The sequence below is a fragment of the Mesorhizobium sp. ISC11 genome, from assembly GCF_037162595.1.
Lineage (GTDB): Bacteria > Pseudomonadota > Alphaproteobacteria > Rhizobiales > Rhizobiaceae > Mesorhizobium > Mesorhizobium ciceri.
Window position 1 is genome coordinate 2,979,046 of the sequence record NZ_JAVSPW010000001.1, and the last position, 54,506, is coordinate 3,033,551.

General features: G+C 63.4%; 61 protein-coding genes (2 of these 61 only partly in view). 22 read left to right on the top strand and 39 right to left on the bottom strand.

The window, feature by feature from the left end; all coding sequences use genetic code 11:
- The 3 genes from fabI to RPF88_RS14820 form a co-directional block, all read right to left on the bottom strand.
- Positions 1-569, bottom strand: the 5' portion of a protein-coding gene (fabI, locus tag RPF88_RS14810; protein ID WP_063167666.1) for an enoyl-ACP reductase FabI. Its footprint begins 250 nt before the window's first position; only the first 569 of its 819 coding nucleotides appear in the window; its start codon is at positions 567-569; the stop codon falls past the left edge of the window.
- Between the two features lie 106 nt (positions 570-675).
- Entirely contained in the window at positions 676-1,605 is a 930-nt protein-coding gene (locus RPF88_RS14815; RefSeq protein ID WP_063167665.1) for a DnaJ C-terminal domain-containing protein, read from the bottom strand.
- A 100-nt stretch (positions 1,606-1,705) separates the two neighbouring features.
- Entirely contained in the window at positions 1,706-2,167 is a 462-nt protein-coding gene (locus RPF88_RS14820; protein ID WP_013532805.1) for an RT0821/Lpp0805 family surface protein, read from the bottom strand.
- A gap of 72 nt (positions 2,168-2,239) precedes the next feature.
- On the opposite strand from RPF88_RS14820, the gene pdxH reads away from it, so the two are divergent.
- Positions 2,240-2,857, top strand: coding sequence for a pyridoxamine 5'-phosphate oxidase (gene pdxH / locus RPF88_RS14825; RefSeq protein WP_063167664.1), 618 nt, complete (start codon positions 2,240-2,242; stop codon positions 2,855-2,857).
- Between the two features lie 9 nt (positions 2,858-2,866).
- Here pdxH and RPF88_RS14830 read toward each other — a convergent pair whose 3' ends face one another.
- Together RPF88_RS14830 and RPF88_RS14835 are read right to left on the bottom strand one after the other, a co-directional pair.
- Complete coding sequence (locus RPF88_RS14830) at positions 2,867-3,619, bottom strand: crotonase/enoyl-CoA hydratase family protein (RefSeq protein WP_063167663.1); 753 nt, start codon at positions 3,617-3,619, stop codon at positions 2,867-2,869.
- 19 nt (positions 3,620-3,638) lie between these two features.
- On the bottom strand, positions 3,639-5,408 hold the full coding sequence (locus RPF88_RS14835; RefSeq protein WP_063167662.1) for an acyl-CoA dehydrogenase: 1,770 nt from the start codon (positions 5,406-5,408) through the stop codon (positions 3,639-3,641).
- 214 nt (positions 5,409-5,622) lie between these two features.
- Between RPF88_RS14835 and RPF88_RS14840 the strand changes: the two genes are divergently transcribed.
- Complete coding sequence (locus RPF88_RS14840) at positions 5,623-5,841, top strand: hypothetical protein (protein ID WP_013532811.1); 219 nt, start codon at positions 5,623-5,625, stop codon at positions 5,839-5,841.
- Between the two features lie 246 nt (positions 5,842-6,087).
- Positions 6,088-7,197 carry a glycoside hydrolase family 25 protein gene (locus RPF88_RS14845; protein ID WP_032809930.1) on the top strand — a complete coding sequence of 370 codons (1,110 nt, stop codon included), beginning with the start codon at positions 6,088-6,090 and terminating at the stop codon, positions 7,195-7,197.
- Between the two features lie 13 nt (positions 7,198-7,210).
- Here the strand turns inward: RPF88_RS14845 and purD are convergent, their stop codons facing one another.
- Both purD and RPF88_RS14855 read right to left on the bottom strand, forming a co-directional pair.
- Positions 7,211-8,488: a phosphoribosylamine--glycine ligase gene (purD, locus tag RPF88_RS14850; protein WP_063170188.1), complete on the bottom strand. Its 1,278-nt coding sequence runs from the start codon at positions 8,486-8,488 to the stop codon at positions 7,211-7,213.
- Between the two features lie 301 nt (positions 8,489-8,789).
- Positions 8,790-9,605 carry a phytanoyl-CoA dioxygenase family protein gene (locus tag RPF88_RS14855; protein ID WP_013532814.1) on the bottom strand — a complete coding sequence of 272 codons (816 nt, stop codon included), beginning with the start codon at positions 9,603-9,605 and terminating at the stop codon, positions 8,790-8,792.
- Positions 9,606-9,694: 89 nt separating this feature from the next.
- Here RPF88_RS14855 and RPF88_RS14860 point away from each other — a divergent pair, with 89 nt between their 5' ends.
- Together RPF88_RS14860 and ubiA are read left to right on the top strand one after the other, a co-directional pair.
- Positions 9,695-10,606: a LysR family transcriptional regulator gene (locus RPF88_RS14860; protein WP_063167661.1), complete on the top strand. Its 912-nt coding sequence runs from the start codon at positions 9,695-9,697 to the stop codon at positions 10,604-10,606.
- A gap of 68 nt (positions 10,607-10,674) precedes the next feature.
- Complete coding sequence (ubiA, locus tag RPF88_RS14865; protein WP_063170187.1) at positions 10,675-11,658, top strand: 4-hydroxybenzoate octaprenyltransferase; 984 nt, start codon at positions 10,675-10,677, stop codon at positions 11,656-11,658.
- Between the two features lie 167 nt (positions 11,659-11,825).
- Here ubiA and RPF88_RS14870 read toward each other — a convergent pair whose 3' ends face one another.
- The 3 genes from RPF88_RS14870 to RPF88_RS14880 all read right to left on the bottom strand — a co-directional run bounded on the left by RPF88_RS14870 (position 11,826) and on the right by RPF88_RS14880 (position 14,992).
- On the bottom strand, positions 11,826-12,392 hold the full coding sequence (locus RPF88_RS14870; protein ID WP_013532817.1) for a DUF6101 family protein: 567 nt from the start codon (positions 12,390-12,392) through the stop codon (positions 11,826-11,828).
- 186 nt (positions 12,393-12,578) lie between these two features.
- Complete coding sequence (locus RPF88_RS14875; RefSeq protein WP_063167660.1) at positions 12,579-14,009, bottom strand: FAD-binding oxidoreductase; 1,431 nt, start codon at positions 14,007-14,009, stop codon at positions 12,579-12,581.
- Positions 14,010-14,017: 8 nt separating this feature from the next.
- Positions 14,018-14,992: an L-threonylcarbamoyladenylate synthase gene (locus RPF88_RS14880; protein WP_063167659.1), complete on the bottom strand. Its 975-nt coding sequence runs from the start codon at positions 14,990-14,992 to the stop codon at positions 14,018-14,020.
- Positions 14,993-15,184: 192 nt separating this feature from the next.
- On the opposite strand from RPF88_RS14880, the gene RPF88_RS14885 reads away from it, so the two are divergent.
- Both RPF88_RS14885 and RPF88_RS14890 read left to right on the top strand, forming a co-directional pair.
- On the top strand, positions 15,185-15,670 hold the full coding sequence (locus RPF88_RS14885; protein WP_063167658.1) for a hypothetical protein: 486 nt from the start codon (positions 15,185-15,187) through the stop codon (positions 15,668-15,670).
- A gap of 135 nt (positions 15,671-15,805) precedes the next feature.
- Positions 15,806-16,195 carry a hypothetical protein gene (locus RPF88_RS14890; protein ID WP_024502648.1) on the top strand — a complete coding sequence of 130 codons (390 nt, stop codon included), beginning with the start codon at positions 15,806-15,808 and terminating at the stop codon, positions 16,193-16,195.
- Positions 16,196-16,300: 105 nt separating this feature from the next.
- On the opposite strand, the gene RPF88_RS14895 is transcribed toward RPF88_RS14890, so the two are convergent.
- Positions 16,301-16,591 carry a hypothetical protein gene (locus RPF88_RS14895; RefSeq protein ID WP_063170186.1) on the bottom strand — a complete coding sequence of 97 codons (291 nt, stop codon included), beginning with the start codon at positions 16,589-16,591 and terminating at the stop codon, positions 16,301-16,303.
- Between the two features lie 109 nt (positions 16,592-16,700).
- Positions 16,701-18,821 (bottom strand): glycine--tRNA ligase subunit beta, encoded by a 2,121-nt coding sequence (gene glyS / locus RPF88_RS14900; protein WP_063167657.1) that lies wholly within the window; start codon positions 18,819-18,821, stop codon positions 16,701-16,703.
- A 226-nt stretch (positions 18,822-19,047) separates the two neighbouring features.
- Here glyS and RPF88_RS14905 point away from each other — a divergent pair, with 226 nt between their 5' ends.
- On the top strand, positions 19,048-19,224 hold the full coding sequence (locus tag RPF88_RS14905; RefSeq protein ID WP_164755492.1) for a hypothetical protein: 177 nt from the start codon (positions 19,048-19,050) through the stop codon (positions 19,222-19,224).
- Between the two features lie 3 nt (positions 19,225-19,227).
- On the opposite strand, the gene RPF88_RS14910 is transcribed toward RPF88_RS14905, so the two are convergent.
- Positions 19,228-20,148: a glycine--tRNA ligase subunit alpha gene (locus tag RPF88_RS14910; RefSeq protein ID WP_174299093.1), complete on the bottom strand. Its 921-nt coding sequence runs from the start codon at positions 20,146-20,148 to the stop codon at positions 19,228-19,230.
- 218 nt (positions 20,149-20,366) lie between these two features.
- Between RPF88_RS14910 and RPF88_RS14915 the strand changes: the two genes are divergently transcribed.
- Positions 20,367-20,828, top strand: coding sequence for a GNAT family N-acetyltransferase (locus RPF88_RS14915; RefSeq protein WP_024502644.1), 462 nt, complete (start codon positions 20,367-20,369; stop codon positions 20,826-20,828).
- 82 nt (positions 20,829-20,910) lie between these two features.
- On the opposite strand, the gene RPF88_RS14920 is transcribed toward RPF88_RS14915, so the two are convergent.
- The 5 genes from RPF88_RS14920 to RPF88_RS14940 form a co-directional block, all read right to left on the bottom strand.
- Entirely contained in the window at positions 20,911-22,686 is a 1,776-nt protein-coding gene (locus RPF88_RS14920) for a tetratricopeptide repeat protein (protein WP_063167656.1), read from the bottom strand.
- A gap of 257 nt (positions 22,687-22,943) precedes the next feature.
- Positions 22,944-23,387 (bottom strand): DUF1284 domain-containing protein, encoded by a 444-nt coding sequence (locus RPF88_RS14925; protein WP_063167655.1) that lies wholly within the window; start codon positions 23,385-23,387, stop codon positions 22,944-22,946.
- Positions 23,384-23,977, bottom strand: coding sequence for a biotin transporter BioY (locus RPF88_RS14930; RefSeq protein ID WP_063167654.1), 594 nt, complete (start codon positions 23,975-23,977; stop codon positions 23,384-23,386). Before RPF88_RS14930 ends, RPF88_RS14925 begins: the two co-directional genes overlap by 4 nt.
- Before the next feature lie 107 nt (positions 23,978-24,084).
- A complete protein-coding gene (locus tag RPF88_RS14935) occupies positions 24,085-24,753 on the bottom strand; it encodes a GntR family transcriptional regulator (RefSeq protein WP_063167653.1) in 669 nt (222 codons plus the stop codon).
- 105 nt (positions 24,754-24,858) lie between these two features.
- A complete protein-coding gene (locus RPF88_RS14940) occupies positions 24,859-25,875 on the bottom strand; it encodes a polyprenyl synthetase family protein (RefSeq protein ID WP_013532830.1) in 1,017 nt (338 codons plus the stop codon).
- Positions 25,876-26,075: 200 nt separating this feature from the next.
- On the opposite strand from RPF88_RS14940, the gene RPF88_RS14945 reads away from it, so the two are divergent.
- From RPF88_RS14945 to moaB, 6 genes are all read left to right on the top strand, one after another.
- Positions 26,076-26,300: a putative signal transducing protein gene (locus RPF88_RS14945; RefSeq protein ID WP_063167652.1), complete on the top strand. Its 225-nt coding sequence runs from the start codon at positions 26,076-26,078 to the stop codon at positions 26,298-26,300.
- Complete coding sequence (locus tag RPF88_RS14950; protein ID WP_013532832.1) at positions 26,300-27,100, top strand: tRNA1(Val) (adenine(37)-N6)-methyltransferase; 801 nt, start codon at positions 26,300-26,302, stop codon at positions 27,098-27,100. Before RPF88_RS14945 ends, RPF88_RS14950 begins: the two co-directional genes overlap by 1 nt.
- A 79-nt stretch (positions 27,101-27,179) precedes the next feature.
- Positions 27,180-28,043: a S49 family peptidase gene (locus RPF88_RS14955; protein WP_027164178.1), complete on the top strand. Its 864-nt coding sequence runs from the start codon at positions 27,180-27,182 to the stop codon at positions 28,041-28,043.
- A gap of 83 nt (positions 28,044-28,126) precedes the next feature.
- On the top strand, positions 28,127-28,312 hold the full coding sequence (locus RPF88_RS14960; RefSeq protein ID WP_027164179.1) for a membrane protein: 186 nt from the start codon (positions 28,127-28,129) through the stop codon (positions 28,310-28,312).
- Between the two features lie 20 nt (positions 28,313-28,332).
- Entirely contained in the window at positions 28,333-29,232 is a 900-nt protein-coding gene (locus RPF88_RS14965) for a 4-(cytidine 5'-diphospho)-2-C-methyl-D-erythritol kinase (RefSeq protein ID WP_063167651.1), read from the top strand.
- Positions 29,219-29,773 (top strand): molybdenum cofactor biosynthesis protein B, encoded by a 555-nt coding sequence (moaB, locus tag RPF88_RS14970; RefSeq protein ID WP_024502637.1) that lies wholly within the window; start codon positions 29,219-29,221, stop codon positions 29,771-29,773. Before RPF88_RS14965 ends, moaB begins: the two co-directional genes overlap by 14 nt.
- A 20-nt stretch (positions 29,774-29,793) precedes the next feature.
- On the opposite strand, the gene RPF88_RS14975 is transcribed toward moaB, so the two are convergent.
- Together RPF88_RS14975 and RPF88_RS14980 are read right to left on the bottom strand one after the other, a co-directional pair.
- The gene (locus RPF88_RS14975) at positions 29,794-30,768 is read right to left on the bottom strand and encodes a hypothetical protein (protein ID WP_063167650.1); all 975 of its coding nucleotides are present in this window, start codon (positions 30,766-30,768) and stop codon (positions 29,794-29,796) included.
- 143 nt (positions 30,769-30,911) lie between these two features.
- On the bottom strand, positions 30,912-31,436 hold the full coding sequence (locus RPF88_RS14980) for a glycosyltransferase (protein ID WP_063167649.1): 525 nt from the start codon (positions 31,434-31,436) through the stop codon (positions 30,912-30,914).
- A gap of 149 nt (positions 31,437-31,585) precedes the next feature.
- Between RPF88_RS14980 and RPF88_RS14985 the strand changes: the two genes are divergently transcribed.
- Both RPF88_RS14985 and RPF88_RS14990 read left to right on the top strand, forming a co-directional pair.
- Complete coding sequence (locus RPF88_RS14985) at positions 31,586-32,740, top strand: PA0069 family radical SAM protein (protein WP_023808673.1); 1,155 nt, start codon at positions 31,586-31,588, stop codon at positions 32,738-32,740.
- A 152-nt stretch (positions 32,741-32,892) separates the two neighbouring features.
- The gene (locus RPF88_RS14990; RefSeq protein WP_027164182.1) at positions 32,893-33,594 is read left to right on the top strand and encodes a ribonuclease HII; all 702 of its coding nucleotides are present in this window, start codon (positions 32,893-32,895) and stop codon (positions 33,592-33,594) included.
- Between the two features lie 275 nt (positions 33,595-33,869).
- Here the strand turns inward: RPF88_RS14990 and RPF88_RS14995 are convergent, their stop codons facing one another.
- The 7 genes from RPF88_RS14995 to RPF88_RS15025 all read right to left on the bottom strand — a co-directional run bounded on the left by RPF88_RS14995 (position 33,870) and on the right by RPF88_RS15025 (position 39,444).
- Positions 33,870-34,361: a F0F1 ATP synthase subunit B gene (locus RPF88_RS14995; RefSeq protein ID WP_013532841.1), complete on the bottom strand. Its 492-nt coding sequence runs from the start codon at positions 34,359-34,361 to the stop codon at positions 33,870-33,872.
- 10 nt (positions 34,362-34,371) lie between these two features.
- Entirely contained in the window at positions 34,372-34,971 is a 600-nt protein-coding gene (locus RPF88_RS15000) for a F0F1 ATP synthase subunit B (protein WP_013532842.1), read from the bottom strand.
- Positions 34,972-35,034: 63 nt separating this feature from the next.
- Entirely contained in the window at positions 35,035-35,259 is a 225-nt protein-coding gene (locus tag RPF88_RS15005) for a F0F1 ATP synthase subunit C (protein WP_006206606.1), read from the bottom strand.
- A gap of 85 nt (positions 35,260-35,344) precedes the next feature.
- Positions 35,345-36,103, bottom strand: a complete 759-nt coding sequence (locus tag RPF88_RS15010) for a F0F1 ATP synthase subunit A (RefSeq protein ID WP_013532843.1) — start codon at positions 36,101-36,103, stop codon at positions 35,345-35,347.
- A gap of 59 nt (positions 36,104-36,162) precedes the next feature.
- Positions 36,163-36,570: an AtpZ/AtpI family protein gene (locus RPF88_RS15015; RefSeq protein WP_013532844.1), complete on the bottom strand. Its 408-nt coding sequence runs from the start codon at positions 36,568-36,570 to the stop codon at positions 36,163-36,165.
- Positions 36,571-36,824: 254 nt separating this feature from the next.
- Complete coding sequence (locus RPF88_RS15020; protein WP_063167648.1) at positions 36,825-38,009, bottom strand: cell wall hydrolase; 1,185 nt, start codon at positions 38,007-38,009, stop codon at positions 36,825-36,827.
- A 145-nt stretch (positions 38,010-38,154) separates the two neighbouring features.
- A complete protein-coding gene (locus RPF88_RS15025; RefSeq protein ID WP_063167647.1) occupies positions 38,155-39,444 on the bottom strand; it encodes an MFS transporter in 1,290 nt (429 codons plus the stop codon).
- 119 nt (positions 39,445-39,563) lie between these two features.
- Here RPF88_RS15025 and RPF88_RS15030 point away from each other — a divergent pair, with 119 nt between their 5' ends.
- On the top strand, positions 39,564-40,472 hold the full coding sequence (locus tag RPF88_RS15030; RefSeq protein ID WP_013532847.1) for a LysR substrate-binding domain-containing protein: 909 nt from the start codon (positions 39,564-39,566) through the stop codon (positions 40,470-40,472).
- A 32-nt stretch (positions 40,473-40,504) separates the two neighbouring features.
- Here the strand turns inward: RPF88_RS15030 and der are convergent, their stop codons facing one another.
- Entirely contained in the window at positions 40,505-41,938 is a 1,434-nt protein-coding gene (gene der, locus RPF88_RS15035) for a ribosome biogenesis GTPase Der (protein ID WP_013532848.1), read from the bottom strand.
- The gene (locus RPF88_RS15040; protein WP_063167646.1) at positions 41,935-42,600 is read right to left on the bottom strand and encodes a tetratricopeptide repeat protein; all 666 of its coding nucleotides are present in this window, start codon (positions 42,598-42,600) and stop codon (positions 41,935-41,937) included. The genes der and RPF88_RS15040 overlap by 4 nt, the downstream gene beginning before the upstream one ends.
- A 212-nt stretch (positions 42,601-42,812) precedes the next feature.
- Here RPF88_RS15040 and RPF88_RS15045 point away from each other — a divergent pair, with 212 nt between their 5' ends.
- On the top strand, positions 42,813-43,820 hold the full coding sequence (locus RPF88_RS15045) for a polysaccharide deacetylase family protein (protein ID WP_013532850.1): 1,008 nt from the start codon (positions 42,813-42,815) through the stop codon (positions 43,818-43,820).
- Between the two features lie 33 nt (positions 43,821-43,853).
- Here the strand turns inward: RPF88_RS15045 and sbmA are convergent, their stop codons facing one another.
- From sbmA to RPF88_RS15060, 3 genes are all read right to left on the bottom strand, one after another.
- Positions 43,854-45,113, bottom strand: a complete 1,260-nt coding sequence (sbmA, locus tag RPF88_RS15050; RefSeq protein ID WP_013532851.1) for a peptide antibiotic transporter SbmA — start codon at positions 45,111-45,113, stop codon at positions 43,854-43,856.
- Between the two features lie 113 nt (positions 45,114-45,226).
- On the bottom strand, positions 45,227-46,387 hold the full coding sequence (locus tag RPF88_RS15055) for a YbfB/YjiJ family MFS transporter (RefSeq protein WP_224674046.1): 1,161 nt from the start codon (positions 46,385-46,387) through the stop codon (positions 45,227-45,229).
- A 116-nt stretch (positions 46,388-46,503) separates the two neighbouring features.
- A complete protein-coding gene (locus RPF88_RS15060; RefSeq protein WP_063167643.1) occupies positions 46,504-46,725 on the bottom strand; it encodes a hypothetical protein in 222 nt (73 codons plus the stop codon).
- A 94-nt stretch (positions 46,726-46,819) separates the two neighbouring features.
- Between RPF88_RS15060 and RPF88_RS15065 the strand changes: the two genes are divergently transcribed.
- From RPF88_RS15065 to RPF88_RS15075, 3 genes are read left to right on the top strand one after another with little or no spacing between them, the layout of a single operon-like run.
- Positions 46,820-47,812 (top strand): LysR substrate-binding domain-containing protein, encoded by a 993-nt coding sequence (locus tag RPF88_RS15065; RefSeq protein ID WP_337122661.1) that lies wholly within the window; start codon positions 46,820-46,822, stop codon positions 47,810-47,812.
- Positions 47,809-49,065: an aminopeptidase gene (locus RPF88_RS15070; RefSeq protein ID WP_063167642.1), complete on the top strand. Its 1,257-nt coding sequence runs from the start codon at positions 47,809-47,811 to the stop codon at positions 49,063-49,065. The genes RPF88_RS15065 and RPF88_RS15070 overlap by 4 nt, the downstream gene beginning before the upstream one ends.
- A 21-nt stretch (positions 49,066-49,086) precedes the next feature.
- Positions 49,087-49,440, top strand: a complete 354-nt coding sequence (locus tag RPF88_RS15075; protein ID WP_063167641.1) for a DUF488 domain-containing protein — start codon at positions 49,087-49,089, stop codon at positions 49,438-49,440.
- A 213-nt stretch (positions 49,441-49,653) separates the two neighbouring features.
- Here the strand turns inward: RPF88_RS15075 and RPF88_RS15080 are convergent, their stop codons facing one another.
- The 7 genes from RPF88_RS15080 to RPF88_RS15110 form a co-directional block, all read right to left on the bottom strand.
- Positions 49,654-50,004 (bottom strand): ArsC family reductase, encoded by a 351-nt coding sequence (locus tag RPF88_RS15080; protein WP_063167640.1) that lies wholly within the window; start codon positions 50,002-50,004, stop codon positions 49,654-49,656.
- A gap of 173 nt (positions 50,005-50,177) precedes the next feature.
- Entirely contained in the window at positions 50,178-50,531 is a 354-nt protein-coding gene (locus RPF88_RS15085; RefSeq protein WP_013532858.1) for a nuclear transport factor 2 family protein, read from the bottom strand.
- A 136-nt stretch (positions 50,532-50,667) separates the two neighbouring features.
- Positions 50,668-51,348 (bottom strand): 2'-5' RNA ligase family protein, encoded by a 681-nt coding sequence (locus RPF88_RS15090; RefSeq protein WP_245441279.1) that lies wholly within the window; start codon positions 51,346-51,348, stop codon positions 50,668-50,670.
- Positions 51,349-51,450: 102 nt separating this feature from the next.
- Positions 51,451-52,536 carry an ABC transporter ATP-binding protein gene (locus RPF88_RS15095; protein ID WP_027164193.1) on the bottom strand — a complete coding sequence of 362 codons (1,086 nt, stop codon included), beginning with the start codon at positions 52,534-52,536 and terminating at the stop codon, positions 51,451-51,453.
- Positions 52,526-53,134 carry a cupin domain-containing protein gene (locus tag RPF88_RS15100; RefSeq protein WP_063167638.1) on the bottom strand — a complete coding sequence of 203 codons (609 nt, stop codon included), beginning with the start codon at positions 53,132-53,134 and terminating at the stop codon, positions 52,526-52,528. The genes RPF88_RS15095 and RPF88_RS15100 overlap by 11 nt, the downstream gene beginning before the upstream one ends.
- Positions 53,135-53,307: 173 nt before the next feature.
- Entirely contained in the window at positions 53,308-54,378 is a 1,071-nt protein-coding gene (locus RPF88_RS15105; protein WP_024502621.1) for an ABC transporter substrate-binding protein, read from the bottom strand.
- Positions 54,363-54,506, bottom strand: the 3' end of a protein-coding gene (locus RPF88_RS15110; RefSeq protein ID WP_063167637.1) for an ABC transporter permease. It continues 726 nt past the right edge of the window; only the last 144 of its 870 coding nucleotides appear in the window; its start codon lies beyond the right edge, outside the window; it ends in the stop codon at positions 54,363-54,365. The genes RPF88_RS15105 and RPF88_RS15110 overlap by 16 nt, the downstream gene beginning before the upstream one ends.

A 54,506-nucleotide genomic window follows, 5' to 3' on the forward strand; every position in this document is an offset into this window, starting at 1 on the left:
ATGGCGTTGACGCGGATCTTCTTGGCGCCGAGATCGACCGCCAGGTAGCGCACGCTGGCCTCGAGCGCCGCCTTGGCGACACCCATGACGTTGTAGTGCGGCATCACCTTTTCGGCGCCGTAGTAGGTCAGCGTCAGCAGTGAGCCGCCATCGGTCATCAGCGCCTCGGCGCGCTTGGCGATGGTGGTGAAGGAATAGACCGAAATGTCCATTGTGCGCAGGAAATTGTCGCGTGACGTCTCGACATAGCGGCCAGTCAGCTCATCCTTGTCGGAGAAGGCAATGGCGTGGACGAGGAAATCAAGCTTGCCCCAATGTCTGGCGACATTGGCGAAAACCTCATCCAGGCTCGCCGGATCGGTGACGTCGCAATGGCCGGCGACAAAGGCGCCCAGTTCCGCCGCCAGCGGCTCGACACGCTTCTTGAACGCCTCGCCCTGATAGGTCAGCGCTATCTCGGCGCCATGATCGACGCAGGCCTTGGCAATGCCATAAGCGATCGACCTATTGTTGGCGACGCCAAGAATGAGGCCGCGCTTGCCGGCCATTAGGCCCTGTCCACCCGCCATGTGAGCGCTCTCCGCAAGATTTCAGCTTTGTGGGTTGCCCTATCGCACAGGCACAGAGCCCCTTCAAGCGCTCAAAACGGACAGTTCAGGGGACAAAAGCCGCCGATCAGCCTTTTTGGCTGCGCAACAGCGCTTCGAGCGCGCTGTCACCGCCTTCCGGCAGCATGATACGCACATGAGCGTAGAGATCGCCGTGACCGCCGGCCTTTTCCGGCAGGCCTCTGCCCTTCAGCCGCAGGACCTTGTCGGAGCTCGACCAGGCCGGAATGTTGACCGCGAGCCTGCCGGTCGGCGTCTCGACAGGCACCTTGGCGCCGAGCACGGCATCCGCCAGCATCACCGGCAGATCGGCGTGCAGGTCGCGGCCTTCGATGCGGTAGCGTGGATGCCGGCGCAGATGGATCTTGACCAGCGCGTCGCCTGGCTGGCCCGGCCCCTGCTCGCCTTGACCCTTGAGGCGGATGGTCTGGCCATCCTCGACATAGGCCGGCAGCTTGACCGCCACCTTGCGGCCGTCGGGGAACATCGCCGTCACCTTTTCAGCGGTCGCCGCTTCCTCGATGGTGACGTCGAGCGTCACGTTCAGATCGGCAGCGGTCGTCTGCTGGCGGCGATCGCCCATGCCGGGACCGCGCGCGCCGGAAAAAGTGTCGCCAAAAATCTGGCTGAAGATGTCGCTGTTGCCGTCGAACGGATCGCCACCGGGTCGACCGGAGCGGAATTCGAACCGCGAGCCGCCCGGACCTTGCTGCCGGCGAAAGCCGCCAAACGGATCGCCGCCACCGGCAGCGCCCTCAAAGCCCTGGAATCGCGGCTTGCCGTCAGCGTCGATCTCGCCGCGATCGAAAGCGGCGCGATTCTTTTCGTCGCCGACGATCTCGTAGGCCTGGTTGGCTGCGGCGAAACGGTCCTTCGCCTTTGGATCATTCGGATTCTGGTCCGGATGATGCTTTTTGGCGAGTTTCCGGTACGCCGACTTTATGTCTTTGGCCGATGCGTTCCTGGCAACGCCCAGCACCTCATAGGGGTCGCGCATGCTTACTGCCCTGGAGAAGAGTTGAGTCTCTGGTTGCCTCTTATATGCGCTCCCATAGGAAGAAATTCCAGTGCTGGAGCCGCATATCAGACGCGGAAAATCAGAGCGCCTTGAAGTCCTGCATGCGCCAGCCGCCGGCGCTGGCCAGGCACAGTTCGCCTTCGAACATGGCAACGCCGTCAAAGCTTTCGCGCGAGGCCTTGAAGCGGCGGCAGGTCTGGCCGTTGTCCTTCAATTCCGCCAGATCGGTGATGGAACCGCGCGAGCCGGTACCGGCATTGGCCCATGGGACGGCCTGCCCGCCGAGCTGCTCGATGTCGGCCGAGGAGACTGCATTGCCGATCGTCGTCTGGTCGGAGTCGCGATCCAGACTGGCCGGCGCGGCCGAGGCCGATGTGCTGCTGGTCAGGATCGAGCGGTCGACTTCGGCTTTTTCCAGGCTGAAGCCGCCGGCGCCACAAGCGGCAAGCGGCAAGGCGACCGCCACGATCGCGGCTTTCGCGCTGGCCGAAGCGATAACGCTCCATTGCCTGCTGTCAAAAGCTTGCGCGATAAGCGACAATCGGCAGCCTCCCCCTTGCTTCGTTAAGAATCTTGGCTTTGTAAGAATCTTCGTGACAATTTGAGAAAAACTATGAGTGACACTGAGTTAACAAGCGGTGACTTTACCGAGGCTGCCGAGCCGTTTCGCCTGTTTGCCGCATGGCTGGACGACGCCACGAAAAGCGAGCCGAACGACCCCAACGGCGTGGCTCTGGCGACCGTCGATGCCGACGGCATGCCGGATGTGCGCATGGTTTTGCTCAAGGGGTTCGATGAAAGCGGGTTTGTCTTCTACACGAATTTCGAGAGCGCCAAGGGCCAGGAGATTCTTGGCAGCATGAAGGCGGCGATGTGTTTCCATTGGAAATCACTGCGCCGCCAGGTACGCATTCGCGGACCGGTGGAGATCGTCAGCGACGCCGAAGCCGACGCCTACTATGCGACACGGCCGCGCGGCAGCCGCATCGGCGCATGGGCCTCGAAACAATCGCGGCCGCTGGAAAGCCGCTTTGCGCTGGAGAAGGCAGTGGCCGAATACACGGCACGCTACCCGATCGGCGAGATCCCGCGGCCAAAGCACTGGTCCGGCTTCCGAATCGTGCCCACGACAATCGAGTTCTGGCACGACAGGCCGTTCCGCCTGCACGACCGGCTCGTCTTCAGCCGCAACGCGAAAGGCGCCTGGGACAAGACGAGGCTTTATCCCTGAAGAAGAGGCTCAGGCCTTCTTTCTCGTCATGAACGCGGTGAGCGCGGCGCGCGCCTCATCGGACTTCAGGCGCTCGCGAAAATGCTCGCTTTCCTCGCCGATGCGGGCGACGAGGTCGTCGCGCGAGCCGCGCATCAGGTCGCGCGCGATCTTCAACGCCTGCGGCGGCTTGGCCGCGATCTGGCCGGCGGCCGCCAGCACCGAGGCCTCCAGTGCTGCTTCCTCGACCACCTCGTAGATCAGGCCGGCGGCCTTCGCCCGTTCAGCCGAAAAGCCCTCGCCGAGGCCGAGCAGCGCGAAGGCACCCTGCTGCCCGAGGATGCGCGGCGCCAAGAGGCTCGACCCCGCCTCGGGCACCAGGCCAAGGTCGACGAAAGGCGTCCTGAACACGGTGCGCGGCGTGGCGAAGGTCAGGTCGCAATGCAGGTTGAGCGTCGTGCCGATGCCGACCGCGATGCCGTCGACGCCGGAGACCATGGGTTTTTCGACCCTGGCCAGCGCCATCAGGAAGTCCCAGACTTCGGTGCCGCCGTCACCACCGGTGGCGATGATCATGAAGTCGGCAAGGTCGTTGCCTGAGGAGAAGGCGCCGGGCACGCCGAGAAAGACATGGACGCGGATCTCCGGGTCGGCGTCGCCTTCTGCCAGGCTTTTTGACATTTTCGCATACATGGCGCGCGTCAGCGCGTTCTTCTTGTCCGGCCGGTTCATGCGGATGATCTGGATGGCGCCCTGGCGCTCGACGAGGATATGGTCTGTCACGGTTCTTTCCTTGTGAACGTCAGGCGGAAATCAGCGTTTTTCCGGCAGCGGCGAGGCTTTCGGCGCCATCGATGACGCGCGCCCGCAAAGCGCTGACCTCGCCGAGCAGGTTTTCGGCGAAGAAGCGGCAAAGGGGAATACGGCCTTGGTCGGCAAGAGCGCCGCGCGCCAGATAGGCGCCGCCGGCGGCAAGCGAGATCAGCCTGAGATAGGGCGTCGCACCCGCCAGCGCCTCGTCCGCCCGGCCTTCGGCCGCCAGTTTCTGCAGGAAGCGGGTCGCTTCGCTGAGATCGCCAAGTGCCGCGTCGAGAGCGTCGGCGGTGCGGCCGAAACCCTGCAGGTTCGAGGTCCGCACCGCTGCGGCCATATCAGCCAGTTCGGCGATATAACCATGCACATGGTCGCCGCCGCCGAGCGGCAGCTTGCGCATCACCAGATCGATCGCCTGAATGCCGTTGGTGCCCTCGTAGATCGGGGCGATGCGCGAATCACGATAGAAGGCGGCCGCTCCCGTCTCCTCGATGAAGCCCATGCCGCCATGAACCTGGAGGCCGAGTGAGGCAACCTCGACGCCGATATCGGTCGAGAACGCCTTTGCCAGCGGCGTCAGCAGATTGGCGCGGTCGCGCCAGTGGGCCGCCTCGTCACCGGCGGAGACACCGGCCATGTCGATGGCGTGGGCACAGGAATAGCTGATGGCGCGCGCGGTTTGGGTCAGCGCCTTCATGGTCAGCAGGTTACGCTGGACATCGGGGTGATGGACGATCGGCGCCATACCCGTGCCAGTGTAGCTCGCGGCCTTGCCCTGCCGGCGTTCATTGGCATAGGCGATCGCCTTCTGCGTTGCGGCTTCCGCGACCGCTACCCCCTGCATGCCGACACAAAGCCGCGCATTGTTCATCATCGTGAACATGCAGGCGAGGCCCTTGTTCTCCTCGCCGATCAGCCAGCCGATAGCGCCGGGCTTGGCGCCCTGGAAACCATCGCCATAGATCATGGTGCAGGTCGGCGAGGCGTGGATGCCGAGCTTGTGCTCAAGTCCGGAACAGAAGACATCGTTGCGCGCGCCGAGCGCGCCATCGTCGCCGACCAGGATTTTCGGCACCAGGAACAGCGATATGCCGCGCGTGCCGGCCGGCGCATCCGGTAGCCGCGCCAGCACCAGATGGATGATGTTGTCGGTGAAATCGTGCTCGCCATAGGTGATGAAGATTTTCTGGCCGAAGATGCGGTAGCTGCCGTCACCCACCGGCTCCGCGCGGGCGCGCAAGGCGGCGAGGTCCGAACCGGCTTGCGGCTCGGTCAGGTTCATCGTGCCCATCCACTCGCCGGAGACGAGCTTTCCGAGATACTTTGCCTTGAGGTCTGTGGAGGCGTGTTTGTCGAGCGCTTCGACAGCGCCCATGGTCAGCGTCGGGCCGATGCCGAAGGCCATGGCGGCGGAGTTCCACATTTCGAGCGCGGCAACGCCAAGCATGGTCGGCAGCGCCTGGCCGCCATATTCCTCAGGCCCGGAGAGCGCGTTCCAGCCGCCATCGATCCAGCGGCGATAGAGTTCCTTCCAGCCGGGTGGTGTGGTGACGGCAGCGTCCTTCAGCACGGCACCTTGCCGATCGCCGATCGTGTAGAGCGGTGCGACCTCTTCAGTGGCGAAGCGGCCGGCCTCGCCAAGAACGGCATCGACCAGGTCATCGCCGAGATCGCCGAACCTGCCGGCATCGAGCGCCGATTTCATGCCGGCGACGTGCTTGAGCGTGAAGGCGATATCCTCGACCGGTGCCCTATACATGCCGCTTACTCCTTCCGATGCATCGGTCCTGCCGACCCTAGAGCCAGCGCCGCTGCAAAACCACCCGCCGTATCAGCGCTCTCCCATCTTCTTTTTACGTAAACGTCAAATTTTGTCACGCGGATTTTGCAATCGCGGCGGCGCGTATTAAGTTCAATCCATGCCGGATCAAGTCGACCGGCGACGGATCAGAACCAGCCAACCGGAACAGCCCATGCTTGCCAGACCCGACGCCTATCGCTGCATCGAATGCGGCCTGCCCTATCGAGCGGAGGGGTTCTGCTACCATGGCGGCAGACTGGACCACGGGGCCGCCTACTGGTCGGATCGCGGCATATTATGCTCGCCGCAATGCTCACTCGCCCACCACCGCAAACGCGCCGCCGAGGGCACGCTGCGGCAAGAGCCGGCTCCGGACCCGTTTGAATTCTAGCAGCTGATGCGTCGCCAGCTTTTCTGAAGTCAGCCCCGAAAGTACTTCCTTAACCATAGCCGTTCAGGATTTGTCTTTGATCAACGGGGATTCCCTGTTTTGAAAAGGACGGCGCGTCTCCTTCGCCGCTTGAAGAGTGTCGTGCCGACGCCCTTCAAGCCATTGTTTCCTCCGCATGTCGTTGCCCCAAAACCGCTGCACACTTTTGGGCGACATGCGCTGGCGCTTCTCGCCTTGGCGGCGACGATGGCGCTGTCCACGGCGGCAAAGGCTTCGGATTTTTCCGAACCCTGGAAGAACGCCGACCGCGCTTTGGTGGTCGATGCCTACGAATACAATTCCATCGGTTGGGCCCAACTCGCCACCGACAAGCGGGTCGTCGGCTTCATCAACAAGGCCTCCGACGGCATGCCGCCGCCCTATTTCTGCCTGGGCAACGACATTGAGGTGAAGCTTTGCAAGGCGCTGTGGAAACGCCATGCGGTGACGCGCGAACTGTTCCAGACGCGCCGGGTGGTGGCCAAGGCACTCGGCCTGAAATGGGGCGCCTATCACCTTGCCCGCCCGGGCAATCCGGTCGAACAGGCCAACAATTTCCTCGATTTCGCCGAGCCTGCGCCCGACGATCTCATGGCTCTCGACATTGAGGGCAATGATCCCTCGCAATGGATGTCGCTCGACGATGCCGAGGAGTTCGTCCGCCAGGTGCATCGGCGCATCGGCCGTTTCCCGGTGCTGTACACCAACGGCAAGACCGCCCAGTACATTGCCGACAACAGCTACCGATACCGGCTCCTGTCGCGGCTGCCGCTCTGGTATGCCCGCTATAAGTCCGACATCGACGTGCATTTTCCGATGGGCAACTGGCAAGGCTACGCACTGTGGCAGTTTTCGGCGCAAGCCAATTGCGGCCGTTTCCGCTGCCCTTACAGGGTTGCCGGCACGCCTAACGACATAGACGTCAATGTCGCGCCGACCGACGCCGCCACGCTGCGCGCGCAATGGCCGTTCGGCGGGCTTATCGACGTGCCGCCGGACTATCTCGCCTCCATACCGCTGCCGGTTTCACGCGAGGCCGGCCTCGCCGGCAATGTCACCATCACCTATGCGTCTGTGGCCGCGCCGCCGACTTTCGAGGACATGGTCGCAGCGTTGGGCACACGCTGGTCCCGTTTCCGCGACGGCTTCCGCATGCCGGTCGTGAAGACGGTGCCCCGGAGACCGAGTTTCGGCATTGTCCAATATGTCGCCTGGAAGCGGACCGAGCGGCGTTCGCCCGCACAACTCGACGCTGCGTTTGCCGCTGCCGATCCGCTCAGCACCGCTTCGACCGAACTCGACCGCGGCCAGCGGTAAGCCAACGCGGACTTCAGGTTCCCTGTTCGCGCGCCACCGCCTGCCAGCCGATATCGCGGCGGCTGAACCCGTCCGGCCAGTCGATGCGGTCGAGCGCGGCATAGGCTCGTTTCTGCGCCTCGCCGACCGTGGCGCCTGATGCCGTCACGTTGAGGACGCGGCCGCCATTGGCCACCAGCGCGCCGCCATTGATGGCGGTGCCGGCGTGGAAGACCTGGACGCCGTCGCTTGCCGCGTCTTCGACGCCGCGGATGACCGAGCCTTTTTCCGGCGTGCCGGGATAGCCTCTCGCCGCCATCACCACGGTCAATGCCGCCTCGTCGCGCCAGCGCACCGAAGTATGTGCCAACTGGCCGTCGGTTGCCGCGTTGAGCAGGACCAGCAGATCATCCTTCAGCCGCATCATCAGCACCTGGCATTCCGGATCGCCGAAGCGGGTGTTGTATTCGATCAGCTTCGGCCCCTTGTCGGTGATCATCAGCCCGGCAAACAGCACGCCGGAGAAAGGCGCGCCCAGTTCGGCCATGCCGCGCATGGTCGGCTCGATGATCTCACGCATGGTGCGCTCGACCAGTTCCGGCGTCATCACCGGTGCCGGCGAATAGGCCCCCATGCCGCCAGTGTTCGGACCGGTGTCGCCGTCGCCGACGCGCTTGTGATCCTGCGCGGTGCCGAAGGGCAGTGCGGTGGTACCGTCGCAAAGACAGAAGAAGCTCGCCTCCTCGCCGGTCATGAATTCCTCGACCACAACTTCCGCGCCGGCGGCGCCGAAGGAACCATCGAAGCAGGCATCGAGGGCTGCCTGTGCTTCACTGAGCGTCATGGCGACGGTGACGCCCTTGCCGGCAGCGAGCCCGTCGGCCTTGATGACGATCGGCGCCCCGGTCTTTTCGACATAGGCCCTGGCCGAGGCCAGGTCACTGAAACGGCCATAGGCGGCGGTCGGGATGTTGTAGCGGGCGCAGAGGTCCTTGGTGAAACCTTTCGAGCCTTCCAGCTGTGCCGCTGCCTTGGAGGGACCGAAGACGCGGATATTTTCGGCGCGCAGATCGTCGGCAATACCGGCGACCAGCGGGCCTTCCGGACCGACCACGACGAGGTCGATTTTTTTCTCCCGGCAGAATGCGGTGACCGCGGCGTGATCGGCGATGTCGAGCTTGACCAGTTCGGCCTCGCCGCCAATGCCCGGATTGCCGGGGGCGGCATAAAGCTTCGTCAGCAGCGGCGACGCGGCGATCTTCCAGGCGAGCGCATGTTCGCGGCCGCCGGAGCCCAGAAGAAGAACGTTCATGGCCACCTCTTGATGCCGAAATTCTGCTCTGGCGGCCATCTGATGGCGTTTTCTGCGCTTCCCGTTCTACTGCGTGCAGTAGAACTGAGCTCACGGACCAAATGTCCGCTCCGCTGCGGTTCTCGAAACCACCACCATATGACTCGCCAGAGCGAATTTCGAAACAGTCTCTTGGAGACCCGCTATTGCTCTCCGGGCGACGGGTCAAGGCATCAGGGTGTTTAGATCGCAATTGCGCACGGGAACGTTATCCCCGCAGAAAATTGGCGGCGGATACCGCCGCCAATTTTCTGGCGATTCGCTAGGCGGAGAAAACCACCGGAAACCAGTCCTCGCGCAGCCTCTCGCCCGGCTGCATGCCGTGGCCATGATAGGGCGGCGAGGTGCGGCCCGGCCGCTCGACATAGCGCGCATCGTCACCGACCCAGCGCAGCGACAGCGCCCGGCGCCGCGCCGCGGTCATATTGCCACGCGCGCCATGCGCGGTCCTGAAGTCGAACAGGATGGCGTCGCCCGGCTCCATTTCCCATTCGAGCACCTTCATCGAAGGGTCCTTGTCGGGATCGGGCACCGGCAGATAGTCGCCCTCGCCGGCATAGAAATTGCTATCGTCGAGCCAGCGCACCGGCAGGATCATCTTGTCCCATTTGTGCGAGCCGGCGATCAGCCGCAGCGTCGCCTCTTTCACCGGGTCGATGGGTATCCAGAAGCTCACCGTCTGTTGGCCATCGACGAAATAGTAGGGGATGTCCTGATGCCAGGGCGTCGGCTTCTGCGTGCCGGGTTCCTTCACCAGCACATGATCATGGAAGAACTGCGCGGTGCGCGACTGCATCACCGCCGCCGCCAGTTCGGCGGCGGGTGAGTCCCGTACCAGGCTGACGAATTCGGGGATGCGCTCCCAGTTGCAGTAGTCATCGAAGAAACTACCGCGACCGTTGGCTATGTCGGATGCGGTGGCGCTGCGGTTCTGCATGTTGCGTTCGATGCCGGCGGCAATCGTGTCGACCCAGCCCTTGAAGGCGCCGCGAATGCAAACAGCGCCGTCACGCTGATAGTCGGCAATCGTGGACGCGCCGATCCTGGTGGCGTCGAGGGTGGCAGTCCGGGAAGCCATGGCGTTCTCCTCTTGGAATAAAGCCACTATCGCAACATCTATTCATTCGGTAAAATAATAACTATCGATCTGACATATAGAGTGCCTCTATGAGTGTGACTTTCACGCAGCTGCGCTATCTGGTTGCCGTGGCGCGTCACGGCAGCGTCACCGGCGCGGCAAGGATGCTGAACGTCTCTCAGCCGTCGATCTCGGTGGCCATCGACGCGGTCGAAAAGAATTTCGGCCAGAAACTGTTCGTCCGCCAGCGGGGAAGCGGCGTGTCGCCGACATCGTTCGGCCGCGCCGTCGTGGCCAAGGCAAGGCAGGTTCTCACCGAAACGGAGGAACTCATCGGCCTGGGTTCAAGCAAATCGGCTGTCAGCGGCGAGTTGGTGTTGGGATGCTTCGAGGATCTGGCGCCTTTCTTCGCGCCGGCTTTGATCCGCGCCTTCTCCGAACGCTATCCGGCCGTCAAGATCGTCGTTCGCGACGAGACGTTCGAGACGCTGGGTCGACGGCTGGGTGACGCGGCCATCGATCTCGGCCTGACTTATGATCTCAGCCTGCCGACGCATTTCGCCCGCATCCTGCTGCGTGAACTTCGCCCGCACGCGCTGTTGCCGGCAGGCCATGCCCTGGCGGATCGCCCGTCGGTCAGCCTTGCCGATCTGGCCGCCTATCCGCTGATCACCACCGACCAGCCGCACAGCTGGCAGCATATGCTCGACCTGTTCCGCAGCCGCGGCCTTTCGCCTGTGGCCGACATGACGACAAGCTCGTTCGAACTGCAACGGAGCATGGTCGCCAACGGCTTCGGCGTTGCGGTCAGCTACACCCGCCCGCATGGCGACCGCAGCTATGACGGGCTGCCGCTCATCTGCAAGCCGCTGTCGGATCCGCTGCCCATGCAGCGGATCCTGCTTACCTATGACACGCATCAGCGTGTGTCGAATGCAGCGCTGGCCTTCGTCGAGGTGGCCAAGGACTGGTTCGCCACCCGCGACATCTTTGCCTCGTGAAAGGCTGACGGGCGCCGCGTCTCCGCTTGCCGCTTGACGGTTTCCGCCGCTGCTGCCACTCCATGGGCATGGAAACCATCCAGTCGAAAGCGGCCCAGGGCCGTGTCGCCGATGCGCCGAACGGCCATTGGGTCTACCGCGTGCTGCCGCGCTCGATATGGCCCTATGCGCAGCTTGCGCGGTGGGACAGGCCGATAGGCTGGCAACTGCTGCTGTGGCCGTGCTGGTGGTCGGCGGCCTTGGCGGCAAGCGCCTATCCGCGTCCCGGCGACCCGCTGCTCTCACTGCTGCCGGCGCCTTTGTATCTTGTGCTGTTCCTGGTCGGGGCCATCGCCATGCGCGGCGCCGGCTGCACCTACAACGACCTCGTCGACGAGGACATCGACAACCAGGTGGAGCGCACGCGCTCGCGACCGCTGCCGTCAGGCAAGGCGACGCGCCGGCGGGCATGGCTGTTTCTCGTCCTGCAGGCCCTGGTCGGCCTCGTCGTGCTCATCCAGTTCAACAGCTTTGCCGTCCTGCTCGGCATCTGCTCACTGGCGGTCATCGCCATATATCCGTTCATGAAGCGGATAACCAACTGGCCGCAACTGGTGCTCGGCCTTGCTTTTTCCTGGGGCGCGCTGATGGGATGGGCGGTCGAGTTCGGCGATCTCGATGGGCCTGCTGTCATGCTCTATATCGGCTCGATCCTGTGGGTGATCGGCTACGACACGATCTACGCGCACCAGGACAAGGAAGATGACGCCATTGTCGGCGTGCGCTCGACGGCACGCCTGTTCGGCGACAACACCAAGGCCTGGCTGGCCGGACTTTATGGCGGCGCGCTGATCTGCTTCGCCATCGCCTTCGCGTCGGCGCAGGCGCCGGTGGTGGCGCTGGCCGGGCTGATCGCCGCCGGCACCCATATGGCGCGGCAGATCGCCGTGTTGGACATCGACAATCCGGACCAATGCCTGCGCCTGTTCAGGTCGAACAACCAGGTCGGCTGGCTGATCTTCCTCGGCCTGATCGGCGGCGCTGTGTGGGTGGCTCTGAAGCCGCTGGTTTAGCGGGCTTTTTCCCTTCTCCCCTTGTGGGAGAAGGTGGATTGGCGCGCAGCGCCAAGACGGTTGAGGGGTGCTGGACGGAGTGCCGGCGTTGCCAAGCTGGAACACCCCTCATCCGACCGAGCTTCGCTCGGCCACCTTCTCCCACAGGGGGAGAAGGAAGAACCTTCCTACTCCCGCGAAATAATCTCCTGGCCGTCGACGACCAGCCTGAGACCGAGGTCGCCAGCTCTGCGGCGAGCGAGGAAACGCGGGCGGCGCGTGTTCGAAATCCGCCCCTTGCGCCGATCCTGCGGCGGCAGCGTCTTGATGGCGGCGCCGAGCGATTCTTCCAGGGTGCGGGCAACGCCGTCCGATTCGATGAGCAGCATCGGCAGGCGGTAAGCGTCGGCCCAGGCGCGCCAGTCGGCTGCGACATCGTCGAGATCGTCGGCCACCAGCAGCGGCACCGACAGCATCGGGTCGTTGTGCAGGAGTTCCAGGGTCACCGTGACATTGCCGTCCGGATCCTCCATGGCGCGGGCGGCAACGCCGCGGAACGCATTGGAAGGCAGAACGATGATCGCGGGCAGGCCGCTCATCTCGAGCAAGCGGCGGATCACGGCGCCGCGCTGGTCGATGGTGAAGGTTACATCGCCGTAGTCGTCGCGAGTCGCGTAGCTCACCACTTGCGGCAGGCGGAATGGGTCGAGACGCATGTTGCGTCCCGCCCAGACTGGCTTCAGTCCGGTGTTCATAGAGTGGCCTTCCTGTCTGTCTCCTGAGAGCCGGTGTCCGGTTCTCTCCGGGCCGGTTTTTCCAGCCTCGTTTGTATGGAGACAGTAGCGCGGGCTCCTTACCGCCCCGCTTAAGAAAGTCGGTTAAATTTTGCTGATCTCAGGGATGGTTATCGGAATCCCACCAGCCACAAGATGTCGAAAGGATCAGATAACCTTACCCGGATTCATGATGCCGGCCGGGTCGAAAGCGGCCTTCACCCTTCGCATCAGATCGATCGCCATCGGCGGCGCGGTGGCGATCAGTTCGTCGCGCTTCAACTGGCCGATGCCATGCTCGGCCGAGATCGAACCGTGCAGGCTGCGCACCACATCGTGCACCGCCTTGTTCATGGGGTGATAGAGAGCGAGGAACGCCTCATCGTCGCCGTCGACGGGCCGGGAAATGTTGTAGTGGAGATTGCCGTCGCCCATATGGCCGAAGCAGACCACGCGCGCGCCGGCGCTCACCGACGCCACCGCGCCGGCGGCTTCTTCGATGAAACGCGGGATCGAGGCGATAGGCACCGAAATGTCGTGCTTGATCGAGGCCCCCTCCGGTTTCTGCGCCTCGGGCAGCAGCTCGCGGAAATTCCAGAAGGCATCGCCCTGCGCGAGACTCGCGGCAATGACGGCGTCGCCGACGAATTCCTGTTCGAGGCCAGCCGAGAGCACATCCTCGATCAACGCTCGCGAATCTTCCGACGAACGGCCTGATGAAATCTGCATCAGCACGTACCACGGCCAGTCCTCGATCAGCGGCCGCACCACACCCTGGGCATGCGCCAGGGTGAAATCATATGGCCGCCTGCCGATCAGTTCGAAAGCGGTGAGTGCTGCCCCGGCACGGTCCATGGCCAGGCCGAACAGCGAAAGTGCCGCCTCGGGCGACGACAGGCCGACGAAGGCGACTTCGCGCCCCTTCGGCTTCGGGAACAGCTTCAGCACGGCGGCGGTGATGACGCCGAGCGTGCCTTCGGCGCCGACGAACAGGTTTTTTAGATCGTAGCCGGTGTTGTCCTTCTTCAGCTTGCGCAGGTCGTCGAACACCTCGCCGGTCGGCAGCACCACCTCGACACCGAGGCAAAGTTCACGCGCATTGCCGTAGGCAAGCACGCCGGTGCCGCCGGCATTGGAGGAAAGATTGCCCCCGATCTGGCAGGAGCCTTGCGCGGCCAGCGACAGCGGGAACAGCCGGTCGGCGGCGTCGGCTGCCTCCTGCAGCGTCTGCAGGATGACACCGGCCTCGACCGTCACCGTGTTGGACAGGACATCGATCTCGCGGATGCGGTTCAGCCGCGACAGCGACAGGACGATTTCGCGCCCGGACCTGTCCGGCACCTGCGCGCCGACCAGCCCGGTGTTGCCGCTTTGCGGCACGATCGGCGTTCCCGTCTCGGTCGCCAGCCGCATGATCCGGCTGACCTCGTCGAGGCTGCCCGGCCGCAGCACCAGCGACGTCGCGCCGTGCCAGAGCCCACGTCGCTCAATGAGGTAGGGCGCGATGTCCTGCTGATCACGCAGCGCATATCTGTCGCCGACGATCGCAGCGAAGCGATCGATGAGGGCGGGATCGAGTGTCTCTGTGATTTCGATCATGGGGGAAACTATGTTGCGGGTTGCGTGATGTCACGAGGGGCGGCTGCACGCGACAGCCGATCGTTGATCGCTTCGCCGAGCCCGTCGCAGGGAATAGGCTCGACGGCGATGGTGCGCGCGCCGCTGCGGTCGAGTGCCTGCATACAGGCGAACAGATTGCTCGCCGCTTCGCGCAGGTCACCGGTTTCGGACAAATTGAGGAAGGCTTCGGCGCGGTGCCAGCCTTGTGCCCTCTGGCCGCCGAAGCCGAGCAAAGCCTCGCCCTCGCCGACCGTGCCGGCATTGAGCCGCATCGCGGCACCTGGCGCATAGTGCGAGGCAAGCATGCCCGGCGCCTCGATACTGGCGGTGCCGCCGCGCAACAATTCCATGCCGATGGCGGCCTCGATCTCCTCGGCAGCGATGCCGCCGGGCCTCAGCAGCCGCATTCTTTCCCCCTCGGCCTTGAGAATCGTCGATTCCAGCCCGACCGGGGTTGCGCCGCCATCGACCACCAGCTTTATCCGCGCACCGAGATCGGCTGCCACCGCTTGCGCGGTCGTTGCGCTGATCCTGCCGGATGAATTGGCGCTGGGCGCGGCAAGCGGGCGGCCGAGCCTGGCGATCAGATCGCCGCCAAAGCCCCTCGGCATGCGCAAGGCGATTGTATCGAGCCCGGCGGTGACGAGCGGATGGATGCCGTTGCCGGGCCGTTGCGGCAGCACCAGCGTCAGCGGACCGGGCCAGAACGCGCGCGCGAGTTTCTTCGACAGCGGATCGAACAGCGCGAGGCGCTCGGCCATCGCCATGTCGGCGACATGGGCGATCAGCGGGTTGAAGCGCGGCCGCCCCTTGGCTTCGAAGATGCGCGCGACGCCGATGCCGTTGGTCGCGTCGCCAGCCAGCCCGTAGACGGTTTCCGTCGGGATGGCGACGACATCGCCCTCCCTGAGCAGCGCCAGCGCCCGCTCCAGCGCCTCGCCCGAGCCAAGTATTTCAGCCACTCTCGTCACCTCACAGATGCGGGGTGCGTAGTACGATGGCGGCCATTGGGCAAGTCGGCTGTTGGGTAACCGTTTGTTGGCGAGCAGGAGCATTGGCGATTTATCAATCCCTAAAATGCTATGGTTCCACGAAAGCCGGCATCAATTCCGGCCTGCTATCGAACAGCTTCTGGGCAAAGGGGAGCGACATCAGTGTCTGCGCGTATCCTGCTGGGTATCATTCTTGCTGTTGCGGCCGGCGAAGCCCAGGCGTCATCCCTGGTTTTTCCAGGCACGCCATCCTCCACACCATCGATCGTCAGGATCGGCGCTCCCAACCAGCCTGGAATCGTCGATGCGGTCAACACCAGCGATGCGCGGTCGGTGATGGCAGTAGGGGAAGCGCCGCCCGACGTCACCGATGAAAAGGTAGCGGCGATCCCGGACAAGCCCGCGACCGGACACGGCTTCCAGCCAGGCCCGATGGTCATCCGTGGCGGCGTTACCGGTCCCGATTTCCCGGCACCCGCGCCAACCGCTGCACCAGCGACCGGTGCCGCGCCGGCCGCTGGCACCGCGCCGGCAACGGCCACCGCTTCCGCTGCCCCCTCAGGGAACGCCGAGAACAAACCCGCCCCGCCGAGCGCTCCGGCCCCGGCAGCAGGGCAGCGCATGCCTCCCAACGGCTACACCAAGTAGCCTCGGCTCAAAGACAGCCGACATCGATGGCGTGACTTGACGGCGATCTGGCGCCCGGCGCACCATTGCCAGGCAGTCCCCGTTCCAGGCATTTCTGGCAGACGGGATTTCATCACTAGGGGTAAAGGGGGGGCCATGAGAAAATCTGGAATCGTAACCGGAGCAGGCCTATTGCTGGCGTCACTGCTTGGCGTCGTCGCGGCTCATGCCGACGACATGCTGGGATCCTATGTCGCGCGCATTTCCGATCGCGACCATCAGGCGAGTGACGGCTATGCGCTGGACAATGCCGCGCAGATGGTGCGGCAGGACCGCGCCAACTGGCACAAATTCCACCGCCGTGACAGCGACGACGAGGCTGATGGCTGGTTCAGGACCAACGACCAGCGCGCCGACCTGCAGCGCATGCTGGAACGCGGCGGCGCGATGAGTTCCTCGACCAAGCGCGCCATCGTCAATGGCGAACCGCTGATCCAGGTCGACGTCTACGAAAACAGCGTGCGCGTCAGCATTCTCGAGAACTGACGGGCCGTCGCCGGGGCGGCTGACAGTCGGCTTCGGGGACGGCTGATAGCAAAAGGCGGCGCCTCGGCGCCGCCTTGCCATCGATAGACTCGGCGGCTGAAAAGATCAGGCCGCTTCTTCCTTGTCGTCGTCTTCTTCTTCGGACTCGTCGCCTTCAGCCTTCACGCTGTCCTCGGCGTCGTCTTCGTCCTCGTCTTCATCTTCGTCGTCATCCGAGAGCGTGGCAGCTTCGGTGGACTCTTCGCCTTCTTCATCGTCGCCGTCTTCGTCGTCATCAGACAGGTCAGCGGCTTCGATCGCTGCGGCGGCGGCATGATCGAGAATGGTTTCGGAAGCGGATTCAAGCGCCTCGGCGGGAGTTTCTTCTGTCACTTCGATTTCGTGATCGGAATTCATGGAAGCCTCCGTGGGGTTGGGGAACATGTCCCTTTTGCCACGGAGAGATCATCGCCATATGACTGTAAGCCGGCTCGAACGGCCGGTAGCAGAGAATATTTTCTTCGCCTTAACCTGCGATCCTGGAGAAATCCGCGACCTGACCGGTGGCCGTGCGGATGCGGGCGAGCAGCGCCAGGCGGTTGGCACGCACCGCCTGATCCTCATCGTTTACAAGAACATGCTCAAAGAATGAATCAACCGGCTCGCGCAACACGCTAAGCGCCAGCAAGGCGCCGGAAAAATCATCGTTTTGAATCGCTTCGCCGGCTTGCTTCTCAGCCTGGTTCACCGCCGCAAACAGCGATTTCTCGGTATCCGCGCGAAACAGCGCCGGCTCAACGGTTTCGGCGACCGCCGTTTTCTTTTTCTCCTCGGCAGCCAGAATGTTGGCCGCGCGCTTAGTGCCGGCGAGCAGGTTCTTGCCGTCCTCGGTGTCGAGGAAGGCGCCGAGCGCCTCGACGCGGCGGACGATCTGCAAGAGGTCGTCGGACTGCGGCGTGATGACGGCATCGATGAGATCGTGCCGGGCGCCCTGATCGCGGAGGTAGACTTTCAGGCGGTCGTGGAAGAAGGACAGAAGGTCAGACGCTTTCCCGACGATGGCTGCCAGCGCCAGTCGAATATCATTCTCGACCAATATTCTAACCACACCCAGCGCCGCTCTACGCAGCGCATAGGGATCCTTCGACCCAGTCGGCTTTTCGTCGATTGCCCAGAAACCGACCAGCGTATCGAGCTTATCGGCAAGCGCCACTGTGATCGAAACCGGATCGCTCGATACGCGATCGGACGGGCCTTGCGGCTTGTAGTGTTCCTCCGCTGCAGCGGCGACCGATGCATGCTCGCCCTGAAGCAGCGCATATTTGCGGCCCATGGCGCCTTGCAGTTCCGGGAACTCGCCGACGACTTCGGTGGTGAGATCTGCCTTGGCCAAGACGGCAGCGCGGCGCGCGAGTGCGGGATCGGCGCCGACGGTCGGAGCCAGTTCTTCCGCCAATCGCTTGATCCGCTCCACCCGTTCGCCCTGCGTGCCGAGCTTGGCGTGGAAAGTCACGCCGAGATGGTCGAGGCGGGCCATGCGCTGGTCGAGAGGCTTCTTGAGATCAAGCCCGAATTTTTCCGCCGATGCCTCGAGCTCAGCCAGGTCAGGCAAATCGCCCTGGTCGGTCGTCCAGAAATAAAGCGCGTCGGACAGACGGGCGCGCACCACCTTGCCGTTGCCGTGGGCGATCTCCTTGCCGCCATCCCTGGCTTCGATGTTGGCGGTTAGAATGAAGCGATTGGAAAGCGCGTCGTCGACACCCTGCGGCCGCGTCACAAAGCACTTCTGGTTGGCGCGGATGGTCAGTCGGATCACTTCGGCTGGAATGGCAAGGAATGCCTCCTCGAACTCGCCCATCAGCACGACCGGCCATTCGACCAGTCCGGACACCTCCTCCAGCAGCCCTTCGTCCTCGACCAGATCGAGCCCGTTGGCGAAGGCGAGATTGCGGGCGTCGGCAAGGATGATCTCCTTGCGGCGGTCGGCATCGAGCACGACCTTGGCCGCTTCCAGTTTGGAAACATAGTCGTCGAAGCGGCGCACCATGATCGCATCAGGCGCATGGAAGCGGTGGCCATAGGTGATGTTGCCGGAGCGGATGCCGTCGATCTCGAAATCGACCACGACCGGCTCCTCTGTCTCCGGGCCGAACGTGCACAGGATCGATTGCAGCGGGCGCACCCAGCGCAATGAACCTGGCTTGGCCGAGGCCGGCCCCCAGCGCATCGATTTCGGCCACGGGAAATTGCGGATGATATCAGGCACCAGGTCCGCGATGATCTGTTCGGCCGCCCTGCCCGGCTTCGAAATGTGGGCGACATAAAAATCGCCCTTCTTCGGATCGGAATGGACATGCGCCTCGGCGATCGAGGAAAGTCCGGCCTTGCGCAGGAAGCCCTGGACCGCCTGTTCGGGCGCCGATGTCGAAGGCCCCTTGATCTCTTCGTTTATATCCTTCGAGCGCGCGGTGAGACCCCTGATGTCGAGGGTCAGCCGCCGCGGCGTCCAGTACTCGCGCGCCGCCTCATAGGTCAGCCCCGCCTCGACCAGGCCGTCAGTCAGCATCTTCCTGAGATCGCCAGCCGCCTTGCGCTGCATGCGGGCGGGAATCTCTTCCGAGCGGAGTTCTAGAAGCAGGTCAGGCATGGATGGGGCTCACGCGGCAAAATGGTCCGGGCGGGGGCATAGCAACTCGGCTGGCCGCTGTCACCCTTTCCGCACGGGGATCGCCGATTTGCGCCCGTTTCCAGAAATTTTGGCCATCCTGTCGGGACGAGACCGCGCCACCCGTCCTTGGATCAAAGATTTCCATGAACCGAACGCAGCGCTGAAGCGACCCACGCTCAGGCAGGGAACATTTGGCTCAACGACCATGAAAACGGCATCCAGACTTCTGCAGATCCTCGCACTCGGCGCCTGCTTCACCGCGCAGGCTCACGGTGCCTTCTCGATGCCGGGCGTTCGACAGGCATTGCGCACAATCGACGGTGCCAGCAGCCAGAACATACTGCCGATCAAAGCTTCCTTCGAGATGATGAAGCGGGCCTGAGACTCAGGCCGCCAGGCCACCCGCCTGCGTCTTCAAAAACGCCTCACCGCAGGCCTTCGCCAGATTGCGCACCCGCAGGATGTAGCTCTGCCGTTCGGTGACCGAAATCACGCCGCGCGCGTCAAGCAGGTTGAAGACATGGCTGGCCTTGATGCACTGATCATAGGCCGGGAAAACCATGCGGTGCATCGGCAGATTGTCGTTCGATGCCGGCGCGCCGGCATCGAGCAGCGCCTTGCATTCGGTCTCGGCGTCCTCGAAGTGGCGCAGAAGCATCGCCGTGTTGGCGTGTTCGAAATTGTGGCGCGAATATTCCTGCTCGGCCTGCAGGAAGACATCGCCATAGGTGACCTTGTCGGCGCCTTCCCGGCCGTTGAAATTGAGGTCGTAGACATTGTCGACGCCCTGCACATACATGGCCAGCCGCTCCAGCCCGTAGGTGAGTTCGCCGGCCACCGGTGCGCATTCGATACCGCAGACCTGCTGGAAATAGGTGAACTGCGAGACTTCCATGCCGTCGCACCAGCATTCCCAGCCGAGACCCCAGGCGCCCAGCGTCGGGCTTTCCCAATCATCCTCGACGAAGCGGATGTCGTGCAGCAGCGGATCGACGCCGATCGCCGCCAGCGAGCCGAGATAGAGTTCCTGCAAGTTGGGCGGGTTCGGCTTCAGGATCACCTGGTACTGGTAATAATGCTGCAGCCGGTTCGGGTTCTCGCCATAACGCCCGTCCTTGGGGCGGCGCGAGGGCTGGACATAGGCAGCGTTCCAGCGTTTCGGGCCGAGCGCGCGCAGCGTCGTTGCCGGATGAAAGGTGCCGGCGCCGACTTCCATGTCGTAGGGTTGCAGGATGACGCAGCCATAGGCCGCCCAATAGTTGTGCAAGGTCAGGATCAGCCCCTGGAACGAGCGGCTGGGATGCATATGGGCGGGGATTTCAATTGTCACGGGTGGCCTCGACAGCACAGGCTAGCTTGCCGGCACGTCCTAGAGACACGGCGGCGAAGCGTCAAGCAAAGCACGACGATGCGGTTGCGCCGACATTATGGACAATGTTGAAAGCTTTGCAGGGGCTGGCCCATTGCCCATCTCTCGGGCCTGCGCTCTGTTCGCCTGTGCAGCAACGACAACAGGTTTCAGCCATGCCCAGCCCGATCGTCATCCGCCCCGTTGCGCGACAGGATTTCGAGCAATGGCTGCCGCTGTGGGACGGCTACAATGCATTTTATGGCCGCTCGGGCGAAACGGCCCTGCCGGGTGAGATTACCCAGATGACATGGTCGCGTTTCTTCGATGCCTATGAGCCGGTCCACGCGCTGGTGGCCGAAAGCGAGGGACGGCTTCTCGGCCTCGTGCATTATCTCTTCCATCGCAGCACCACGGCGATCGCGCCGAATTGCTATCTGCAGGACCTTTTCACCACGCAGGCATCGCGTGGCAAAGGCATCGGACGGGCGCTGATCGAGGGCGTCTACGAGCGTGCCCAGGCGGCCGGCTCAGGCCGGGTATACTGGCTGACGCATGAGACCAATCACACGGCGATGAAGCTTTACGACAAGGTCGCCGAACACTCCGGCTTTGTCGTCTATCGCAAGCTCTTCTGAGGCAGCCAACCGAATACGCGGTTCAAACGAAAACGGGACTTCTGAAAAGAGCCCCGTTTGCGTTGAATTCAAATGGCTGACTTCATCCCTTCGGGGCGGGCACCGGCTCCGGCTTGACCTTCGGGGTCTCCTGCGCCGTGTTGGATTCGATCGGCGGCAGGCCCTTCATCAGCTTCTGCTGCAAGTTGGCCAGCACATCGGGATCCGGCTTCAGGTCGCGAGCCTGGTTCCACTGGAAGGTGGCTTCCAGCTTGCGGCCGACGCGCCAGTAGGCGTCGCCGAGGTGATCGTTGAGAACCGGATCTTCCGGCTTAAGCGACACGGCGCGTTCCATTTCGCGCACCGCGTCATCGAACCTGCCGAGGCGGAAATAGGCCCAACCCAGCGAATCGACGATGTAACCGTCGCTCGGCCTGAGGTCGACGGCCTTTTGAATCATCGCCAGCCCTTCCTTGAGATTCATGTTCATGTCGACCCAGGAATAGCCGAGATAATTCAGCACCTGCGGCTGGTCGGGGAACAGTTCCAGCGCCTTGCGGAAGTTCGGCTCGGCCTTGGGCCATTCCTTCAGGCGCTCATAGGCGATGCCGCGCTGGTAGAAGATGTTCCAGTTGGCTGCGGTCGGCGTCTTCAGCGCCTCGACAGCCTTGTCGTAGAGTGTGGCGGCCGAACGGAAATCCTCCTTCGAGGAATAGACGCCACCGAGCGCCAGATAGGCGCGCATGTCATTGGGATGGGCGTCGACGAAAGCCTTCAGATGAGTGATCGCTTCTTCGTGACGGTCGAGATCGGCAAGGTTGAGGCCGAGCTGCAGGTCCGAAAGCTCCTTCAGCGGCGAACCGGCGGGGATCCGGCGATAGAGCGCGATGGCGCCTTCGCCGTCCTTCAATTGCTCGGACACGGCAGCGAGTTGCACAAGGGCAGCGTCGCTATCAGGCTTCAAAGCAAGCGCATATTGCAGATAGAGGCGCACGAAGGGCTCGCCGCCGCCACGGTTGAGCGCGGTGGCGAGGTCGAGCAGGATTTCGGAGGCGCCATCGGATGGGCCGGCCACCAGGGGCGCAATCTTGTCGCCTTTTGCAATTCGGTCGCGCAAGGCGACGATTTCCAGCTTGCCAGGCGAAAACGCCTCGGCCTGATCGAGCACCGACAGCGCCTTGGTCTTGTCGCCCTTGCGGGCCAGGAACGAGGCGTAGGCCTGGGCGTTGCGCATCCAGGTTTCGGGAGCGGCACCACCGGCGGCGGTATCCTGCATGGTCGCGGCGTAGATCGCCTCGGCCTTTTCGGGCATGCCGGATGCATCAGCGATCAGGGCGCGGTGGAACGACTTGAACAGGCCGAACCAATCCGGCCCCTGCAGCTTGTCGATGGACGCCATCGCATCGGCAGGCTCGCCGGCGCCTTGCTGCGCCCAGCCGGACATCACCCCGGAGATCAGCCGGTCGAGATCGGATTCCAGCGACAGCTTGAGCCAGTACTGCGCCTTGGTGAAATCCTTCTTGTGGAAGGAATCGACGGCGAGCGCCAGCCGAGAGAAACGCTCGATGTCAGGCACTTCCTTGAGCTTGTCGGCATAGACCAGGGATTCGTCGAAGCGCCCTTGCGCGATCAGCGACAGCATCAGGCTCTGCTGCAGGCCGGTGTCGCTCGGGTCGAAGGCCAATGCTTGCTTGTAGTAGGCGATGGCGCTGTCGAGGTCGTTATCGCCTTCGGCGATCCGGGCTGCCAGATAGGCGCCCGAAAACGACGTGATCTTGACCGGTTCGGTGGTTTGCTTGGCATAGGCCGGCAAAGCCGAGATCGCCATGCCTGTCACAATTGCCAGCCTTGTCAGCCAGCGCGCACGTCCTTGCCGCATCGTATCCCTTTCAGCCAGGCGCCATCTCCGCGTCAGCGGGATCGGCGTAGACTCGATCTTTCCAGGCAAAGCATGGCCTTTTTGGGGTCGCGCTTCAATCCGCCTCGAATTCACAATCCGGGCACCCGATTAACAAATCATGGCGACAGGCACCAATTTTCCGCTCTTGGGATTTCGGCCATGGCCCTACGCGGCGCCGAATATATCACAGATTCGACGCTGAGGCTCCGCTTCGACCGCCAAGGCTCGGGCCAATATCAGCCCTTGCCTGGCGAGGCAGACCGTTGCACCAGCGTGTCGCTGTAGCCGCCGGCCGCTATCGTGCTGCACAGTTCGTTCCATTCGCAGCCGCCGCAGGCCTTGCGTACAAGGCCAGCCGAAAACGCCTGCCGCATCCGGCCCAGCATCGCCGTGTCGAGATCAACACAGGTGCCGACCTGGATTGGCCGTGCCAACAATTCTTCCACGTCCTGCGCGGCGAGCCGGTCCCGCTCGACGACGCTCTCGTTGAGGCAGTGCGGTTCCGGCTCGTCGAGCAACGGGGCGCAGACATCGTCTGGGCCGGAAACGAGGAGGACGTCCTCGCCCCGGCTCAGGCGCTCCGCTACGCGATCATAATTGGCGGTGAAGGCGGGGCTGTATCCCTTGCCCACATAGGTGAGCAGGCAAAGGAGGTGATGGGCGCGCAGCCTGATCGTCACGGATTGACCAGCTTGGCCTTGCCGCCGCGAAGCGCCATGAGCGTCGCGGCACCCAGCGCCGACTTGAGCAAGCCGCCGACGATGAACGGCAGGAAGCCGAAGGTAACGGCCTGTTCGGCTCCAATCATGACGGCAAGCCATGCTGTGCCCAGCACAAGGCAGGCAAGGTTGCCAAGCAGCATGGCGACGAAGGCAAGCATCACCCTTTTGCCGTTCCAGCCGCGTTCGGCCAGCCAGCCGACCAGTGCGCCGACAAGCGGGAAGGCGAAGAGATAGCCAGCCGTCGGCCCGACGAAATGCGCCGCACCCGCTGCCCCTCCGGACAGAACGGGAAAGCCGACCGCACCCTCGACCAGCCAGGCGGCGATGGTGAGCGCGCCAAGCCGCCAGCCATAGAGCGCGCCGACCAATGTCACGGCGAAGGTCTGCATCGTCACCGGGACCGGCACCATCGGCACTTCGACGTAGGATGACAGCGCCAGGAACAGGGTGCCGAGCACAACGGCTCCAATCTGCCAGGCAAGAGAACGATCCTGGAGCCGGAGCGGGCTGAACGACGGCTTGCTGGACGAGAATGCGACGTCTGTCATTGGGATTCCTTCGATCGATTTCAAATTATAGATAATTTCTGTTTTCGATCTATTATCGAATCCACACTTCCCTGGAGATTGCAAGCCCTGGCTTTGGCGGAGGCCGTCTAACCTACGATGGCGAAGGCTTCGCGCGTCGTTCCGGAAGCCGTCCTGACCGGCTTGCGGCCAATCCATTGGACGTGCCGCCCCAGTGTGACGGCCGCCGATTCGGTGTTTCCCTGCCGCAAGGCGGCGAGGATCGCGCGATGGTCCTGATCGGTGCGTGTCTCCCACTCCGAGCGCCATGCCGCGAACAGGAAACGGGCGCTTGCCGCGTGCAGATCGTTGATGGTGGCGAGCAGGCGCGGCATGCCACATGGCGACAGGATCAAGCGGTGGAAGGCGCGGTTGGCCTCTTCCCACGACCGGACATCGCGGGACTTGTCGCCAGCCTTGGACGCCTCCTCGGCGAGATCGAGAATGGCCGATGTCAGATGCGGCGCCGCGTGGCGCAGCGCCAGCACTTCAAGGGCGGCGCGCATTTCGGCGACTTCCTTGACCTCGCCCAGGTCGAAAGACGCGACACGCACGCCGCGGCGCGGTTCGCCGATGGCCAGCCCTTGCGCCTCGAGGCGGCGGAAGGCCTCGCGCACCGGAACATGGCTGGTTTGGAATTCCTCGGCGATGTGATCCTGCCGAAGCCTGGCCCCCGGCTCGATCGCACCGGAAATGATGCGGTCCGCCAGAACCTTGCTGATGCGCACCGCGATGGTGTCGTCTGTGCCCTTTGCCATGTTTTATAGATAATTTGCGGCAGGGCGGCTTGTCGAGACGGCGGGACCGAATTCCTAAACTTCCTCTTAGCGCAGGCCAGAGATAGCGTCGCGAAAGTCCAGCCTTTAGTTGACCCGGCTGATGCAGAAATCGATGACGTCGATCAGCGCCGATTTCTGCGGCGTCGCTTCGAGCGGCGCCAGCGCGTCGCGGGCAATCTCGCCGAAATGGCGCGCGCGTCCGATCGTGTCGGCAATGGCGCCGTGGCGGGTCATCAGGCCGGTCGCCTTTTCCAGGCCGGCGTCATCGGCGACATTGTCCTCGATGGCGCGCTTCCAGAAGGTGCGCTCGGCCTTGGTGCCGCGCCGATAGGCGAGAATGACCGGAAGCGTCACCTTGCCCTCGCGGAAATCGTCGCCGACGTTCTTGCCGAGATCCTTGCTGGTGCCGCCATAGTCCAGCGCGTCGTCGATCAGCTGGAAGGCCAGGCCGAGATTCATGCCATAGGAGCGCAGCGCCGCACGATCGTTGCGCGTCGCCTGGGCGATGACCGGGCCGACCTCGGCAGCAGCCGAAAAAAGTGCGGCGGTCTTGGCCTTGATGACGGCGAAATGCTCGTCCTCGGTGGTTTCGAGGTTCTTGGCGGCGGCAAGCTGCATGACCTCGCCCTCGGCGATGATCGAGGCTGCACTCGACAGGATGTCGAGCGCCTCGAGCGAGCCGACATCGACCATCATGCGGAAAGCCTGGCCGAGCAGGAAGTCGCCGACCAGCACGCTTGCCTGGTTGCCCCAGATCATGCGGGCGGTCTTCTTGCCGCGGCGCATGCCGCTCTCGTCGACGACATCGTCGTGCAGAAGCGTCGCGGTGTGCATGAATTCGACGGAGGTGGCGAGCTTGACGTGGCCCTCGCCGGCATAGCCGAACATCTGGGCTGCGGCCAGCGTCAGCATCGGCCGCAGCCGTTTGCCGCCGGACGAGATCAGATGGTTGGCGACCTCCGGGATCATCTCGACGTCGGAGCCGGCCTTGGACAGGATCAATTCATTGACGCGCCCCATATCGGCGGCAGTCAGATCGATCAGATCCTTGATGGAGGCGGGCTCCCGCTTCCCGTTTTCGATGTTGAGAACGACACCCACGACAATCACTCCCGTCTTGGTATAGAGCGTGCGACGGCACCCTTAGTCCCTGTATGGACTCTAGGGCGGCGGACATGGGCACGGCAAGTGGCGAATTGGCGCGGCGGCGGCGACAGAATGTCAACGACCCCAAGGGAACGGCTCTGCCCCGGAATCCCCTGCCCGTTTACATCAATAGCGCAAACTGCGAGTTTCATACGATGATAGAACTAGTCCGCACCAACGATGCCGTGATCATTTCCTTTGTCGAATCGCTGATGCGCGACGCCGGCATTGCCTGCTTTGTCGCCGACCAGAATATGAGCATTCTCGAAGGGTCGATCGGTCTTTTGCAGAAGCGCGTCATGGTCGACGCCGACCAGGCCGACGCGGCACGGCGCATCCTCAGGGATGCCGGCATCGCCAACGAAATCCGCGGAAAATAATGTCCGCCGCGCCCGCCGCCCTTGTCCCGGACACGCCGGCCCATACGGTCGACGCTTTCCATCGCGGCCGGTTCTGGCTGGTGCAGCCCAAGCAAGGCGGTCATCGCGCCGGCATGGATGCGATGATGCTGGCGGCCTCCGTGCCGTCCTCTCTTGCCGGTCGTCTCGCCGATTTCGGTGCCGGTGCCGGGGCCGCCGGCCTGGCGGTGCTGTCGCGCTGCCCGGCCGCTGAGGCGGTGCTTGTCGAACGCGCGCCGGAAATGGCGGCCTTCGCGGCAGCCACCCTTGCCCATCCCGGCAATGCCCATCTGAGCGATCGCGCCTCCGTGCTGGTCGCCGATGTCACCGTATCGGGCCGGGCGCGGGCGGCCGCCGGCCTCGCCGACAATGATTTCGACTTCGTCATCATGAACCCGCCCTTCAACGCTCCCCGGGACCGCGCCTCCCCCGATCGCCTCAGAAAAGAGGCCCATGTCATGGAGGACGGGGTGTTCGAGAGCTGGATCCGCAGTGCGGCGGCGGTGGTCAGGCCGCGCGGCGGGCTTGCCGTGATCGCCCGCCCCGAACAGCTCGGCGCCATTCTCGATGCGATCGCAGGGCGCTTCGGCGATGCCGAAATGCTCGCCGTCCACCCTCGCCCAGACGCCGCGGCAATCCGCATCGTTGTGCGGGCAGCGCTCGGGGCACGGGGAAAGCTTGCCATCCGCCCGCCCCTGATGCTGCACGCGCAATCAGGCAACGGCCCTGACGAGCGCAGCGAAATGATTACCAACGGCCTCGCCTCGCTGTTTGGAGATTGAGCTATTCTGCCTGGCCACATTGCCGTTGGCCGGGAAATCCCTACATGCCTGCAACCTATCGACCGGAGACCGCGCCCTCGTGAAACGCCTTATCAACCGCCTGCTGCCGAAATCCTGGCGCTCCACCGTCGTCACAATTCCGGTCATCCGGCTGCACGGCACCATCATGGCAGGCGGTGGCCAGTTCCGGCCGAGCCTGTCGCTGGCCTCCACCGCTGGCCTCATTGAGAAGGCGTTTTCCTACGACGCCCCGGCAGTCGCCATCTCGATCAATTCGCCCGGCGGCTCGCCGGTGCAGTCGCGGCTGATCTTCAAGCGCATCCGTGACCTGGCCACGGAAAAGAACAGAAAGGTACTGGTCTTCGTCGAAGACGTGGCGGCGTCGGGTGGCTACATGATCGCGGTTGCCGGTGATGAGATCTTCGCCGACCCATCCTCCATCGTCGGGTCGATCGGCGTGGTCTCGGCTTCGTTCGGCTTCCCGGAACTGATGAAGAAGATCGGCATCGAGCGACGCGTCCACACCGCCGGCCAGAACAAGGCGGTGCTCGACCCGTTCAAGCCCGAGAAAAAGGAAGATGTCGAGCGGCTGAAGGCGCTGCAGCTCGAGGTGCACGGCACGTTCATCGACCTCGTCAAGGAGCGGCGCGGCGCGAAACTGAAAGACGACCCGGACCTGTTCACCGGCCTGTTCTGGACCGGCATCAAGGGCCTTGAACTCGGCCTGGTCGATGCGCTCGGCGACATGCGCACGGTGCTCAAGACCCGTTTCGGGGCGAAAACCCAGCTCAGGCTGATCACGACACCGCGCGGTTTCCTCAGCCGCTTCGGCCTGTTTGGCTCAAGCAAGGGCTTTTCAGCGCCCGAGATCGCAGGCGCTGCCGCCAGCGGCCTGATCGATGCGGCGGAAGAGCGCGCATTGTGGTCTCGCTTCGAGCTTTGAAAACCCGGCAAAAGCGTCTAGCATGAGAGCTTAACCGACCCGACCGGCCACCTTCGCCGGCCCAGCGTGGGAGGAGTTTTGGTATGCCGCAGATCATTTTCTTCACCGTCGTTGGCGTCGCCGCCTATTTCGGCTACCGCACCTTCATCCGCGAAGCCGAACGCGTGACCGCCAAGGTGCGGCGTACCGAAAAGCAGACGGCCAACGGCGCGATGGGCACTTTGGTCAAGGATCCGAAGACCGGCGAGTACCGGCTGGCCAAGGACTGAGCACCATTTCGCAGACCATTGTGGACACCGACATCGGGTCGCGTAGCTGGCACGCGCACGCCAAGATCAATCTTGCGCTGCATGTCACCGGCAGGCGCCCTGACGGCTATCATCTGATCGAGAGCCTGGCGGTGTTCACGCGGTTTGGCGACAGGGTCGAAATCGCGCCTGCCGACAGCGATGAATTTACCGTGTCCGGCCGCTACGCCCCGGCGGTTCCTCTCGACGCCAGCAATCTGGTGCCTAGGGCGCGCGATGCCCTGCGACAGGCGGTCGGGCACGAGAGAACACCGCCGGTCGCTATCCGGCTGGAAAAGAACCTGCCGGTCGCCTCCGGCGTCGGCGGCGGTTCGAGCGACGCGGCGACCGTGCTGCGCGGGCTGGTGGAGACATGGGGCCTGGATATAGACGGCGCAGAGCTGGCGCGGATCGGCCTCTCGCTCGGCGCCGATGTGCCGATGTGCCTGGCGGCCAGACCTCTGGTCGCGCGCGGCATCGGAGATGAACTGTCGATGGTGCCGGATTTTTCGGCGCTTGGCCTGGTGCTGGTCAATCCGGGCACCCCGGTCTCGACGGCGGACGTCTTTGCGGCGCTTTCCCGGCGCGACAATGAGGCCTTGCCGCCGCTGCCGCGCAGCATCGATTTTCATAGCCTGCGCAACTGGCTGGAGATCACCCGCAACGACCTCGAGCCCGCCGCGCTGGCGATGCAGCCGGCTATCGGCAGGGCGCTTTCCTGGCTGAACAAGGCCGGATCCGGTTTTTCACGGATGTCCGGGTCCGGCGCCACCTGCTTCGGCCTGTTCGAGACCGGCAATGTCGCCAAGCGCGCCGCCGCCGAAATCCGCGGCCGCCAGCCCGACTGGTTCGTCGCGGCGACGCGCAGCATCGCATCGGAGGTATCTGATGGCCAGAATTGACGAGAGCCGCTCCTTCATTCCCGTGCGCATCGCGGTGCTGACCGTTTCAGATACGCGCAGCCTCGCCGACGACAAATCCGGCCAGACGCTGGCCGACCGCATCACCGAGGCCGGCCATATGCTGGCGGCCCGCGATATCGTCACCGACGATCGGGAAAAAATCCGCGACACGGTTCTGGCGTGGTCGCGGGACAAGAATATCGATGTCGTCATCACCACCGGCGGCACCGGTTTCACCGGCCGTGACGTGACGCCGGACGCGCTGGAGCCGATCTTCGAAAAGCGCATGGATGGCTTTTCGGAAGTGTTCCACCGGATCTCCTACGACAAGATCGGCACCTCGACGATCCAGAGCCGGGCGACCGGCGGCGTCGTCAACGCCACCTTCGTCTTCGTGCTGCCGGGTTCGCCAGGCGCCTGCAAGGACGCGTGGGACGGCATCCTGAAGGCACAGCTCGACTACCGGCATATGCCGTGCAACTTCGTCGAGATCATGCCGCGCCTGGACGAGCATTTGCGGCGCGGCAAATCAGCTCCGTAAAGCCGAGGCAAGCGTCGCTCTCAGCGGATGACCGGCTCGCCATGAAACCGCCGGCGCGACGGCGGCGAGACGCCGAAGCCGACTTCCATCATCAGTCGGGGCGTGCGTGCCGGCACGGTGCCCATATGGAAGCCAAAAGGGTCCTCGACGAAACCGAGACCGGCCTCGCCGGTCAGCGTCACCGGGCTCTGCTCGCCATAGACATCCAGGACCTGTTGCGCGGGGTGGCCAACCAGAAGCGTGAGCTGGTGCTTGAGGCTGCGGCGCTTGTGGCTGCCCCTGACATAGACATGCGGACCGGTGTCGGCGTCGACCGGCTTGAGGTAGAAGAAGAATTTCAGCATGCGCCAATCATCGAGGTCGAAATGATACTTGCCGAGCGAGGCGAGGTTCTTGTCGGCATCCGAAGCGGCACCGGTTAGAAAACTCCACCAGACGCGCGTCGTGATCAGTTTTGCCTGGCCGCCGAGATAGTGCGCGGCAATATCCAGAAGCAGCGGATCGCGCTGGATGGCAAGCGCCGCCGGGCAGTCGAGGATGCGCTCGAAAAAATGCCCGCTGAGCAGCGAGCGGCCAAGGCGTTTCTCGGCCTCGGCATGTTCCCCCGGCATGAATTCGAGACGGCGGTCGAAATTGCCGAAGCAAGGCGTGCGCCCGGCGAAGTCGGCGATCTCTTCATGGATATCAGGCGGCAGGACCAAGCCTGAGAACAGCCCGTCGGAGCGCAACGCATCGACGACCGCTCCCCGTTCGACACCGGCAAACATCGTATCCCCGGCATTGGCGACCGGGCGGGCGCGTTTTGCGCCCAGCCAATGCATGCGGCGTCCAGGCATTGTGCGCGCCAGCACGAACATCGGCAGCCAGGCGGGGTTTTCGCGCAGGTCCTTGAGATAGGTCGGAATGCGCACCGCGATGCGTCGCAACAGACTGCCGTCGCGCGCAATAGCCTCGAGACTGGCCGCGCCGGATGTGTCGGGGGTTGAAAGCTTCATTGGGTCCTCGGCTATGAGAGCACCACCGATGCCGCATCGGTGCTCGCCACTCGGCATGTCCCAAACCCAATTCCCGCTTGAACGGACGCTAACCCCGCGTCAGATTTTGTGCAATGCACAATGGCCTGAGCAGCTGCAAAAAATCATGTCGAGGAGCGGCGTTCCTGCTTGGCGGGCGCCATCCAGATCTCGGCGTCGAGCCGCTTCGTTGCGAGGCCGCGGGCGATGGCCTCAGCACTGCCGGCACTCTTGGCCGCGGCCGCCGCCTGACGCTTGCTGATCAGCAATCCGTCGGCCAGGGCGCGGTTTCCCGAAAAGACCCGTGCCAGGAATGGCGTGCGGCTGGCCCGCGTGCGCGAAAACCGTGCGGCCATGGTCTGCCTGGCCGTATGCGCGACAACCTCATCGATCCAGCCCTCCACCAACCGCGCGCCCGGTTCCAGGAGCAGCAACCAGTCCCCCTTGGCCTGGCGGATGCCGGCAGCGACACCGCCGGTCACGTACTGACAGCCGGCATGCTCGGCCACACGATGCGTCTGGTCGGCGGAGCCTGTGTCGCAGACGATGACTTCACGCACCACGCCTTCGACCGCGCCGCCAATCAGCGAGGCGAGCGTGCGGGCGAGGCCCTCCTCGTCATTGCGGGTTTCGATGAGAACACTGAGCATCCTTAGCCGAATAGCGGAAAGCGCCGCACAGCGCCAGTTTTGCATCGCACCATAGAAAGTTCTTGCTTTGTTCTCATCGATGAAATAGGAATAATTTCATGAACAGAGCGATTCGACACAACACGGACAGTCCCTGGGAGCGGGCGAAAATGGAACAGATCGTGCGCGCCGACATTGCAGCTTTCGGAGCAGGAAGAGCCGAGATGGCCAATGCGATGGTCGAGCAGAGCGGCATGCGTGTCCGCCCGGACCGCAACCGCGGCAGGTCGGCCGGCATCAACCCGTCCGGCCGATTCGAGCCAGTCAGCCGGCACGTGTTCGACGATGGCTGGAATTCGCTGGAAGAACTGCCCCCCTTCAAGACCGAAGTGCAGGTCGAGAAGCCGCGCACCATCATCACCCGCAACGAATCGCCCGACATTTCCTTCGACCGTTCCATCAACCCTTATCGCGGCTGCGAGCATGGCTGCGTCTATTGCTTTGCCCGCCCGACGCACGCGTTCATGGGCCTGTCGCCGGGTCTGGATTTCGAATCGAAGCTGTTCGCCAAACCTGATGCGGCGCGCTTGCTCGACAAGGAGCTTTCGAAGGACAGCTATCAGCCGCGCACCATCGCCATCGGCACCAACACCGACCCCTACCAGCCGATCGAGAAGCAATACCGGATCATGCGCGAAATCCTCGAAGTGCTGGAAGCGCGCGGCCATCCGGTCGGCATCGTGACAAAGTCCGCCCTGGTGACGCGCGATATCGATATCCTGTCGCGCATGGCCGAACGAGGGCTCGCCAAGGTGGCGCTGTCGGTGACGACGCTCGACCGCATGCTGGCGCGCACCATGGAGCCGCGCGCGTCGACGCCGACCAAGCGGCTGGAAGCGATCCGGCAGCTTTCGGATGCCGGCATTCCGGCGTCGGTCATGGTGGCTCCGATCATTCCGGGCCTGACTGATCCGGAGATGGAACGCATCCTCGATTCGGCACGTGCGGCCGGCGCGCGCGAGGCGGGTTATGTGATCCTGCGGCTGCCGCTGGAGGTCAGCCCGATCTTCAAGGACTGGCTGCTGCGCCATTATCCCGACCGTTACCGCCATGTGATGTCGCTTGTCCGCTCCATGCGTGACGGCAAAGACTACGATTCGGAATGGGGCAAGCGCATGAAGGGCGCCGGTCCCTATGCCTGGCAGATCGGCCGGCGCTTCGAGATCACAGCCAAGCGGCTTGGTCTCAATGCCGAACGGCGCACGCTGCGGACCGATCAGTTCGTTGCCGCCGGGAAAGACCAGGTGCAACTGACGCTGCTTTGAAGAGACAATTCGTCGCGATGGATTGATCCGTCGCGCACCAAGAATCCCGTCCGGCCTGCCCCGGCCTGCAGACGGTGCCCTCCCGGTCCGGCGCCCCACCCGACCCGGAGGGACTTGCGGAGAATCGGAGCCGATGCGAACCTCGCCGCAACATGGCTCGCGCGCGTTCTGATTCTCCGCCTCTCTTTGAGATCATCGAGAAGCCCGACTTCTCCTTCGAGACGAAGGCGATGGCGGAGGGCCTGTGGCCGGTCGCCGGGATGGACGAGGCAGGCCGCGGCCCCCTGGCCGGGCCGGTGGTCGCCGCAGCGGTGGTGCTCGATCCCGCCAACATTCCCGACGGCCTCGACGATTCCAAACGCCTCAGCCATTTACAGCGTGAGGCCCTGTTCCTGCGCATTCTCGGCTCCGCACAGGCGGTCTCGATGGCCTCCATCAGCGCCGAGGGCATCGACGGCAGCAACATCCTCAAGGCAAGCCTGGAAGCCATGCGGCGCGCGCTGGTAGGGCTGTCGGTCCGGCCGAAGCTTGCGCTTGCCGATGGACGCGACGTGCCGCCGGGACTGCCTTGTGAAGGGCGCGCGCTGATCAAGGGCGACCAGCGTTCGCAGTCGATCGCCGCCGCCTCGATCGTCGCCAAGGTGATGCGCGACCGCATGATGTGCGGCTGCGGCAACCATCACGACCGCTACGGGTTCGAAGTCCATATGGGCTACGCCACGGTTCGTCATCGCACCGCGATCGAAGCGCATGGCCCGGTGGCGCGGCTGCACCGCGTGTCGTTTGCGCCATTCCGGCTGGGTGGGGCCGAGGTGGACGTGGTGGAAGAAGAGAGCTTCGCCGGGCTGGATTGAGCGACGACGACGACAAGCCAATCTCCCCCCTTGTGGGGGAGATGTCCGGTAGGACAGAGGGGGGCGCTGTCCCGCCGGCCTCTCAATCGATTGCAGTTATGCCCTCAGGCTTGTCCCGATAGACCTTAGGACAACAAAGGTTAGCGTTCCTTCACGCCCCCCTCTGCCCTGCCGGGCATCTCCCCCACGAGGGGGGAGATTGGCAGCTTCAGCGCCGCAACAAAAAAGCCGCCGGGTTGCCCGGGCGGCTTTCGATGACTGGCTAGACGAACCGCCTAATTCAGCTTCGACTTCACGTCCGCGAGCGAAGCCTTGAACAGATCTGCACCGGCCTTGGCGTCGATCTTGCCGGCAAGCAGCGCGCGTGCTGCCTCGACGGCGATGTCGACGGCGCTGGCGCGCACTTCGCTGATGGCATCACGCTCGGCCTGACCGATCTTCTGTTCGGCAAGCGCGGTGCGCCTGACGACATAGTCCTCGGTCTTCTTATGCGCGTCGGCGGCAAGCATGTCGGCTTCGCGCTTGGCGGCAGCGACGATGTCGGCGGCCTCCTGCTCGGCTTCCTTGCGCTTGCGCTGGTACTGGCCGAGCAGCTGCTGGGCCTCCTCGCGCAGCCGGCGCGCTTCGTCCAGTTCATTGCTGATCCTGGCGGCACGGGCGTCGAGCGCCTTGGCGATCATGCCAGGCACCTTGATGTAGACGGCAACGCCGAGGAAGATGATCAGGGCTATCGTGGCCCAGAGCGTCGCGAGAGATGTGTAATCCATGATGCGCTCCTCACCGGGCCACGGATTTGACCGCGGCCGCGATCTCGGCCTTGCTGGCCTTGCCGCCAACCAGAGCCTCGACGATCGCCGAAGCGGTGTCCTCGGCGATGCTGCCGACTTCCTTCATGGCATTGGCCTTGATGGAAGAAATGCGGGCTTCGGCTTCGCCAAGCTTCGCGTCGAGCGCAGCCTCGACCTTCTTGCGAGCGGTGTCGGCCTCGGCCTTGGCAGCGTCGTTGGCCTGCTGGCCGATCGCGTTGGCCTTGGTCTTGGCTTCCGCCAGTTCCTGCTCGTAGGCAGCAACGGCGGCGTCGGCCTCGCCCTTCAACCTGGCCGCCTGGTCGAGGTCCTGCGTGATGCGATCGTTGCGGACATCGATGATGCCGCCGACGCGCGGCATCACCACCCGCTTCAGGAAGAGATAGAACAGCCCGAAGGTGATCGCCAGCCACAGAAGCTGCGACGGGAACGTCGCCGGATCGAATGGCGGAAACGTGCCATGCGCTTCAGCAGGCACGCTGGTGCCGGAATGCGTGTCGCCTTCCGTCGCAGCGTGGCTGGTATCGGCTGATGGCGCGGACTCTTGCGCAAAGGCAGATGTCACGAACATGGACTATCCCCGAAATTCAGGCCCGCCGCTTGCGCGGCCGGCCTGTCCAATCTTCCCGAGTGCTCAGCCGAACAGGGCCAGAAGCGCGATGAGAAGCGAGAAGATGCCCAGAGCTTCGGTCACGGCAAAGCCGAAGATCAGACGGCCGAACTGGCCATCGGCGGCCGACGGGTTGCGCAGTGCGCCCGCCAGGTAGCTGCCGAAGATGTTGCCGAGGCCAATGCCCGCGCCACCCATGCCCAGGCAAGCGATGCCGGCGCCGATGTACTTTGCTGCTTCTGCGTCCATTTGTTCAACTCCTTTGGATCTAAAATTCCGTTGCGATTCCATCCGGCGCCAATGTTGGAAATCTTTGGGCCGGAAACTTTTGGACCTAGTGCCCTGGATGCAGGGCGTCGTTGAGATACATGCAGGTCAACACGGCAAAGACGTAGGCCTGCAGGAAGGCGACCAGCAGTTCCAGTGCCGTCAGCGCCACCGCCATCGCCAGAGGCAGGATCGAGCCGGCGACGCCAACCGCGCCGAGCGCGCTCAGGCTGACGACGAAGCCGGAGAACACCTTCAGCGTGATGTGGCCGGCGAGCATGTTGGCGAACAGACGAACCGAGAGGCTGACCGGGCGCGACACGAAGGAGATTACTTCGATCAGCACCACGAGAGGCAGCAGGAAGACCGGCACGCCGTGCGGCACGAACAGTTTCAGGAAGCCAAGACCATGCTTCATGAAGCCGTAGACGACCACGGTTGCGATCACCAGCACGGCAAGGCCGAAGGTGACGATAATGTGGCTGGTGACGGTGAAGAAATAGGGGAACAGGCCAAGCAGATTGGCGACGAGCACGAACATGAACAGCGAGAACACGAGAGGGAAGAACTTCATGCCCTGCGTGCCGGCGGCGTCGCGCAACATGTTGCCGACAAACTCGTACGCCATCTCGGAGACCGACTGAAGCCGCCCGGGAACCAGGCTGCGGCTCGACGTCGTGAGAAACAGGAATCCAGCCGCGACGATCACGGTTGCGACCATGAACAGCGCCGAATTGGTGAAAGACAGGTCATAGCCGCCGATGTCGATCGGAATCAGCTTGTTGATATGGAACTGGTGGATCGGATCGACCTTGTCAGCTGCCACGTTCAAACCCCGTCAATGCCGCGTACGGCCTCGTTACCATTACCGCACATGGTGCGCGGTCATTTCTTGTCGTCTTGGCCACGGCGCGATTTATCGCCCTGTCCAAATTCTGCCACGACGCCGGCGGAACGCATCACATTGAGCACTCCGGCGCCAAAACCAAGCAGCAGAAACACGATCAGACCCCATGGCGATGTCCCCGCCAGACGGTCGATGACCCAGCCGATGCCGGCACCCACCACCACCCCGGCGATAAACTCGCTGGAGAGTTTGAGCGCCTGACCATAACCGGCCACACTGCCCGCTTTCGCGTCGTCTTTCCCCTCGAGCCGGCCCGGCCGCCTTGTCGCAAGCGAAGCTTCAAGGTCACGGCGGCGGCGCTCAAGATCGTCGTCGCGGATGTCGGGTTCATGCTGATTGCCGCGGCCGGTTTCTCCGGTTCCGTCTGGCCCATTCTTGTCGGCCATCGCAACCCCCCTGCCCGGTCAGACCGTCACCGTCCGTCCGCTTCTAAAGTCGCCGGCAACATAGTTAGAGGGTTTGCGCCCGTCAAGCCACGGGCGGAAGTTCATTGCCATGTATTTTAGGCAATAAAATCAATGAATTACGAAGGTGCGACATCGTGCCCGCCAGGATGACGAGGATGCATGGCGCGAATCCCCCGCGCAATGGCTCTTTGATCGGCTGCGCGCCACATCAAGGATCAGCGGCTGCTCCGCACTCAGCTCCAGCCGCCGCCATAGGTCCGATAGAAGATATGCAGGCCGATCTTGGTCATCTTCTGCATCGTGCGCGCCCAGCCGGGGTGGACATATTGGGCATAGTAGTGGGTCGACGATCCGACTTCCGGAATGAAGATCTTGCCGGCGGTGACGGCCATGGCGATCTCCTGGGCGGTCTTGTAGGCGGCTGGGCTATCGATGCGCTTCTTCCTGCCGTCGCAGGCGAAGGAGAACTGGCAACGGTTGAACCAGCTGTCGTTCTGGTAGACGACGCCGCAGATCGAATTCGGATAGGTCGGATTGCGGACGCGGTTGAGGATGACCTGAGCGACAGCGGCTTGGCCGCGCACGGATTCGCTCCTCGCCTCGAAATAGATTCCGTTGGCAAGGCATGCCTGCTCCTTCTTGGAGAAGACACTCGCCGGCAGCGGGTTCTGGATCCACGAATGATCGCCCTTGGCCATCGGCGGAATGAAGCGGCCCTCATTGGGCTGCTCGTCCTGAAGCAGGGCCTCGAAGGGCGATGCCTTGGCATAGTCCGGCTCGGATTGCGCATAGGCGGTGGCCAGCACATCCGGATGGTCGTTGTTGACCAGCGCCGCCAGCATGGCCGGCACGCCGGGATCCGGCTTCTTGTCCTCGCGCGCATGGAATGCCGCGGCGATCTGGATTTCCTTGCCTTTGATCTGCGGCTTGGCGAAAGCCATTTTCAGGCCGCTGTCCATGCTGGGTCGCAGCAAGGAGGAGGTGCGCTCGAAGATCGAGCCGGCGTTGAAGTTCTTCGGGGGTGCGACGGGAGACATCTGGACGATGCGCCCTTTCTTCTCGGCGCGCACGACGCGGTCCTCATCGGGCGTGGCGCTGACCTTGCCGCCCTTGCCGCGAAACGACACGTTGCCGACACCGGCCAGGTGGACGCCCGATCCGGAAATGGAGCCGGTGACATCGGAATCGACAAAGGGCATCTCGGCCGCGTGGGTCGAGCCGGCGACGGATTTCTCGACATAGGAATTCCAGCGCGTGCTCGATGCTTCGAGGCCGGAAACGAGGCTCGTCATGTCCTGATAGGCGGCGACGGTCGGAAAGCCGATCCAGATGCCGAAACCGATGACGAGCGGACCCAGAAAGCCACGTTTTCTCTCACCGGCGGCGGCAACCAGCCGCTTCAACACACGTCGATGCACGGAACTCTCTCCAGGAACGCTACAGACCCCACTGGAGAGCAAAATGATGCATTAACCTTGATGGGACGTTAACGGATTCGATCGGGTTTTCCCGGTCGGCCCGAGGTCGTGGTTGCGAAGTCGGGCGATTTTGCGGCCGGACCATTCAGGCCGGGCGCAGGAAGATCGGCCGGGCGATCAGCGCGCAGATGGCGGCCGCCAGCCAGACGCCGGACCAGGACCAGAGGTGCAAGAGCCCCGGAATGGCCACCGGCACCAGGAAGAAGCCGACGAAAACAAAGGTGTTGGCAAGGCTGAGCGCGGTTCCGACATGGCCGGCGCCGGCAAGGGTGGCAAGCTCGGTGTAGGCGACGCCGTGCCAGGCGGAGACAGAGATGCCTGCGACAATAAGCACGACCGGAAGAACCGCCGACCAGATGAGCTGGCCGCCCGGAATGGTTGGGCCGAACAGGACCAGCAGCCAAAGCATGGCGAAGGCAAGGGCGCTGAACGCGCTGCACAGGCGAAGAAATTGGCGGCGGTTGCCATAACGGTCGGTGAAGCGGCCGCTCCAGATGCGCATGACCATGGCGCTGATCTGCACCGCGGCGAGGCTGGCACTGATTGCCGCCGTTCCCAACCCAACGAAGTCGTGCAGGAATACGGAGGCGAAGGTGAGCACGGCCACCTGCGGAAAGCAGAGCAGGCCGATGGCGGTCGCGATACGCCAGACGTCGCGATTGCGCAGCGGCGCCGGTCCGGCCACAGCCGAAGCGGGATGGCCCTCGCCCGCCGTCGGCGGCTCGTGCAGCCAGCGCCAGGCGAACAGGGCAGACAGAGCGGATGCACCCGCCAGGACTCCGAACACCGCGGCAAAGCCGAAAGCCAGCGCAAGCGAGGGCAGCACGAGCGCGCCAAGGCCGCCGCCAAGCGGCACCGCCGTCTGCCTGATGCTCATGGCGAAGCCGCGCTCGTTTTCCCGGAACCAGCCCATGATGGCGCGGCCGCTCGAACCGTTGACGCTGCCGCCGAGCAATCCGGTGATGAATAGGCTCGTGGAGAGCAGCGTGACATCGGGAGTACCGGTCCTTGTCGGCACGACCAGCATCGCCATGACCAGGAGCCACGCCGCCGTCGCGCCGAGCCCGATCAACAGCACGCGGCGGTCGCCCCAGCGATCGGTGAGCAAGCCCCAGGGCAGTTCGCTGAGCGCGACCCCAAGCCCGAGAAGGCCGAGCGCCAGACCGAGTTCGGCATTGCCTAGGTGATAGCCCTGGCGAAGAACGACCGCCGTCGCCGGGATGCCGGAGAACGTAGCCGAGAAGGCGGCATTGGCGGCAACGCCGATGCCCAGGACTTTCCAGCGATGGCCCGGCGTGAACACCCTCCCGGTGGAACCGGTATCTTCCAGAAGTTCCGACGGCTGCCGGTCGGTGCAATTGACAATGGCGGACATGACTTCATTTCCCGTGCTGGCCAGCGGTCCGGCCTTGACGATCTGTCCCTACCGCCATAATTTCGTCCTGAAAATCAGGAAGTTTTGAACTTACAATCCTGAAAATCGGGACTTCCAACATGCGACGCGTGACATTCGACCTCGACGTCCTGCGCAGTTTCGTCACCGGCATGGAGCTGGGTAGCTTTGCCAAGGCCGCTGACCGGCTTGGCCGGTCGACGTCGGCGGTCAGCGCGCAATTGAAGAAACTGGAAGAACAGGCGGCGACGCCGATCTTCCGCAAATCAGGACGCGGCCTCGCTTTGACCGAGGCAGGCGAGACCATGCTCGGCTATGCGCGCAGGCTGATCGAATTGAATGACGAGGCGGCATCCGCCATCCACGGTGTCGAGCTGGAAGGCTGGGTACGGCTCGGCTTGCAGGAAGATTTCGGCGAGGCGGTGCTGCCGGACGTGCTCGGCCGATTTGCCCGGGCGCACCCCAAGGTGAAGATCGAAGCCAGGATCGCACGCAGCCACGACCTTGCCGAAAGGGTCCTGTCAGGCAGCCTCGATATCGCGCTCGCCTGGCACTGCGGCGAAACGCTGCCCTACAGCCAGCATGTCGCCGATGTGCCGATGCGCTGGATCGGGCCGGCAAAGCGTATCGAGACCAGCCTGCGCAACAGTGAGCCGCTGCCGCTGGTGGCGCTCGAAGCGCCATGCCTTCTGCGCACGGTGGCAACCGAAACGCTCGACCGCGCCGGCCTGTCGTGGCGGATGGCCTTTTCCAGCCCGAGCCTTGGCGGCATCTGGGCAGCCGTGGCGGCGGGGCTGGGGCTGACAATCCGCACCGACATCGGCCTGCCGGCCAGCGTCAGCGCGATGACGCCGGAGATCGCCGGGCTGCCGGCATTGCCCAAAATGGCGTTGGTGCTGCACCAGAAGGATGCTGAACTGGATCCGGTGGCAGCGCGGCTGGCCGACATATTGCTGCAGGCGGCGTTGCAGGCGCTGCCACGGGACGAGCGGTTGAAGGAGGTCGCTTAGACAGCCGGAACAGGTATCCAGCGCCCGACCGCTTATTTACGCTTGTTCGACCTGCCGGCGAACGGATTGTCCGACGTGCGCAGCGCGATGCGGATCGGCACGCCGGGCATATCGAAGGCTTCGCGCAGGCTGTTGGAGAGATAGCGGACATAGGATTGCGGCATCGCATCGGGCCGCGAGCACTGGACAACGAAACCCGGCGGCCGGGTCTTGGCCTGGGTGACGTATTTGACCTTCAGCCGGCGCCCTGCCACGGCAGGCGGCGGATGGTGTGCCAGGATGCCTTCCAGCCAGCGGTTGAGCTTGCCAGTCGAGACGCGGCTGTTCCATACCTTGTGGGTCCTGATGACGGCATCCATCAGCTTGTCGAGGCCGCGCCCGGTCTCGCCGGAGACAGGTACGGCCTGCAGGCCGCGCGCCTGGGGAAGAAGCCGTTCCGTCTTCTCGCGCAGTTCGGCCAGAAGCTCCTGGGGATGGTCGATCAGGTCCCATTTGTTGAAGGCGATCACCGGCGCCCGGCCTTCCCTGATGATCAGGTCGGCGATCTGCAGATCCTGCTTCTCGAAGGGAATGGTGGCGTCGAGCACGATGATGACGATCTCGGCGAAGCGGATGGCGCGCAGGCCGTCCTGCACCGACATCACTTCGAGCTTTTCGTGAATCCTGGCCTTGCGGCGCATGCCGGCCGTATCGAACAGCTTCAGGCGGCGGCCATGCCAATCCCAATCGACCGAGATCGAATCACGGGTGATGCCGGCTTCCGGTCCGGTGAGCAGCCGCTCTTCGCCGATCAGCGCGTTGATCAGCGTCGACTTGCCGGCATTGGGACGGCCGACGACGGCGATGCGCATCGGTTTGGTGTCGTCATAGGTGTGCTCGGCATCCGGATCGGCGATATCCTCGCCGATCAGCACCTCGCCGGCAGCGATCTCTTCGTCTTCGCCATCTTCGTCTTCGCCGAAGGCGCGCGCTTCGCCGAGCGCGCCGATCACGGCGTCGCGCAAATCGGGCATGCCCTGGCCATGCTCGGCCGAAACCGGGATCGGCTCGCCAAGGCCGAGCTCCCAGGCTTCCAGCATACCGCCCTGGGCGCCCTTCGCCTCGGCCTTGTTGGCGACCAGCACGACCGGCTTGCCGGACTTGCGCACGATCTCGGCGAAGGTCCTGTCGTCAGGCAAAAGGCCGGACTTGGCATCGATGGTGAAGAAGATCAGGTCGGCCTCGCGGATAGCGATCTCGGTCTGCGCACGCATGCGGCCGGGCAAGGTCGAGGCACCAGCGTCCTCGAAGCCGGCGGTGTCGATGACATCGAAATGCAGGTCGTAGAGCTTGGCGGCGTGGACGCGACGGTCGCGGGTGACGCCCGGCGTGTCGTCGACAAGCGCCAGCTTTCTTCCCACCAGCCGATTGAAGAGAGTCGATTTGCCGACGTTAGGTCTGCCGATGATGGCGACTTTGAAGGTCACGACGCACTGCCCGACCCGCGGATCAGCTCGGACATCAATGTTGCGCGCTCGCGGGTGTTGCGCGGGGCGCCGTCATCGGCGGCGATCTGGTCGAACAGTTTCAGCGCATCCTGCGTCTTGCCTTCCTTCCAGGCGGAAAGGCCGAGCGCCTCGCGCGCCGTGTGGCGCAGCGTGTTGGTGTCGGATGTCAGCGCTTCGATACGGCTGGACACGTCGGCGAACGAGCCATGGTCGACGAGCAGCAGCGCTGCCCGCAGCCGCGCCATGTCGCGAATGCTCTGGGGAATGGCCGTGTCGGCGGCGACTTCGTCGAAATCCTTGACGGCGGCGGGAACGTCGCCCTTGTTCGCCTTGACGGTCGCGCCGCGCATGCGTGCGAGCAGCGGATAGGCGCCGTAGCCATCCTTCTCCAACTGATCGAGCGCGGTCAGCGCCTCATCGTTCTTGCCGTCATTGGCAAGCTTCAGCGCCTGCGAGAACGCATCGCCCGAGCGGTTGGCGCGCGTCTCGTCCCAATAGCGATAGCCGACGAAGGCTGCGGTGCCGAGCACCACGAGGATCGCAACGACAATCAGGGCTGGGCCAAAACGGTCCCACAGCGCCTGCGCCTGTTCGCGACGGATCTCGTCGTTGACTTCACGGATAAAACTGTCGTCGGACATCAAATCAAACCATTCCTGCCCGGTCGGGCCTTTGTCAGCCCGCGTTTTAGCGAAATTTTGCCGGCATGGAAGGGGTTCGACCGGAAAATCGCTATTGTCCGGGGCAAACGGATGTTTGCCCCGGACGAGCAGCCGAAGAGGCCCATCGCACCCGCGCCACATTTAGGCGATAGCCGGCTTGCAGACGTTCCCCGAGTTAAGATCAGATTCCTATGCTTCGTCCGTTCCGCGTTGTTGCGTTTTCGCTTGCCGCGCTCGTCACTGCCGGCGTGGCTCTGGCCGACCCGCCCGCGCCACCGGTGCCGGCAAAGCCCAAGCAGGTCGTCATCATCTCGTTCGACAGCGCCCGCGACATTTCGCAGTGGAAGCGCAGTCGAGCACTGGCTGAGCGCACCGGGGCACATTTCACCTATTTTCTGTCCTGCGTCTTCCTGCTGTCGACGGAAACACGCAAGGAATACACCGCACCCGGCAGAAGCGCCGGGAAATCCAATATCGGCTTTGCCGCCTCGAAACAGGAAGTCACCGACCGGCTCGAGCAGATCGGGCTTGCCGCGCATGAGGGCCACGACATCGCCAGCCATGGCTGCGGCCATTTCGACGGCAAGGACTGGAGCAAGGCCGACTGGCTGAAAGAGTTCGGTTCGTTCGAGCACATTCTCGAGAACGCCTATGCCATCAACGGCATTGCGCCCGAGCCTGAGGGCTGGCGCGATTTCGCACGGCATGCGGTTGTCGGTTTTCGCGCGCCGTATCTGTCGACGGGCAAGGCGCTCTATGAAGCGCTGCCGGCCGCCGGCTATCAATTCGACGCCAGCGGCGTCTCGCAGGGCCCCGCCCGACCGACGGCCAGCAACGGCGTCATGCACTTTTCGCTGCCGCAGATTCCAGAAGGACCGAAGTCACGGCCGGTGATCGCCATGGACTACAATCTCTATGTCAGGCATTCCGGCGGCTTCGAACGGCCAAGCCAAGCGGGCGAGTTCGCCAACCGGACCTATGATGCCTTCCGCGCCGCCTTCGACAAGCAGTATGCCGGCAAGCGCATTCCGCTGGAGCTCGGCTTCCACTTCGCGCTGATGAATGACGGCGCCTACTGGAACGCGCTGGAGCGCTTTGCCGGCGAGGTCTGCGTCAAGGCCGATGTCGAATGCATCAGTTTTCGCGATTATGTTTCGCGCCAGGATGCCGGCCAGAGGCAGGTCTCGGTCGGCGGCTGAGCCGCCAACCCGGTTCGTTTCCAACCTCGATCTTTAGGCCGGATCCTCAGCGCCCTGCCTTGCCAGATAGCGCTGGTCGATATCGGGCAGCGGCTCGCCTTGCAGCGTCGCCTCGAAGGCGCGCAGGCGCTTGTGGACCGATTGCAGCTCGACGATGGTCGACCAGGAGGTGAGCAGAAACTGCAGTGAACCGGTCACCTTGCCGAATGCGTTCGAAATCTGGTTCAGCGCGCCGAACGTGATCTTGTGCGCCACCAGCGAGGGACCGAGGATCAGCAGCGAGAAAATGTTGTCGGCCTGCAGGTAGGTGTAACGGACGACGTTGAAATAGATGTAGTGGAAATAGAGCCTGAAATAATTGTGGCGAACATTCTCGAACAGCTCGGCCGTGGTGGCCGGCTGGGCCCGGTCCGCGTGATCCTCGCCGTAGACGAGTTCCTTGCGGTAGGCTGCCTCAACGCGCTGGTTGCGGAACTGCAGCCCTGGAAGTTTCAGACCTGCAACCATGACCGAGATCGTCCCGAACAGACACCAGGCAAGGGCTGCGACAACCAATGGCTGTGGAATCGCGCCGATAATCGGCAACTCGGTGATATGGGCCTGCAACTGGATCATGACCGGCAGGAATGCGATCAACGTCATAATCGACTGGACGAAGCTGGAGCCGAGATCTTCCATGATCTGCGAGAACCGCATCGTGTCTTCCTGGATGCGCTGCGAGGCACCCTCGATATGGCGTAGCCTGCCCCAATTCTCGACGAAGTAGTTGTTCATCGCCGTGCGCCAACGGAAGATCCAGTGACTGACGATGAAGGCGTTGACCACCTGCACATTCATGCCGACCAGGGCGAGCCACGAAAAATCAGCCAATCCGATATAAAATTCGCTGTTGGTCGACTTTCCAGTCCCCGACATTAGCCCCTGCACATAGTCGAAGAAAGGCCCATACCAGGCGTTGACGGCGACGCTGACCTGCACATTGAAATAGATGAAGAACAGGATGACCGCGGTCATCAGGATCGACCAGCGTTGCCATGGATGCGGCGAATACCAGCTCCAGAATGCGTAGAAGACGAGCACGCAGAACGCGAAATAGAGATAGAACCAGAGGAACGGCTTCGATACGAGGATGGCGATGCCGATGATGGGCGGCGCGCCGGCCGCGGCGGGCGGCAATCCGAAAACCGTACCTAATTGTTCACCACCGAAGAACCAGAACAGGATCGCCGCAAGGCTCCAGACGGCGGCCGAAGTGAAGAACAGCTTCGGCTGCGGGAAAAAGGATACGAACACTGTGGCGAATTCCTCGATCTAGGCACAAATCAGCTGACGACAGCGGGCATAAAGTCACACATTAGTGGGAAAGAAAATGCCCGTGCCCGATGCCCGGCACAGCAAGCTCACAATCATGGCGATTTTGGCGCAGCCGACCATGTGATGGCGCCGGAGACGACCAGCACGATCGCGGCTGTGATCGAGGCGAGGAAGAAATCGCCGGACATCTGCGCCAGAAACCCGGCGGCGACCGGCCCGATGATCTGGCCAAGGCCGAACGCAGCCGTCATCAGGGCGAATATCCGCCGCGGCGCGCTTGGCGCCTGCTGCCGGGCGGCCTGCAGGCCAAATGCGGTGATGGCAATGAAGGTGCCACCGAGCAGCACGCCGGCAAGCAGCGGCCCGGTGGCGCCGCCGATGGCGACGCTGGCGGTGACGCCGGCAACTTCGATGAAGCACGCCAGCGCATAGGCGGCATAAAGGCCGGTCCGGGCCGCGATCTTCTGCCAGAGCCAGACTGAGGGAAAGCCCGCAAGACCGGCGACCATCCACACCATGGCCTCGAAGACGCGGCTGCCGCCGCCTTGCCGGACGATGGCGACCAGGAATGTCGCCGTCACCACATAGCCAAAGCCGAACAGGCCGTAGGCGACGATGACCTTGACCAACGACCGGTCCATCCGCAGTGCCGGCTCGCGGGTGGCTTCGCCGTTGCCGAGCGGACCCTCATTGGCCAACAGCGCAACGAGGACGAAACCACAGGCCGAAATCGCCGCCGACCACAGCCAGCCTGCAGCCCAGCCCGAATGCTCGGCGACCAGCACCGCCATCATCGCCGCCGATGCCGCTATGCCGAGCCCGACGCCGCCGAAATGCCAGGCCTGCAGGTCGTTGCGACCGGCAGCCGCGATGTGGCTGAAAACGATGCTGGCCATGAACACCATGACGAAGGCGCTGGCCAGACCGGCCAGAAAGCGGATAGCGAGAAAGGCCGTCATCGCTTCGGTCAGCCCCATCAGCGCGGCAAGGACCGTACTGGCGCCAAGCCCCGCCAGCATCAGCAGGCGCTCGCGCCCATGCGCCCAGCCGCCCGCCGCTGCCAACGCGCCGACGAGATAACCGAGATAATTGGCCGACGCGATCCAACCGGCATCGGCAGGCGACAGATGCAATTCCTGCATCATGCCGGGCAGGATCGGCGTGTAGACGAAACGGCCGATGCCCATGGCAACCGCCATGGCAATCATGCCGGCGAAGGCGAAACGCAGCGCTGTCGAGGTGGCTGATGTCATTGCACTGCACAATAAGTGCAGGGGTCGCTGAAACAATCGCCATCTGTTGGGCCAGCGCGTGCGCGGGACGTGGTGCTCGCCTCGACTTTCCTCAAGCCGGAACGCTTGGCGGCTGCTCAGCAGCGGCCGCCGGCGTGCAACGGGGCCGTCTCGTGCACTGTCCGCCGTGCCGTCAGCCTGAACGGCACATCGCCCAGTTCGCGTTCCGACATGGTGTTCAGCACCGGATGCGAAAGCGGATCGGTCAGCCATCTCTGCGTTTCGCTGTCCGGGTGCGGCTCATACGGCGTACTCGCAGCGAAAAAGACCTTCAGCGACGACGACAAGATCCTCAGCATTTCCGGCTCCACAGGTCTGTCTCTTCCGATAAAATCCGCCGTTTCGACATGCCTTTCAATTGAGATTTCAGCCGGATCAGTTTAGAAAAACTCAATGGCCATGCTCAACCGCGTCCACCTCAACGGCCTGCGCGCCGTCGAAACCGTTGCCCGTCTCGGATCGCTGGCGGCGGCCGCCGGTGAGCTCAACGTTTCCGTCAGCGCCGTCAGCCAGCAGATAAGCCGTACCGAAAAACAGCTCGGCCAGGCGCTGTTCGAGCGAACGGCGAGCGGTCTGGTGCTGACCGAATTCGGCGCCGTCTTCGCGGCCCGCCTTGGTGCTGGATTTCGTGAGCTTTCCCAGGCCGTGGCGCTGGCCGACGAGGCTACGCAATGCACATTGGTGGTTTCGGTGGCGCCGGCCTTTGCCTCGAAGTGGCTGTTGCCCAGACTATCTCGCCACTTCGACCGGCATCCCAACGTGCTGCTGCGCATCGACGCTTCGGTGCGGCTGGTCAATCTCGATCACTCAGACATCGACATCGCCATCCGGCTTGGCGACGGCAAATGGCCGGGCGGGCGCACGGAACTGCTCTTGGCGCAGGAAGTCTTCCCGGTCTGCGCGCCGGCGATTGCCCAAAAACTGAAGTCGATCGAGGACCTTGCCCAGACCTGCGCGATCACCGACGAGCGAGCAATGATCAACTGGGAAAGCTGGTTCGAGACGGCCGGCGTCCCACCTGTCAGCTTCCTCAAGGGTGCGCGTTTCACCGACCCGATGCTGTGCCTGGAATCGGCGATTGCCGGCCACGGCGTGATGCTGGGCTGGCAATTGCTCGCCGCGGATGCGCTGGCCGACGGGCGGCTGGTGGCGCCTTTCGGTATCCGCGCCCAGAGCGGGCTCGGCTATTGGCTGGTGACCTCGTCCGTCAAGGCGGAAAGCCGCAAGGTCCGGGATTTCAAGGTCTGGATCAGGGAAGAGATCGAAGCAACCATGGCGCGGTTCGGGTCCGCAAACCCAAAACCCGCCGGCGCGATCGCGGTGGAAAGCGCCGCGCCGCCGCTCTATGGTAGGTCGGACATCAAACTACGACAGGCAGGATCATGACCACACATTCGCGCGGCGTTTCCGCATCAATCGACCCGGTGAAGCTCGACAGGCTGGCGGAAGTCGCCATCAAGGTCGGGCTGCAATTGCAGCCAGGGCAGGATCTGGTGCTGACGTCATCGATCGCGGCACTGCCGCTAACCAGGCGGATCGTCGAGCATGCCTACAAGGCCGGCGCCGGCCTGGTGACGCCGATCTTCAACGATGACGAGATGACGCTGGCGCGCTACCGCTTCGGCGCCGATGCGAGCTTCGACCGCGCCGCCGGCTGGCTCTATGAAGGCATGGCGAAGGCCTTCTCCAACAATGCGGCCAGGCTTGCGGTGCGCGGCGAGGATCCGTCGCTGCTCTCCGCACAGGATCCGGCGAAAGTGGCGCGCGCCAACAAGGCCAATTCGATGGCTTATCAGCCGGCGTTGGAAAAGATCACCGGCTTCGACATCAATTGGAACATCGTCGCCTATCCGGACCTCGCCTGGGCCAAACAGGTCTTCCCCGGCGATGCCGACGATGTTGCGGTCGTGAAACTCGCCGATGCCATCTTCGCCGCGTCGCGGGTCGATGTGGAGGATCCGATCGGCAACTGGAGGGCGCACAACGCGGCGCTGCGCAGCCGCACCGAATGGCTCAACGGCCATAATTTCCATGCGCTGCACTTCACCGGACCGGGCACCGACCTGACGGTTGGACTGGCGGACGGCCATGAATGGATGGGCGGCGCCTCGACCGCCAAGAACGGCATCACCTGCAACCCCAACATCCCGACCGAGGAGGTCTTCACCACGCCGCATGCGGGGCGAGTCGAAGGCCATGTCTCCTCGACCAAGCCGCTGTCCTACCAGGGCACGCTGATCGACGACATTTCGGTGCGTTTCGAAGAAGGCAGGATCGTCGAGGCCAAGGCATCGAAGGGCGAGGACGTGCTGAAGAAAGTGCTCGACACCGACGAGGGCGCGCGCCGTCTCGGCGAGGTGGCGCTGGTGCCGCATTCCTCGCCGATATCGGCCAGCGGCCTGTTGTTCTTCAACACGCTGTTCGACGAGAACGCCGCCTGCCACATCGCGCTCGGCCAATGCTATTCGAAGTGCTTCGTCGACGGCGCCTCGCTCAGCCAGGACGAGATCGCCGCGCGCGGCGGCAACAAGAGCTTCATCCACATCGACTGGATGATCGGCTCGGACAAGATCGACATCGATGGCGTCCACAAGGACGGCGCCCGCGTGCCTGTCATGCGCAAGGGCGAGTGGGCCTGAGGGTTCCAGCCAGGAGGTGTGATGGCCTTCAAGATCGCGGTCAAGCGTATCTACGAGCCGCCCGCTGCCGATGACGGGCAGCGGGTTCTGGTCGACCGCATCTGGCCGCGCGGCGTCAGCAAGCAAGACGCCGCGCTGACGCTGTGGTTGAAGGACATCGCGCCGAGCGACGAGTTGCGCAAATGGTTCGGACACGAGGCGGTGCGCTGGGCGGAGTTTCAGGAGCGGTATGGCGCTGAGCTGGATGGGAATGGCGCGGCGGTGACGCAGTTGCGAGGCCTGCTGGGTAACGGCAAGGTGACGCTGCTCTACGGCGCGCTTGACGAGGCGCACAACAATGCGGTGGCGCTGGCGGGGTATCTGCGCGGACGCTGAGATTTTATGGCGGTCGGCGGGACAGCGCCCCCCCTCTGGCCTGCCGGCCATCTCCCCCTCAGGTGGGGAGATCCGCTGTCATCATCTTCTTCGCAAATCCCGAACGTGACAGGAATGGCGGAGCGGCGAAGCTGCCAATCTCCCCACTTGAGGGGGAGATGTCCGGCAGGACAGAGGGGGGCGCCACGGAACACCGTGGACCGAGAGGCAGCTCTACTCCCCCACCGCCGCCTCATAGACATCAGCCTTGAACCCGACCATAACCCGGTCGCCTACCTCCAGAACCGGCCGCTTGATCATGGTCGGCTTGGCCAGCATCAGCGCCTTGGCGCTCTTCTCGTCGAGACCCTGCTTTTCCTTGTCCGGCAGCTCGCGGAACGTCGTGCTCGCCTTGTTGAGCAGCTTTTCCCAGCCGACCTTGCCCGCCCAACCATCCAGCCGCTTCGCGTCCAGTCCCTCGGCCCTGAAATCGTGAAACCGGTAGGCTACGTCATGGCCTTCCAGCCAGACGCGCGCCTTCCTGACCGTGTCGCAGGTGGTGATGCCGTACATGGTGATCGTCAAAAGCGTGCTTCCTTGGCTGACTGTCGAATCCGTTCCACAGACTAAACCGCCCTTCCCGATTTGCCAGAGCCGTTGCCATATCTCCGTTCCACATGACGGCCAGGACAATGTCCTGGCCGTCTAACCTCCAGATCATGCAGCAGCGATGTGAGCCGGAAGCCGGGGGTCCGGCCTCAATAATAGAAGCGCTCTTCGGTGATCTTGCCGTTTTTGACCGTGTAGAGGCCAACTTCATCCATGGTGACACGCTCGCCGGTAGCCTTGGGCGTTATGTCGAACTTGAAGCGCACCGCGAACTGGTCGCCATTGACATAGGGGCCTTCGACAGAGCCGCCATGGACTTCATTGTTCTCCTGCCACCACTGGCCCTTCTGCCTGAGAGCCTCCTTGCCACGGGAGATGGCCATCGGCCCCTCCATGGCTTCGTAGCTCACGATATCGTCGGAATTGTACTTCTCGGCGGCAGCTTCGTTCTCGCCCTGCTTGAGCAGCTCGGTAAAATCCTTGGCAATTTCCGCGATGGTCATTTGCGTTCCTCCTGTTCAGACGCACTGCAAATAGGCAACGACTCGCTGGCCTGCCATCGTCGGACCACGGGGTAGCTGACAAGCCATGTCAGGATGATGGATATCGCTCGGAGTATGTGACGACGATGTGAGCACATCACATCGCGCTCAGCGGCCAACATTCCGGGAAAACGTACTTCTTCAGTCCGCGCAAGCTGTGCACAAGGACGAACTCTCGTGCAACAAAGCTGATTGGGCCCATAGGCTGTTTGGGGACAAGTTTTCGGTCATATGCAAGCGTCAGATGCGGAACGAAACCATCTGACGCCTTGAGGCCTTCGCGCAGCATTTCGACGCCGAGCTTCCTGCTCAACTCACAAACCGGTCCGTCATCGGCGAGAAGCACGAAAGGGTGTTTGGCTGGCTTGCCCCTAGTCGCCGGTCGGCCGGGAAAGCTACTGGCATAGCGAAAGGTAACCTCGAACGGGGCCATCGCAATGCGCCGTCCCGATCGGGCGGCCGCAAAAAGAATTTTGGACCGTAGCCTTTTGTAATCACCGACATGCTGCAGGCTGACGTGAAAACGCTCCGGTAGCAGTTGGTCGCCGGTTACCCCGCATTGGCCGCATAGCCGATTTTGACAATCGGCAAAGCGCGAATGGTCCTTAGACTGCAAAAACAAACCGAAGAACACGCGCTCGGGCCGTTTAGGCCGCCATGGCGGCTCTGGAAGTCCATAGTCGAATTCGCCTTGCAGATACATACGCACACGCCCGGCAAAGAACGCTCCTGTTTTGCTCCATTCCGGAACAAAACAGGAACGCTCTCCTTGAGTCAAGCCTGGAATCTATTCGAGCTCACGCCCAGCAGCCGATGATACCCTCGACCTCGAGGAAATCGTGGATCGCCCAGTTGGCCCCGGTTTTTAGAGTTCGATGAACTAACCTGGCAGCACTGGGCAGTTGGCGCCACGGCGCAGGCTGATATGCGCCACGTCGCCGACCTGGAAGCGAAAACCCTCGGCCTGGCGCGGCGCGTCGATGACGACAGGTGCGCCCTGCCCGAGTTCGGCATGCAGGCGCAGCGTGCGGCCGTGAAAGACGACGCTGTTGACGCGCGCCGGTGCGGTGCCGGGCGCGGCCTCGGTCATCGCCAGCAAATCCTCCGGGCGCACGCCGATGGTGCGGGTAGCGCCCTCGGCAGGTGCCTCGCCGGTTTCAGAAATAGCCTCCAGCGGCAGGGTGCCGGCGGTGAAACGCAAGCGATCGCCATCGCGGCCGACAAACCGTGATTGCAGGAGATTCATGGTGCCGATGAAGCTCGCCACAAACTTCGTGGCAGGCCGGTCATAAAGTGTGGCCGGCGGTGCGATCTGCTCGATGCGGCCCTTGTTCATGACGACGATGCGGTCGGAAATCGACAGCGCTTCGGTCTGGTCGTGGGTGACCATGACGAAGGTGGTGCCAAGCCGCGACTGCAGCCGCTTCAGCTCAACCTGCATCTGTTCGCGCAGATGCGCATCGAGCGCCGACAACGGCTCGTCGAGCAGCAGCACGCGCGGCTCGCAGACGATGGCACGCGCGAGCGCGACGCGTTGGCGCTGGCCGCCAGACAGTTCGGAGACACGGGCGCCAAGCTTGTCGGCGAGACCGACCATGTCGAGCGCTTCGCCGGTGCGCTTAGCCTGTTCGGCTCCAGACAGTTTGCGCAGCGACAGACCGAAGCCGACATTTTCTGCAACATTCATGTGCGGGAACAGCGCGTAGTCCTGGAACACGGTATTGACCGGCCGGTCGAACGGGCGAAGTGCCGTGATATCGCGGCCGTCTAGCAGCACCTTGCCGCTCGACGGGCTTTCGAAACCGGCGATGACGCGCAGACTGGTGGTCTTGCCGCAACCCGACGGCCCGAGCAGCGTGATGAACTCGCCGCTGATAATGTCGAGATCGACGGCGTCGAGCCCGACGATGCCGCCAGGAAAAATCTTCGAGACCGCCTGCAGCCGGACGAGTGGATCAGGCGCCATCGCGAACCTCGGACGGCTTCGTGGTGTTGACCCAGAGAATCTGGCACCGCTCGGCGCCCGGATTGCGGAAGGCATGCAAAAGCGTGCTCTTGAAGGCAAAGCTGTCGCCGGCCTTCAGCACGTACTTTGTCGAATCCACCACCAGTTCGACCTCACCAGCCAGCACGAAGCCGAATTCATGGCCGGCATGCGCATAGGCCTCGGCCGTGCCGCCGCCGGCTTCCACCGTCACCAGCATGCCGGTCAGCGTCGCGCCCGGGGGTGACAGCAGCGCCTTGGCAATGCCTTCCGATTTCACCGGGATTTGCCGCCGCTTGTCGGCACGCACGCAATAGAGGTCGTTCGCCGTATCGCTGCCGTCGGCGATCAGCGCCGACGGCTCGATGTCGAGGGCGGCGGCGAGCGGCCAGATCACCTTGACGCGCAGCGAGGACATGCCGCGCTCGATCTGGCTCAATGCACCGATCGACACGCCGGCCTTTGCCGCAAGATCGGCCAGCGACAGCTTGCGCTCCAGCCGCAGCGCCCGCACCCGCCTGCCGACCCGCACATCGGCATCGTCCTTCGGCTTTTCAGCCGTTTCGTCCAGCATGTCCATGCGTTAGTCCTCGTTTGCTTTCCCTTCTCCCCTTGTGGGAGAAGGTGGATCGGCGCGCAGCGCCGAGACGGTTGAGGGGTGTTCCAGCGGAGTGAGACGCTGGTGTTCCCTGGAGCACCCCTCATCCGTCGCCTTCGGCGACACCTTCTCCCACAAGGGGAGAAGGGGGAGCTTTATCCCCCCGCCTTCACCTTCTCAAACATCTTGGCGAGGTCGTCATTCTGTTTCATCGGTCCGGTGAAGATGGTGGTCTTCAGCATCACCTCCGGGTCGGACGGCAGCTGCAATTTCTCCAGCTCCTCCTTCGGCACCGCCGCGAAGGCCGAACTGGTCGAGCTGCCATAGCCGTAGGCCTCGATCAGGTATTTGCCGGAATCCGTCTCCAGCCGGCTGTTGATGAAATCATAGGCGAGGTCGACATTCTTGGCGTCCTTGAGCATCACGAAGCCGCAGGCCCAGGTCAGCATGCCCTCCTTGGGCTTCATGAACTCGACCGGCACGCCCTGCTTCTTGAGCGAGGTGGCCGACGCGTTCCAGGTCATGGCGGCGACCAATTGGCCGCTGGCCAGCGCCTGTTCGACGGAGGTCATGTCGGTGGTGTAGTTGGAGAGCAGCGGGCGCTGCTCGCGCAGCTTCTCGGCCACCTTGTCCATTTGCTCCGGCGTCATGTCGAACGGATTGACGCCGGCGAGCAGCGCCGCCACGACAGGCGTGTCATGCACCGCGTCGATCGTCGCCATGCGACCGGCATACTGCTTGTCCCACAAAAGGTTCCAGCTCGCTTCCGGGTTCTTCACCAGATCGGTGCGGTAGAGGATCGAGGTGTTGCCCCAGTCCCACGGCACCATCCAGACCTTGCCGTCGCCAGCCTGCAGGTCTGGCAGGTTCTTGAACACCGGGAAGATCGAGTCCCAGTTCTTGATGCGCTTGGTGTCGATCGGCTGCAGCAGGCCTTCCTTGTTCCAGCGCGCCACCTTGTCATAGCAGGGATGCGCAATGTCGGGTCGGAAGCCGGCCTTGACCTTGGTGAAGGCGTCATCGTCGTCACCGAAGATCGAGGCCTCGACGCCATCGGGATGCGCGGCAAGGAAGCTCTTGTTGAAGTCGGGCAGTTCATAGCCCGACCAGGTGAAATATTGCAGTTTGTCGCCGGCGAAAGCGACGGTCGACGACAGCGCCAGCGCGAACGCCGTCAATCCAGCGCAAACAGTCTTTGCAGAGATCGATTTCAGGTCGAATGCCATTGCAGTTCTCCTCTCTTGGTTTGTTTTGGTTGTGATGGATCCGCAGGCTTTGGCGCCGTGGCGGACAAGCCGCGATGGCGCAGGATTTCAGCTGCTGCAGCGATGACGAAGGACACCGCCAGGATCGA

What these genes read in the sequence shown, in the direction of transcription:
- RPF88_RS15095 (WP_027164193.1), bottom strand. Translation starts at nt 52,536, where the DNA reads ATGGCGCCTGATCCACTCGTCCGGCTGCAGGCGGTCTCGAAGATTTTT.
- pdxH (WP_063167664.1), top strand. Translation starts at nt 2,240, where the DNA reads ATGAGTGACACTGAGTTAACAAGCGGTGACTTTACCGAGGCTGCCGAG.
- RPF88_RS15005 (WP_006206606.1), bottom strand. Translation starts at nt 35,259, where the DNA reads ATGGACGCAGAAGCAGCAAAGTACATCGGCGCCGGCATCGCTTGCCTG.
- RPF88_RS14860 (WP_063167661.1), top strand. Translation starts at nt 9,695, where the DNA reads ATGAGTGTGACTTTCACGCAGCTGCGCTATCTGGTTGCCGTGGCGCGT.
- RPF88_RS15055 (WP_224674046.1), bottom strand. Translation starts at nt 46,387, where the DNA reads ATGACATCAGCCACCTCGACAGCGCTGCGTTTCGCCTTCGCCGGCATG.
- RPF88_RS15040 (WP_063167646.1), bottom strand. Translation starts at nt 42,600, where the DNA reads ATGTCCGACGACAGTTTTATCCGTGAAGTCAACGACGAGATCCGTCGC.
- RPF88_RS15070 (WP_063167642.1), top strand. Translation starts at nt 47,809, where the DNA reads ATGACCACACATTCGCGCGGCGTTTCCGCATCAATCGACCCGGTGAAG.
- RPF88_RS14890 (WP_024502648.1), top strand. Translation starts at nt 15,806, where the DNA reads ATGAGAAAATCTGGAATCGTAACCGGAGCAGGCCTATTGCTGGCGTCA.
- RPF88_RS14840 (WP_013532811.1), top strand. Translation starts at nt 5,623, where the DNA reads ATGCTTGCCAGACCCGACGCCTATCGCTGCATCGAATGCGGCCTGCCC.
- moaB (WP_024502637.1), top strand. Translation starts at nt 29,219, where the DNA reads ATGGCCAGAATTGACGAGAGCCGCTCCTTCATTCCCGTGCGCATCGCG.
- RPF88_RS14990 (WP_027164182.1), top strand. Translation starts at nt 32,893, where the DNA reads ATGGCTCGCGCGCGTTCTGATTCTCCGCCTCTCTTTGAGATCATCGAG.
- RPF88_RS14985 (WP_023808673.1), top strand. Translation starts at nt 31,586, where the DNA reads ATGGAACAGATCGTGCGCGCCGACATTGCAGCTTTCGGAGCAGGAAGA.
- RPF88_RS14920 (WP_063167656.1), bottom strand. Translation starts at nt 22,686, where the DNA reads ATGCGGCAAGGACGTGCGCGCTGGCTGACAAGGCTGGCAATTGTGACA.
- RPF88_RS14835 (WP_063167662.1), bottom strand. Translation starts at nt 5,408, where the DNA reads ATGTATAGGGCACCGGTCGAGGATATCGCCTTCACGCTCAAGCACGTC.
- RPF88_RS14855 (WP_013532814.1), bottom strand. Translation starts at nt 9,605, where the DNA reads ATGGCTTCCCGGACTGCCACCCTCGACGCCACCAGGATCGGCGCGTCC.
- RPF88_RS14935 (WP_063167653.1), bottom strand. Translation starts at nt 24,753, where the DNA reads ATGGCAAAGGGCACAGACGACACCATCGCGGTGCGCATCAGCAAGGTT.
- RPF88_RS15015 (WP_013532844.1), bottom strand. Translation starts at nt 36,570, where the DNA reads ATGGCCGACAAGAATGGGCCAGACGGAACCGGAGAAACCGGCCGCGGC.
- RPF88_RS14875 (WP_063167660.1), bottom strand. Translation starts at nt 14,009, where the DNA reads ATGATCGAAATCACAGAGACACTCGATCCCGCCCTCATCGATCGCTTC.
- RPF88_RS15075 (WP_063167641.1), top strand. Translation starts at nt 49,087, where the DNA reads ATGGCCTTCAAGATCGCGGTCAAGCGTATCTACGAGCCGCCCGCTGCC.
- RPF88_RS14905 (WP_164755492.1), top strand. Translation starts at nt 19,048, where the DNA reads ATGAAAACGGCATCCAGACTTCTGCAGATCCTCGCACTCGGCGCCTGC.
- RPF88_RS15100 (WP_063167638.1), bottom strand. Translation starts at nt 53,134, where the DNA reads ATGGACATGCTGGACGAAACGGCTGAAAAGCCGAAGGACGATGCCGAT.
- RPF88_RS14930 (WP_063167654.1), bottom strand. Translation starts at nt 23,977, where the DNA reads ATGACAGACGTCGCATTCTCGTCCAGCAAGCCGTCGTTCAGCCCGCTC.
- RPF88_RS15065 (WP_337122661.1), top strand. Translation starts at nt 46,820, where the DNA reads ATGGCCATGCTCAACCGCGTCCACCTCAACGGCCTGCGCGCCGTCGAA.
- RPF88_RS14915 (WP_024502644.1), top strand. Translation starts at nt 20,367, where the DNA reads ATGCCCAGCCCGATCGTCATCCGCCCCGTTGCGCGACAGGATTTCGAG.
- RPF88_RS14870 (WP_013532817.1), bottom strand. Translation starts at nt 12,392, where the DNA reads ATGAACACCGGACTGAAGCCAGTCTGGGCGGGACGCAACATGCGTCTC.
- RPF88_RS15030 (WP_013532847.1), top strand. Translation starts at nt 39,564, where the DNA reads ATGCGACGCGTGACATTCGACCTCGACGTCCTGCGCAGTTTCGTCACC.
- RPF88_RS14995 (WP_013532841.1), bottom strand. Translation starts at nt 34,361, where the DNA reads ATGGATTACACATCTCTCGCGACGCTCTGGGCCACGATAGCCCTGATC.
- RPF88_RS15105 (WP_024502621.1), bottom strand. Translation starts at nt 54,378, where the DNA reads ATGGCATTCGACCTGAAATCGATCTCTGCAAAGACTGTTTGCGCTGGA.
- RPF88_RS14950 (WP_013532832.1), top strand. Translation starts at nt 26,300, where the DNA reads ATGTCCGCCGCGCCCGCCGCCCTTGTCCCGGACACGCCGGCCCATACG.
- ubiA (WP_063170187.1), top strand. Translation starts at nt 10,675, where the DNA reads ATGGAAACCATCCAGTCGAAAGCGGCCCAGGGCCGTGTCGCCGATGCG.
- RPF88_RS14845 (WP_032809930.1), top strand. Translation starts at nt 6,088, where the DNA reads ATGGCGCTGTCCACGGCGGCAAAGGCTTCGGATTTTTCCGAACCCTGG.
- RPF88_RS14815 (WP_063167665.1), bottom strand. Translation starts at nt 1,605, where the DNA reads ATGCGCGACCCCTATGAGGTGCTGGGCGTTGCCAGGAACGCATCGGCC.
- purD (WP_063170188.1), bottom strand. Translation starts at nt 8,488, where the DNA reads ATGAACGTTCTTCTTCTGGGCTCCGGCGGCCGCGAACATGCGCTCGCC.
- RPF88_RS14980 (WP_063167649.1), bottom strand. Translation starts at nt 31,436, where the DNA reads ATGCTCAGTGTTCTCATCGAAACCCGCAATGACGAGGAGGGCCTCGCC.
- RPF88_RS15000 (WP_013532842.1), bottom strand. Translation starts at nt 34,971, where the DNA reads ATGTTCGTGACATCTGCCTTTGCGCAAGAGTCCGCGCCATCAGCCGAT.
- RPF88_RS14910 (WP_174299093.1), bottom strand. Translation starts at nt 20,148, where the DNA reads ATGCATCCCAGCCGCTCGTTCCAGGGGCTGATCCTGACCTTGCACAAC.
- RPF88_RS15025 (WP_063167647.1), bottom strand. Translation starts at nt 39,444, where the DNA reads ATGTCCGCCATTGTCAATTGCACCGACCGGCAGCCGTCGGAACTTCTG.
- RPF88_RS15085 (WP_013532858.1), bottom strand. Translation starts at nt 50,531, where the DNA reads ATGACCATCGCGGAAATTGCCAAGGATTTTACCGAGCTGCTCAAGCAG.
- RPF88_RS15045 (WP_013532850.1), top strand. Translation starts at nt 42,813, where the DNA reads ATGCTTCGTCCGTTCCGCGTTGTTGCGTTTTCGCTTGCCGCGCTCGTC.
- RPF88_RS14895 (WP_063170186.1), bottom strand. Translation starts at nt 16,591, where the DNA reads ATGAATTCCGATCACGAAATCGAAGTGACAGAAGAAACTCCCGCCGAG.
- RPF88_RS14960 (WP_027164179.1), top strand. Translation starts at nt 28,127, where the DNA reads ATGCCGCAGATCATTTTCTTCACCGTCGTTGGCGTCGCCGCCTATTTC.
- glyS (WP_063167657.1), bottom strand. Translation starts at nt 18,821, where the DNA reads ATGCCTGACCTGCTTCTAGAACTCCGCTCGGAAGAGATTCCCGCCCGC.
- RPF88_RS14945 (WP_063167652.1), top strand. Translation starts at nt 26,076, where the DNA reads ATGATAGAACTAGTCCGCACCAACGATGCCGTGATCATTTCCTTTGTC.
- RPF88_RS14975 (WP_063167650.1), bottom strand. Translation starts at nt 30,768, where the DNA reads ATGAAGCTTTCAACCCCCGACACATCCGGCGCGGCCAGTCTCGAGGCT.
- RPF88_RS15060 (WP_063167643.1), bottom strand. Translation starts at nt 46,725, where the DNA reads ATGCTGAGGATCTTGTCGTCGTCGCTGAAGGTCTTTTTCGCTGCGAGT.